The sequence below is a fragment of the Undibacterium sp. RuRC25W genome (assembly GCF_049339825.1).
Lineage (GTDB): Bacteria > Pseudomonadota > Gammaproteobacteria > Burkholderiales > Burkholderiaceae_D > Undibacterium.
The window spans coordinates 1-57,671 of the sequence record NZ_JBMPPD010000024.1 but is presented as its reverse complement, the minus strand read 5'-3'; the positions used below and the strand labels follow the sequence as shown (position 1 = coordinate 57,671).

The 57,671-nt window shown below is 46.0% G+C and carries 50 protein-coding genes and 1 pseudogene; 32 read left to right on the top strand and 19 right to left on the bottom strand.

All coding sequences use genetic code 11. The annotated features are described in order from the left end of the window. Nucleotides 1–77 precede the first annotated feature (77 nt). Nucleotides 78–374 (top strand): hypothetical protein, encoded by a 297-nt coding sequence (locus tag ACO0KV_RS12210; protein ID WP_423042805.1) that lies wholly within the window; start codon nucleotides 78–80, stop codon nucleotides 372–374. A gap of 162 nt (nucleotides 375–536) precedes the next feature. Here ACO0KV_RS12210 and ACO0KV_RS12205 read toward each other — a convergent pair whose 3' ends face one another. After that, the gene (locus ACO0KV_RS12205; protein ID WP_423042804.1) at nucleotides 537–986 is read right to left on the bottom strand and encodes an Lrp/AsnC family transcriptional regulator; all 450 of its coding nucleotides are present in this window, start codon (nucleotides 984–986) and stop codon (nucleotides 537–539) included. A gap of 142 nt (nucleotides 987–1,128) precedes the next feature. Between ACO0KV_RS12205 and ACO0KV_RS12200 the strand changes: the two genes are divergently transcribed. From ACO0KV_RS12200 to ACO0KV_RS12115, 18 genes are all read left to right on the top strand, one after another. Next, nucleotides 1,129–2,220: a saccharopine dehydrogenase C-terminal domain-containing protein gene (locus tag ACO0KV_RS12200; protein ID WP_423042803.1), complete on the top strand. Its 1,092-nt coding sequence runs from the start codon at nucleotides 1,129–1,131 to the stop codon at nucleotides 2,218–2,220. A 157-nt stretch (nucleotides 2,221–2,377) separates the two neighbouring features. Then, nucleotides 2,378–3,895 (top strand): aldehyde dehydrogenase family protein, encoded by a 1,518-nt coding sequence (locus tag ACO0KV_RS12195; RefSeq protein ID WP_423042802.1) that lies wholly within the window; start codon nucleotides 2,378–2,380, stop codon nucleotides 3,893–3,895. Between the two features lie 144 nt (nucleotides 3,896–4,039). After that, on the top strand, nucleotides 4,040–4,909 hold the full coding sequence (locus ACO0KV_RS12190) for a hypothetical protein (protein ID WP_423042801.1): 870 nt from the start codon (nucleotides 4,040–4,042) through the stop codon (nucleotides 4,907–4,909). A 17-nt stretch (nucleotides 4,910–4,926) separates the two neighbouring features. Then, the gene (locus tag ACO0KV_RS12185; protein ID WP_423042800.1) at nucleotides 4,927–5,127 is read left to right on the top strand and encodes a VF530 family DNA-binding protein; all 201 of its coding nucleotides are present in this window, start codon (nucleotides 4,927–4,929) and stop codon (nucleotides 5,125–5,127) included. 171 nt (nucleotides 5,128–5,298) lie between these two features. Then, a complete protein-coding gene (gene iscR / locus ACO0KV_RS12180) occupies nucleotides 5,299–5,781 on the top strand; it encodes a Fe-S cluster assembly transcriptional regulator IscR (RefSeq protein WP_423042799.1) in 483 nt (160 codons plus the stop codon). Nucleotides 5,782–5,797: 16 nt separating this feature from the next. Further along, nucleotides 5,798–7,051, top strand: a complete 1,254-nt coding sequence (locus ACO0KV_RS12175) for an IscS subfamily cysteine desulfurase (RefSeq protein WP_423042798.1) — start codon at nucleotides 5,798–5,800, stop codon at nucleotides 7,049–7,051. Between the two features lie 78 nt (nucleotides 7,052–7,129). Further along, the gene (iscU, locus tag ACO0KV_RS12170; RefSeq protein WP_423017884.1) at nucleotides 7,130–7,516 is read left to right on the top strand and encodes a Fe-S cluster assembly scaffold IscU; all 387 of its coding nucleotides are present in this window, start codon (nucleotides 7,130–7,132) and stop codon (nucleotides 7,514–7,516) included. A gap of 41 nt (nucleotides 7,517–7,557) precedes the next feature. Further along, entirely contained in the window at nucleotides 7,558–7,881 is a 324-nt protein-coding gene (gene iscA, locus ACO0KV_RS12165) for an iron-sulfur cluster assembly protein IscA (RefSeq protein WP_423042797.1), read from the top strand. 17 nt (nucleotides 7,882–7,898) lie between these two features. After that, nucleotides 7,899–8,402 (top strand): Fe-S protein assembly co-chaperone HscB, encoded by a 504-nt coding sequence (hscB, locus tag ACO0KV_RS12160; RefSeq protein WP_423042796.1) that lies wholly within the window; start codon nucleotides 7,899–7,901, stop codon nucleotides 8,400–8,402. Between the two features lie 61 nt (nucleotides 8,403–8,463). Further along, a complete protein-coding gene (gene hscA / locus ACO0KV_RS12155; protein ID WP_423042795.1) occupies nucleotides 8,464–10,329 on the top strand; it encodes a Fe-S protein assembly chaperone HscA in 1,866 nt (621 codons plus the stop codon). A 121-nt stretch (nucleotides 10,330–10,450) separates the two neighbouring features. Further along, on the top strand, nucleotides 10,451–10,789 hold the full coding sequence (gene fdx, locus ACO0KV_RS12150) for an ISC system 2Fe-2S type ferredoxin (RefSeq protein ID WP_423042794.1): 339 nt from the start codon (nucleotides 10,451–10,453) through the stop codon (nucleotides 10,787–10,789). A 352-nt stretch (nucleotides 10,790–11,141) separates the two neighbouring features. Next, on the top strand, nucleotides 11,142–12,755 hold the full coding sequence (locus ACO0KV_RS12145; RefSeq protein ID WP_423042793.1) for a sensor histidine kinase: 1,614 nt from the start codon (nucleotides 11,142–11,144) through the stop codon (nucleotides 12,753–12,755). Nucleotides 12,756–13,037: 282 nt separating this feature from the next. After that, nucleotides 13,038–13,832 (top strand): thymidylate synthase, encoded by a 795-nt coding sequence (locus ACO0KV_RS12140; RefSeq protein ID WP_423042792.1) that lies wholly within the window; start codon nucleotides 13,038–13,040, stop codon nucleotides 13,830–13,832. An 18-nt stretch (nucleotides 13,833–13,850) separates the two neighbouring features. Then, entirely contained in the window at nucleotides 13,851–14,333 is a 483-nt protein-coding gene (locus ACO0KV_RS12135) for a dihydrofolate reductase (protein WP_423042791.1), read from the top strand. Between the two features lie 8 nt (nucleotides 14,334–14,341). After that, nucleotides 14,342–14,914 carry a DUF4337 domain-containing protein gene (locus ACO0KV_RS12130; protein ID WP_423042790.1) on the top strand — a complete coding sequence of 191 codons (573 nt, stop codon included), beginning with the start codon at nucleotides 14,342–14,344 and terminating at the stop codon, nucleotides 14,912–14,914. 15 nt (nucleotides 14,915–14,929) lie between these two features. Further along, nucleotides 14,930–15,718 carry a MipA/OmpV family protein gene (locus ACO0KV_RS12125; protein WP_423042789.1) on the top strand — a complete coding sequence of 263 codons (789 nt, stop codon included), beginning with the start codon at nucleotides 14,930–14,932 and terminating at the stop codon, nucleotides 15,716–15,718. A gap of 391 nt (nucleotides 15,719–16,109) precedes the next feature. Beyond that, nucleotides 16,110–18,380, top strand: coding sequence for an Orn/Lys/Arg decarboxylase N-terminal domain-containing protein (locus tag ACO0KV_RS12120; RefSeq protein WP_423042788.1), 2,271 nt, complete (start codon nucleotides 16,110–16,112; stop codon nucleotides 18,378–18,380). 191 nt (nucleotides 18,381–18,571) lie between these two features. Next, the gene (locus ACO0KV_RS12115) at nucleotides 18,572–19,519 is read left to right on the top strand and encodes a flagellar brake protein (protein WP_423042787.1); all 948 of its coding nucleotides are present in this window, start codon (nucleotides 18,572–18,574) and stop codon (nucleotides 19,517–19,519) included. A 43-nt stretch (nucleotides 19,520–19,562) separates the two neighbouring features. Here the strand turns inward: ACO0KV_RS12115 and ACO0KV_RS12110 are convergent, their stop codons facing one another. The 14 genes from ACO0KV_RS12110 to ACO0KV_RS12045 all read right to left on the bottom strand — a co-directional run bounded on the left by ACO0KV_RS12110 (nucleotide 19,563) and on the right by ACO0KV_RS12045 (nucleotide 35,321). Next, the gene (locus ACO0KV_RS12110; protein WP_423042786.1) at nucleotides 19,563–20,825 is read right to left on the bottom strand and encodes a DEAD/DEAH box helicase; all 1,263 of its coding nucleotides are present in this window, start codon (nucleotides 20,823–20,825) and stop codon (nucleotides 19,563–19,565) included. Between the two features lie 203 nt (nucleotides 20,826–21,028). Then, complete coding sequence (locus tag ACO0KV_RS12105; protein ID WP_423042785.1) at nucleotides 21,029–21,388, bottom strand: hypothetical protein; 360 nt, start codon at nucleotides 21,386–21,388, stop codon at nucleotides 21,029–21,031. A 62-nt stretch (nucleotides 21,389–21,450) separates the two neighbouring features. Further along, nucleotides 21,451–22,548, bottom strand: a complete 1,098-nt coding sequence (gene zapE / locus ACO0KV_RS12100; protein ID WP_423042784.1) for a cell division protein ZapE — start codon at nucleotides 22,546–22,548, stop codon at nucleotides 21,451–21,453. A 261-nt stretch (nucleotides 22,549–22,809) separates the two neighbouring features. Beyond that, on the bottom strand, nucleotides 22,810–24,237 hold the full coding sequence (gene lpdA / locus ACO0KV_RS12095; protein ID WP_423042783.1) for a dihydrolipoyl dehydrogenase: 1,428 nt from the start codon (nucleotides 24,235–24,237) through the stop codon (nucleotides 22,810–22,812). An 86-nt stretch (nucleotides 24,238–24,323) separates the two neighbouring features. Next, entirely contained in the window at nucleotides 24,324–24,692 is a 369-nt protein-coding gene (locus ACO0KV_RS12090) for a PspC domain-containing protein (protein ID WP_423042782.1), read from the bottom strand. Between the two features lie 10 nt (nucleotides 24,693–24,702). Beyond that, a complete protein-coding gene (gene odhB, locus ACO0KV_RS12085) occupies nucleotides 24,703–25,944 on the bottom strand; it encodes a 2-oxoglutarate dehydrogenase complex dihydrolipoyllysine-residue succinyltransferase (protein ID WP_423042781.1) in 1,242 nt (413 codons plus the stop codon). 62 nt (nucleotides 25,945–26,006) lie between these two features. Then, a complete protein-coding gene (locus ACO0KV_RS12080) occupies nucleotides 26,007–28,862 on the bottom strand; it encodes a 2-oxoglutarate dehydrogenase E1 component (protein WP_423042780.1) in 2,856 nt (951 codons plus the stop codon). Nucleotides 28,863–29,185: 323 nt separating this feature from the next. Continuing rightward, on the bottom strand, nucleotides 29,186–30,490 hold the full coding sequence (gene gltA, locus ACO0KV_RS12075) for a citrate synthase (RefSeq protein ID WP_423042779.1): 1,305 nt from the start codon (nucleotides 30,488–30,490) through the stop codon (nucleotides 29,186–29,188). A 62-nt stretch (nucleotides 30,491–30,552) separates the two neighbouring features. After that, a complete protein-coding gene (locus tag ACO0KV_RS12070; protein WP_423042778.1) occupies nucleotides 30,553–30,834 on the bottom strand; it encodes a succinate dehydrogenase assembly factor 2 in 282 nt (93 codons plus the stop codon). A gap of 104 nt (nucleotides 30,835–30,938) precedes the next feature. Next, on the bottom strand, nucleotides 30,939–31,649 hold the full coding sequence (locus ACO0KV_RS12065) for a succinate dehydrogenase iron-sulfur subunit (RefSeq protein ID WP_423042777.1): 711 nt from the start codon (nucleotides 31,647–31,649) through the stop codon (nucleotides 30,939–30,941). A 77-nt stretch (nucleotides 31,650–31,726) separates the two neighbouring features. Further along, nucleotides 31,727–33,502 carry a succinate dehydrogenase flavoprotein subunit gene (sdhA, locus tag ACO0KV_RS12060; protein ID WP_423042776.1) on the bottom strand — a complete coding sequence of 592 codons (1,776 nt, stop codon included), beginning with the start codon at nucleotides 33,500–33,502 and terminating at the stop codon, nucleotides 31,727–31,729. A 2-nt stretch (nucleotides 33,503–33,504) separates the two neighbouring features. After that, entirely contained in the window at nucleotides 33,505–33,873 is a 369-nt protein-coding gene (sdhD, locus tag ACO0KV_RS12055) for a succinate dehydrogenase, hydrophobic membrane anchor protein (RefSeq protein ID WP_423042775.1), read from the bottom strand. Further along, nucleotides 33,874–34,281 (bottom strand): succinate dehydrogenase, cytochrome b556 subunit, encoded by a 408-nt coding sequence (gene sdhC / locus ACO0KV_RS12050; protein ID WP_423042774.1) that lies wholly within the window; start codon nucleotides 34,279–34,281, stop codon nucleotides 33,874–33,876. Nucleotides 34,282–34,517: 236 nt separating this feature from the next. After that, nucleotides 34,518–35,321 (bottom strand): GntR family transcriptional regulator, encoded by an 804-nt coding sequence (locus ACO0KV_RS12045; protein WP_423042773.1) that lies wholly within the window; start codon nucleotides 35,319–35,321, stop codon nucleotides 34,518–34,520. A gap of 358 nt (nucleotides 35,322–35,679) precedes the next feature. Between ACO0KV_RS12045 and ACO0KV_RS12040 the strand changes: the two genes are divergently transcribed. The 4 genes from ACO0KV_RS12040 to acnA all read left to right on the top strand — a co-directional run bounded on the left by ACO0KV_RS12040 (nucleotide 35,680) and on the right by acnA (nucleotide 41,089). Next, on the top strand, nucleotides 35,680–36,669 hold the full coding sequence (locus tag ACO0KV_RS12040) for a malate dehydrogenase (RefSeq protein ID WP_423042772.1): 990 nt from the start codon (nucleotides 35,680–35,682) through the stop codon (nucleotides 36,667–36,669). 63 nt (nucleotides 36,670–36,732) lie between these two features. Further along, complete coding sequence (locus ACO0KV_RS12035) at nucleotides 36,733–37,719, top strand: HpcH/HpaI aldolase/citrate lyase family protein (RefSeq protein WP_423042771.1); 987 nt, start codon at nucleotides 36,733–36,735, stop codon at nucleotides 37,717–37,719. Beyond that, nucleotides 37,716–38,225 (top strand): hypothetical protein, encoded by a 510-nt coding sequence (locus ACO0KV_RS12030; RefSeq protein ID WP_423042770.1) that lies wholly within the window; start codon nucleotides 37,716–37,718, stop codon nucleotides 38,223–38,225. The genes ACO0KV_RS12035 and ACO0KV_RS12030 overlap by 4 nt, the downstream gene beginning before the upstream one ends. 128 nt (nucleotides 38,226–38,353) lie before the next feature. After that, nucleotides 38,354–41,089, top strand: coding sequence for an aconitate hydratase AcnA (gene acnA, locus ACO0KV_RS12025; protein ID WP_423042769.1), 2,736 nt, complete (start codon nucleotides 38,354–38,356; stop codon nucleotides 41,087–41,089). Nucleotides 41,090–41,236: 147 nt separating this feature from the next. Here acnA and ACO0KV_RS12020 read toward each other — a convergent pair whose 3' ends face one another. Then, on the bottom strand, nucleotides 41,237–42,433 hold the full coding sequence (locus ACO0KV_RS12020; protein ID WP_423042816.1) for a cystathionine beta-lyase: 1,197 nt from the start codon (nucleotides 42,431–42,433) through the stop codon (nucleotides 41,237–41,239). 292 nt (nucleotides 42,434–42,725) lie between these two features. Here ACO0KV_RS12020 and ACO0KV_RS12015 point away from each other — a divergent pair, with 292 nt between their 5' ends. Further along, nucleotides 42,726–43,607, top strand: a complete 882-nt coding sequence (locus ACO0KV_RS12015; protein ID WP_423042768.1) for an amino acid ABC transporter substrate-binding protein — start codon at nucleotides 42,726–42,728, stop codon at nucleotides 43,605–43,607. Between the two features lie 79 nt (nucleotides 43,608–43,686). Here ACO0KV_RS12015 and ACO0KV_RS12010 read toward each other — a convergent pair whose 3' ends face one another. Continuing rightward, nucleotides 43,687–45,837: a UvrD-helicase domain-containing protein gene (locus ACO0KV_RS12010; protein WP_423042767.1), complete on the bottom strand. Its 2,151-nt coding sequence runs from the start codon at nucleotides 45,835–45,837 to the stop codon at nucleotides 43,687–43,689. Between the two features lie 461 nt (nucleotides 45,838–46,298). Here ACO0KV_RS12010 and ACO0KV_RS12005 point away from each other — a divergent pair, with 461 nt between their 5' ends. The 8 genes from ACO0KV_RS12005 (at nucleotide 46,299) to ACO0KV_RS11970 (ending at nucleotide 55,966) form a co-directional block, all read left to right on the top strand. Beyond that, complete coding sequence (locus ACO0KV_RS12005) at nucleotides 46,299–47,495, top strand: efflux RND transporter periplasmic adaptor subunit (RefSeq protein ID WP_423042766.1); 1,197 nt, start codon at nucleotides 46,299–46,301, stop codon at nucleotides 47,493–47,495. Further along, nucleotides 47,488–50,580, top strand: a complete 3,093-nt coding sequence (locus ACO0KV_RS12000) for an efflux RND transporter permease subunit (RefSeq protein ID WP_423042765.1) — start codon at nucleotides 47,488–47,490, stop codon at nucleotides 50,578–50,580. The genes ACO0KV_RS12005 and ACO0KV_RS12000 overlap by 8 nt, the downstream gene beginning before the upstream one ends. Beyond that, nucleotides 50,580–52,115 carry an efflux transporter outer membrane subunit gene (locus tag ACO0KV_RS11995; RefSeq protein WP_423042764.1) on the top strand — a complete coding sequence of 512 codons (1,536 nt, stop codon included), beginning with the start codon at nucleotides 50,580–50,582 and terminating at the stop codon, nucleotides 52,113–52,115. The genes ACO0KV_RS12000 and ACO0KV_RS11995 overlap by 1 nt, the downstream gene beginning before the upstream one ends. Before the next feature lie 37 nt (nucleotides 52,116–52,152). Continuing rightward, nucleotides 52,153–52,518 (top strand): RidA family protein, encoded by a 366-nt coding sequence (locus ACO0KV_RS11990; RefSeq protein WP_423042763.1) that lies wholly within the window; start codon nucleotides 52,153–52,155, stop codon nucleotides 52,516–52,518. A 12-nt stretch (nucleotides 52,519–52,530) separates the two neighbouring features. Next, nucleotides 52,531–53,010 (top strand): acyl-CoA thioesterase, encoded by a 480-nt coding sequence (locus tag ACO0KV_RS11985; protein ID WP_423042762.1) that lies wholly within the window; start codon nucleotides 52,531–52,533, stop codon nucleotides 53,008–53,010. A 177-nt stretch (nucleotides 53,011–53,187) separates the two neighbouring features. Next, on the top strand, nucleotides 53,188–53,487 hold the full coding sequence (locus tag ACO0KV_RS11980; RefSeq protein WP_423042761.1) for a hypothetical protein: 300 nt from the start codon (nucleotides 53,188–53,190) through the stop codon (nucleotides 53,485–53,487). A 17-nt stretch (nucleotides 53,488–53,504) separates the two neighbouring features. Then, nucleotides 53,505–55,151 (top strand): tetratricopeptide repeat protein, encoded by a 1,647-nt coding sequence (locus ACO0KV_RS11975; protein ID WP_423042760.1) that lies wholly within the window; start codon nucleotides 53,505–53,507, stop codon nucleotides 55,149–55,151. A 188-nt stretch (nucleotides 55,152–55,339) separates the two neighbouring features. Continuing rightward, entirely contained in the window at nucleotides 55,340–55,966 is a 627-nt protein-coding gene (locus ACO0KV_RS11970; protein ID WP_423042759.1) for an ABC transporter ATP-binding protein, read from the top strand. Between the two features lie 78 nt (nucleotides 55,967–56,044). On the opposite strand, the gene ACO0KV_RS11965 is transcribed toward ACO0KV_RS11970, so the two are convergent. Next, a complete protein-coding gene (locus ACO0KV_RS11965) occupies nucleotides 56,045–57,346 on the bottom strand; it encodes an MFS transporter (RefSeq protein WP_423042758.1) in 1,302 nt (433 codons plus the stop codon). A 208-nt stretch (nucleotides 57,347–57,554) separates the two neighbouring features. Then, nucleotides 57,555–57,671, bottom strand: a pseudogene (locus ACO0KV_RS11960) (IS30 family transposase); the annotation flags it as partial.

The following is a 57,671-nucleotide window of genomic DNA, read 5'->3' as shown; positions in this document are numbered from 1 at the left end:
TTGTCTCACATTTGAAAACCCAAATAATCATGCACAACAAAACGACATTCTTGAGCATCGCATCTACCGCTGTATTTATGGCATCAGCATTATTTTTTGGCAATGCTTGTGCGATGGCGTCTCTTTCTATTCCTCAAGGTCAACAAGAAAAAAGTCCAGCAGAAACGGCACAGAGTACGACAGTTGCTAGCGACAACCAGCAATCTGTGTCTTACAACTGGGACCGAAGCGGCGTTGATCGCGCATCCGTGCATTTGCAAATTTTAATGCAATCAAGCGCGCTATTTAACGAGAATACTGCTGTTGCTAATACTCAAAAAAAATCGAATATTGCCGCAAAAAAGAATCCTCCCAAAGCAGCTAGCAGCACCTGAGTAATCTGAAAAATAAGAAGAAACATTTCTCTCAGGAGAAACATGGTAAAACCGAATTTTCCTATTGAGCAAGTAAATCTGGGCTTGATCGCGCCCCCTGCTTACAGGGCATTCATTGTTACACGAGCACAGTAGTGAGCATACCAACGAAAAGCATTTATTTCATTGCAACGCGCCTCGATCGATACGCTTACTTAAAATAATCGAAGTCGACGTCTGCCTAACGCCATCCATTGCGCCAATACGATCCAACAAACTATCTAATGTATCTGTCGTATCACAACGCAATGTCAGCATGTAATCAATAGCGCCACTTACTGCGCACAATGTTTCGGTTTCTGGCAATGATTGCAGAAATTTAATCAGTGCCGATGCGTAACGCGCCTCAACTGACAATCCAACATAAGCACGCACCGATGGTTGAACCATTTTTTGATTGAGTTTGACGCCGTAACCAGCAATTACTCCACGCTTTTCAAGAGCGGCGATGCGCGCGATCACAGTCGTTCTTGCAACCCCAATATGTTTAGCGATTGTTGTTACTGGCAGACGGGCATCATCCATCAATAAGGCCAGCACTTTGTTGTCCACTTCATCGAGTTCAGGCTTCATACGGTCACTTTGTCGTTTAAGTTAGTCATATTGTAGTTCGAGACAGCATTTTGACGATAATTTTAGCGCTATTATCTGACAAAATTTCAGTCTAGACTTGTTTTAGGAACACGATTAAAAACATTACTTCCGGAGACAACTCATGGCAACTAAACTTATCCTTCTCGGTGCAGGCAAAATCGGTGACGCAATCCTTAATCTCCTATCACACACAGGGGATTACGAAATCACTGTTGCGGATCGTGATCCTGAGCGCCTTAAGTACGTTGAGCAGGCGGGATTTCCAAGTACACGCGTCGTTCTGGCGGATCTTGGCGATAAGACGACGGTGACTGAACTGATTCGCGGCCATAAAGTGACATTATCGGCATGCCCTTATTTCCTGACACCGATTATTGCCGGCGCTGCACGTGAGGCTAATTCTCACTACTTTGATCTAACGGAGGACGTCGAAAGCACCAGAGTTGTAAAACAGCTCGCAGAAGGTGCGGACTGCGCCTTTGTTCCACAGTGCGGCCTTGCACCTGGGTTCATTTCTATCGTCGCCAACGATGTGGCAAAAAAATTCGATTCACTGCGTGATGTCAGTATGCGTGTTGGTGCCCTGCCCACTTTTCCAAATAATGCCCTCAAGTACAATCTAACTTGGAGTACCGATGGTCTAATCAACGAGTATTGCAATCCTTGTGAGGCAATTGTTGACGGTCAATTGCGTGAAACAGCGGCGTTAGAAGAAATCGAACACTTTTCACTGGATGGGATCGATTACGAAGCCTTTAATACCTCAGGTGGTCTAGGTACACTTTGCGAAAGTCTGGAGGGCAAAGTACAAAATCTGAATTATAAAACAGTGCGCTATCCGGGCCATCGTGACATTGTGAAAATGTTGATTCGCGATTTAGAACTAGGGAAATTAGAGCGTCGCCCTATTTTGAAGGACGTTCTTGAAACATCGATTCCAATGACAAAACAGGATGTCGTATTAGTGTTTGTCAGCGTCGTTGGTATGCGTGCAGGACGCTTGGAGCAAGAGTCCTACGCAAAAAAAATCTACGCACAAACCGTCAACGGCCAACTGCTATCAGCGATTCAATTAACGACCGCATCAGGAATCTGCTCCATGGTTGATCTGGTTGTAAACGGCAAATTACCTCAGCACGGCTTGGTTCGTCAGGAACAGACCAATCTATCCGATTTCCTAGCAAATCGTTTCGGCAAATATTACGCCGTATAATAAAAAAATAACTGCTCAAATTCATTCTAGGAACAAGGCTTATCAAAAATAAGCCGCGTTATATAGTCTTTGATTCGTACGGATTTATTTATTCTAACGTGGCAGAGCACACAAACTGTAATCAACCTGTGCGTTTGCCATCTCACTTTCTGAAGCGATGACCATGGATAACTCCACACTTCACACATTACTCGTAGACCTCGGCGTTCATATCAGTGATTACCAAGGCAACGATATCTTAAGCATTTCCCCCATTGACGGCAAAACACTTGCCAGTCTGCGCGCAGACAGCGCTGATGAAGTCAAGACGCGTATTGGGCGCGCGCACGCCGCATTCCTGCAGTGGCGCCAAGTACCTGCACCGCGCCGCGGCGAACTGGTACGGCTATTCGGGGAAGAGTTGCGGACACACAAAGAAGCACTCGGAAAAATCGTCACACTTGAAGCTGGAAAAATTTTGCAGGAGGGATTGGGAGAAGTGCAAGAGATGATCGACATCTGCGACTTCGCCGTTGGTCTTTCTCGTCAACTCTATGGTCTAACGATTGCCTCAGAGCGCCCCGGTCATCGCATGATGGAGCAATGGCATCCGATTGGCGTCGTTGGCGTTATTTCTGCATTTAACTTCCCAGTAGCCGTTTGGGCTTGGAACGCCGCACTTGCTTTTGTCTGCGGCAATAGTGTCACCTGGAAACCGTCCGAAAAGACACCATTAACCGCGCTGGCCACGCACGCTTTATTCATGAAAGCGGTTGCCAGATTTGGCGCCGATGCGCCAATAGGTCTATCGGAATTGATTATCGGTAGCCGCGAAACCGGCGCACAAATGGTTGATGACAAACGCGTCGTCTTAGTCAGCGCTACAGGCAGCACCCGTATGGGACGCCAGGTTGCTGCAGCATGTGCTAAGCGACTTACCCGCACAATCCTTGAGCTCGGCGGTAATAACGCCATGATCGTCGCACCAAGCGCAGATATCGAAATGGCAGTCCGTGGCATCACTTTCTCTGCCGTTGGCACAGCGGGTCAACGCTGCACAACGCTGCGCAGACTGTTTGTTCATGACAACATTTACGATGCGCTCGTTCCAAGGCTTAAAAAAATCTATGCAGGACTGCCGATCGGCAACCCACTTGAAAAAGGAACCTTGGTCGGACCACTGATCGATCGCGCTTCTTTTGATGCCATGCAAAGTGCTCTCGCAATCGCAAAAAGTGAAAAAGGTCAGGTATTCGGCGGCGAACGTGCTTTAGTCAGCGGCTGTGAAGATGGCTTCTACGTGCACCCAGCACTAGTTGAAATGCCAACCCAGACGCAGGCGATGCATCACGAGACCTTTGCACCGATCATGTACATCGTCCGCTACACCGATTTACAACAGGCAATTGATTGGAATAATGAAGTACCACAAGGGCTTTCCTCCTCTATTTTTACAACGGATCTGCGCGAAGCCGAAAAATTTGTTTCGGCTGTAGGGAGCGACTGCGGAATTGCGAACGTTAATATTGGCCCCTCAGGCGCTGAAATCGGAGGTGCATTCGGTGGTGAAAAAGATACAGGGGGCGGTCGAGAATCTGGTTCTGATGCCTGGAAAGCCTACATGCGTCGTACCACAAATACCTTCAATTACAGTAACTCCCTTCCCTTAGCGCAAGGGATCAGCTTCGATATTTAAAACGTAGCAAATTAATTGAAGCCAAAAATCATAAGCTGCCAGAATACGCTGGCAGCTTTTTTATTTGACGCTTGATGAATAATTTATGGCATCTTGGGCTAAAATCAAATCGACATTTCAGTTAAAACTGCATACCAGTTGCCAATGTATAAATACTTTTTATCTTCTTGTCTTGTGGCAGGCGCACTATTGATCGCCGGACTAAGCAATCACGCCTACAGTAGCGAGGTGATTTATTATCCAAGATCAACCGCCAAGATAGACCCGCATATCGACTTCATTTTGGAAGTTCTAAACGCAGCTTTGCGTCAATTTCCTAACAAATATCTCCCACAACCAAGCAACGAACACTACCCACAATCACGTGCCATCAATGAGACCACTTCGCCAACAGGCAGACTCGATCTTCTCTGGACAATGTCAACAAATGAACGTGAAAATAATTTGATTCCCATCAGAATCCCGCTTGATAAAGGAACACTGGGTTGGCGAATATCGTTCGTAACAAATAAAAAAAGAGATCTGCTCAAACAAGTTAAAACACTCATTGACCTGCAAAAATTTGATGCTGGTCAAGTTCATGATTGGCCAGATACTGAAATACTACAAAGCAACAATTTGAATGTTGTGTCATCATCAACGTACGAAGCATCATTTAAAATGTTAGAGGTCAATCGATTTGACTATTTTCCGCGCGCAATATTTGAAATCTGGGGGGAGTTAGCAGCGCATTCTGCATCACCACTGGAAGTCGAGCGTCATATTGTGCTTCACTATCCTACTGCTTACTATTTTTTTGTATCACCACGAAAATCGGCGTTTGCGAGAGATCTTAATTCAGGAATGGAGCGCATTGTCGCCGACGGTCAATTCGAGCGTATTTTTCAAAAATACCACCGTGAATCGATTCAAAAAGCAAATATTAAGCGCCGTACAATCATCGAGTTAAGCAACCCCTTACTCGATAGCCAAAAATTACCGTTCAACCGACAAGAACTCTGGTTCAAACCATAAAAACGAAAATATAAGAAATGCAAAAAAAAACACTTGACGGCGTCACTCTCGAAACGATCCTGTCGCAATTAGTAGATCAATACGGCTGGGAAGACCTTGCGGCAAGAATTCAGATCCGCTGCTTCATCAGCGATCCTAGTATAAAATCGAGCTTGAAATTTTTACGTAAAACCCCGTGGGCAAGACAAAAAGTGGAACAGTTGTTTTTGGAATGTTAATCATCGCACAACATCAAGCAACACCTTAGTTATTCTTCGCCATCTGATATTCCCTCTCATAAACCGAAAATACCGAGTACCTGACAGAATCACTCAAGTTTGCTATACTTGATCAAAATGCTCAACAACTCAGGGCATAGGATTTTTTGCCACAGGCACCGGAGCAACAACATGCGCCTTACAACCAAAGGACGATTCGCCGTCACAGCAATGATAGATCTGGCATTACGCCAAGATAAGGGGCCCGTCACGCTCGCTGGCATCAGCCAGCGCCAAGACATTTCCTTGTCGTATCTTGAGCAGCTGTTCGGAAAACTGCGCCGCCATGAAATCGTGGAATCTGTGCGTGGTCCGGGTGGCGGCTATAATCTCGCCCGTAAAGCACAAAACGTGACAGTGGCCGATATTATTATTGCTGTTGACGAACCCCTTGATGCAACGCAATGCGGTGGCAAAGGAAATTGTCATGGTAGCGATATCAGCAATGGCCTGCACTGCATGACTCACGATTTGTGGGCCACACTAAACGCTAAAATGGTTGATTATCTGGATTCAGTCTCATTACAGGATCTGGTCAATCAACAAAAACAAAAAATCTCGGAAAACCAAGTCATTGTCGTGCATCAGGCGCATGCCAATCACACTGCTTCTTGAATATTTGGAGTCTTGAATGAACGCACCACTGGAACAAAGTCTGTTGGACACACTGAAGTCCCCACACTTCCCTATTTACATGGATTATTCCGCGACAACGCCGGTTGATCCGCGCGTCGCAGACAAAATGATTCCATTTTTACGCGCACAATTTGGCAATCCCGCCTCACGTAGCCACATGTACGGTTGGGATGCAGAAGCCGCTGTTGAAGAAGCACGTGGCAATGTCGCGGCACTTGTGAACGCTGATCCACGCGAAATCATCTGGACATCTGGCGCAACCGAAAGCAACAACCTTGCACTCAAGGGCGCAGCGAATTTTTACAAAGCCAAAGGCAAGCACATTATCACCGTAAAAACCGAACATAAAGCGGTACTCGATACGGTGCGTGAACTCGAGCGTCAAGGCTTTGAGGCCACCTACCTGCAACCGCAGGACAATGGTCTGATCACGATTGAACAGTTAAAAGAAGCGATCCGCCCTGACACCATTCTGGTATCAGTCATGTGGGTTAACAATGAGATTGGCGTCATCCAGCCTATCGCTGAAATTGGCGAACTGTGCCGTGAACGTGGCATCGTATTCCATTCCGATGCGGCGCAAGCAACCGGCAAAGTTGAAATCGATCTTGAAAAAGTTAAAGTCGATCTGGTTTCTTTCTCCGCACATAAATCATATGGCCCTAAAGGCATTGGCGCCCTCTACATTCGCCGCAAACCACGCGTACGCCTGGAAGCACAAATGCACGGTGGCGGTCATGAGCGAGGATTCCGCTCTGGCACATTAGCACCACATCAATGCGTTGGCATGGGTGAGGCGTTCCGCATCGCAAAAGAAGAAATGGAAAGCGAACTGAGCCACGTCCGCGCGATGCGCGATCGTCTGGCAAATGGTCTCAAAGAAATTGAAGAGACTTACGTCAATGGCGACATGGATCACCGTGTACCGCACAATCTGAATGTCAGCTTCAATTATGTTGAAGGTGAGTCGCTAATTATGGCAATCAAGGACATTGCCGTTTCTTCCGGCTCTGCATGTACATCTGCCAGTCTGGAGCCATCTTATGTCTTGCGCGCACTCGGTCGCAGCGACGAATTGGCACATAGCTCGATCCGCTTCACCATCGGCCGCTTTACGACAGAAGAAGATATTGACTTCACCATCAATTTATTGAAAACGAAAGTCGAGAAATTACGCGCTTTGTCACCTTTGTGGGATATGTACAAAGACGGCATTGATATCTCCAGTATCCAATGGGCGGCGCACTAATAACACGTTCAGGGTGAATGCAAATTCACCCTGACAATCGCTGATAAATCAGCAGCACACAATTTCAGGAGCATCAAAATGGCTTACTCAGACAAAGTTTTAGATCACTACGAAAATCCACGTAACGTTGGCGCATTCGAAAAAGGCGATGACAGCGTTGGTACTGGTATGGTTGGCGCACCTGCTTGCGGCGACGTGATGAAACTGCAAATCAAAGTCGGCGCTGATGGCGTCATCGAAGATGCAAAATTCAAGACATACGGCTGCGGTTCAGCCATCGCCTCCTCCTCTCTGGTAACAGAATGGGTCAAAGGCAAAACATTGGATCAGGCGTTAGAGATCAAAAACACTGCTATCGCGGAAGAATTAGCATTGCCACCAGTCAAAATCCACTGCTCTATTTTGGCAGAAGATGCGATCAAGGCAGCAGTACTGGATTACAAAAATAAACACAACGCAGCATAATAAAGCAGCGAAGAATTGACGCAACAAGGATGGGGAGCAGTATGGCAATTACACTGACAGAAAAAGCAGCGAAGCATGTCACCCGTTACATGGAACGACGCGGCAAAGGCATAGGCCTGCGCTTTGGCGTACGCACCACGGGCTGCTCCGGTATGGCGTATAAGCTCGAATATGTGGACGAAGTAGGAAATGATGATTCGGTATTTGAATCTCATGGTGTAAAGGTATTTGTTGATCCGAAAAGTTTGCCATACATCGATGGCACGGAACTCGACTTTGCACGTGAAGGCTTAAATGAAGGTTTCAAATTCTACAATCCCAACGTCAAAGATGAGTGTGGTTGCGGCGAAAGCTTCCGCATCTAATCGATCAGAATACTGTTATGCAAAACCATTTTGAGCTATTCCAGTTACCTCAGCAATTTTCGCTGGACATGCAACAGTTGGATCGTGCATACCATGAAGTCCAGAATCAAGTTCATCCAGATAAGTTTACGCAAGCAAGTGAAGCGGAAAAACGGGTTGCCATGCAATGGGCAACCCGGGCTAATGAAGCATATCAAACGCTGAAAAAGCCACTCAAACGCGCTACTTATCTATGTGAACTGCAGGGTGTTGATCTGGAAACAGAATCCAATACCAGCATGCCAGCACAATTTCTGATGCAGCAGATGGAATGGCGCGAAGCCTTCGATGATGCGCGCCAGACAAACAACCTCAGTGCACTGATCGCTCTTGAAAAAGAATTACATCAAGCACTAAAGGAACAACTTGCCTTTGTTACACAATCGCTGGATGCAATGAACTACGCCTCTGCTGCACAACAAATAAGAACTTGCATGTTTCTAGAAAAATTTATTGCTGATATTGCGGCACTAGAAGAATAACGTCGATTAACCTTACGCATTACTGCGCTTACCAGATGGCTTGCCATCCTCCTCAAATACCATGGCTTTATTGCAAATTTCAGAACCAGGCATGTCCACCGCCCCACACCAACATCGTCTGGCAGTCGGCATCGATTTGGGCACGACAAATTCATTAGTAGCAACTGTCCGCAATAGCATCCCGGAAGTGCTGAACGACGAAGAAGGCCGCCCACTGTTGCCGTCAGTCGTTCGCTATTTGCCAAATGGACATGCACATATTGGTTTTAAAGCACAAGCTGAGCAAAGCAACGATCCAAAAAATACCATTGCTTCAGTCAAACGGTTCATGGGGCGCGGCCTCAAAGATATCGCCTATGCAGAAAATTTGCCTTACGATTTTCATGATGAGCCTGGCATGGTGCAACTCAAGACGGTAGCTGGTATAAAGAGTCCGGTTGAAGTCTCTGCGCAGATATTAGCAACACTACGCCAGCAGGCAGAAGACGCATTAGGTGATGATCTCGTCGGTGCAGTTATTACGGTTCCGGCATACTTTGACGACGCACAGCGCCAAGCAACTAAAGATGCCGCCAAACTTGCCGGCTTAAACGTATTACGCCTCTTAAACGAGCCAACTGCAGCAGCGATCGCGTATGGACTCGATAACGCATCTGAAGGTACCTATGCCGTCTACGACTTAGGCGGCGGCACGTTTGACATCTCCATTTTAAAGATGAGCAAAGGCGTGTTTGAGGTTCTTTCTACTGGTGGCGACTCGGCATTAGGTGGCGATGATTTTGACCATCGTCTGTTTTGCTGGGTATTGCAAGAGTCCAAATTAGCCCCGTTATCAGACGAAGACACGAGCTTATTAATGATGAAAGCACGTGAAGCGAAAGAGATCCTCTCAAGCAAACCGAGCACCTTCATCGATGCAAAACTGGGATCGGGCGAAAGCGTCCATTTGCACATCACTGCAAGCCTCTTTGCTGATATGACGCAGAATCTGGTATTGAAGACAGTCACCCCATGCCGAAAAGCGCTACGTGACGCAGGTTTATCGAGTGACGATATCGATGGCGTAGTCCTCGTTGGCGGCGCGACACGCATGCCACATGTCCGTAAAGCAGTTGGTGAATTCTTTGAAACAACACCGCTGGCAAATATTGATCCAGATAAGGTCGTCGCACTCGGTGCCGCCATCCAGGCCAATCTTCTTGCCGGCAATCGCGCCCCCGGCGACGACTGGCTACTACTGGATGTCATTCCTTTATCCCTGGGTGTAGAAACGATGGGCGGACTGGTCGAAAAGGTCATTCCACGCAACTCCACCATTCCTTGCGCACGGGCGCAAGAGTTTACGACGTTCAAAGACGGACAGACCGCAATGGCAATCCATGTAGTTCAAGGAGAACGTGAATTGGTCAGCGACTGCCGATCATTAGCTCGCTTTGAATTGAGAGGAATCCCCGCGATGGCTGCCGGTGCGGCACGCATACGGATTACTTACCAGGTAGATGCAGATGGGTTGCTTTCCGTCTCTGCCCGTGAGTTGCGTTCAGGAGTTGAAGCGGCAATTACGGTAAAACCGTCCTATGGTCTAGGCGATGATGACATCACCCGCATGCTGCAGGATTCCTTCAGCTCGGCGGACGCGGATATGAAACAACGCGCACTTCGCGAAGAACAGGTAGAAGCCGAGCGTATTTTACTTGCAACACAATCTGCTTTAGATGCTGACCGGCACCTCATTTCAGAGGCTGAATTCGACGTCATCACTCGCTTAATGCAAGCTGTTAAGACGCAAATGCAAGAGGATAATCACGAGAAATTGCATAGCGCAATCACCGATCTTGCAAATGGCACTGAAGATTTTGCCGCCCGAAGAATGGACCAAAGTGTGCGTAGCGCCCTAGCGGGAAAAAAACTCAATGACATTGCCTGATAGCCACCCATAGAAGATCGACTATCACAAAGATGGCTTAGACTAACGACAAGACTTTCGCATCAAGAAGATCTGAGAGTGCATCTTGAGCAGTACAAACTTGAAAGAAAATGAGACTTACATGCCTAAAATTATCGTTCTCCCCCATCCTCAGTTATGTCCACAAGGAACCGTGATTGACGCCGAAGAAGGAAAATCCTTGTGTGAAGCACTCGTCGAAAATGACGTTGAAATCGAACATGCATGCGAAATGTCCTGCGCCTGCACAACCTGTCATGTCGTTATACGTGAAGGTTTTCGCTCTTTAAATCAATCAACCGACGACGAAGAGGATTTACTTGATGCCGCATGGGGACTAGAAGCGACATCTCGCCTCTCTTGCCAAGTAAAATTAGGCCAGCAAGACATTACCATTGAGATTCCAAAATACACCATCAACCACGCAAGAGAACATCATTGACGCGAACTTTCGCCAACAAACATGCGTTGGCGAAACAAAACCCGCTGTCAGTTCGGGATTGTACGCTGCACACCGCATCAAGATAAAAACATCACCATCAGCAAGATATAGGGAATCGATAAATTTTTTGATAAAAATAGAGGGCGACGATATTTTTATTGTTGCATGTAAGTATAAAGGCAATCATCTTCTTGCTCTAAGAGAAAAAAACTCTTAGTATTTACCGGTTGTCCACAATTTACATTCAAATCAGTTAATAATATGGGCAATTCTCGGCAGGACGGTTAATAGCAAAGCGCAAAGCTTGCCTTACAGCAGCACCACACAGAACAGCGACGCACAAGGATATGCAATGCGGTTTAGATATATTTTCTCTGCCATTCGCCGCCGTATTACGCTCAGATTAGCGATCATCCTAGCGGTTGTCTTTGGACTTACCGTCCCTGCTGCGCTGCTGATTCCTTACCATATCAATAGTATCGAAATCGCCGCGCGCGCGCGAAATGCCGAAGATCACAACCGTCTTGTTGAAATCCTGTCAGTTATTCTGAGTGAGCCTCTGTGGCAAATCACACCTGAAATCGCCAATATTTCGATTGAAGTTGTCTACTCCGACCCTCGGGTTGCGACCATTGAAGTCATTACCTTACCGGATAAAAAAGAATTTATTAAAAACAGTATTCGTCGCCAAACACAAAAAGGCCCGTTTACAACCATGTCGAGAGAAATCAAACATGGCGGTCAGGTCATCGGTGAAGTGCGCCTCACACTCGCTGAAGATCTACTGCAAGAAAGTCTACGCTCTGATTTCCGCCGCTACGTTACGACTGCGGTGCTCTCGCTACTTATGGCGATTTTCTTTATTCTACTTGTTCTCCAATGGCGCCTGGTTCAGCCAGTTCGACTGTTGATGGACGAATCCGACAGACTTGCAAACGGCGAGCTCAATGATCCTATTGCCCTCAATCGCGAAGACGAGCTCGGCCATTTGGCCAATAGTCTGGAAGCGACGAGACAGGCTTTAAAGAGGTCATTTGGTGAACTTGAGGTAAAAAACCATCAATTACTTGAGTACTCTGGCACGCTGGAATCTAAAGTACGTCAGCGCACCCAAGAACTAGAAAGCGTCAACCATAATCTGGAGGCAGCTCTCACCAACGTCAACTCTGCTCAGGCGGAGCTCGCCAGAGTAGAACGTATGGCTGCACTTGGATCAATGGTCGCAGGCGTTGCCCATGAGCTCAATACCCCATTGGGTAACTGCCTACTGGTTGCCAGCACCCTAGAAGAAGAAACACGCCACCTTTTACAAATGGTAGAAAGTGGTCAAATCCGGCGTTCAGATCTGACCCGTTATGCTGTGACGGCACTCGACTCCACTAAACTACTACTGCGCGGACTTCAACAATCTGCACATCTCGTTGGCGATTTTAAACAAGTGGCAGTAGATCAATCAAGTGCGCAACGTCGTAAATTTGGACTCTTGGTGATGCTGCAAGAATTGAGCGCCTTACTCCATTCCAGCTTGCGCAAAACACCGTTCACACTGGAACTAGATATACCTGAGGATATTGAGCTCGATAGCTACCCCGGTCTGCTCGGACAAGTTTTTACCAATTTGGTGAACAACTCTGTCATTCATGGGCTGGAAGGTCGAACCGAAGGCCACATGCTGTGCAAAGCATTAAAGATGGGCGACTATGTCATGGTTATTTTTAGTGATGACGGCAAAGGCATTCCTGCTGAAATCGTTAACCGCATTTTTGAACCGTTTTTTACTACTAAATTTGGCCAGGGCGGCAGCGGATTGGGGCTGAGTATTACCTTCAACATCATTACAAATGTCTTGGGTGGTACCATCCACGTTTCCAGTGTGCCCGACCGAGGATCAACATTCGAAATTAAATTACCCCTCATCGCGCCCGGCGACCCTGAAACAAAGGATCCACTCTTTAATAGTCGATAGTAGTCCTTTTTATGCACGACTTCTGCGCTGCTTTCTGCTTGAGCCACATGGGCTATCGATTGAGTGACGACCATGAGGCTCTCATAGAATAATGGAAAACACTTAGATCAGGAAGCTCAGCAGCGAATCAAGTCTCAAAATAAAGGAAGTCTGGATGTTGCATTGAAAGAAAAAATATCGTAACGGCTTCTTTTTGCAACCAATACAACAGGCTTCTTCCCGAGGATAAGGTATACTAGCGCCTCATTTTTCGTACCAAACATTTCCAAAAAGCAAGCAATCATGCGCCAATACCTCGACTTCATGCGTCACGTCCAGCAACACGGAACAAAAAAAACTGACCGAACAGGTACCGGTACCGTGTCTGTATTTGGCTACCAAATGCGCTTTGATCTGAACGAAGGCTTCCCTTTAGTTACGACAAAAAAGTTGCACTTAAAATCAATTATTCATGAGTTAATCTGGTTTTTAGCTGGCTCGACCAATATCAAATACCTCAAGGATAATGGCGTTTCAATCTGGGATGATTGGGCAGATGACAATGGCGATTTAGGTCCCGTATACGGCTCACAATGGCGCAATTGGCCTACACCTGATGGTAAGCATATCGACCAGATTTCGCAGTTGCTCGACCAAATCAAATCCACCCCTGATTCTCGTCGTTTGATTGTCTCCGCTTGGAATGTCGCAGATATTCCACAAATGAAGTTACCACCTTGTCACGCATTGTTTCAGTTTTATGTTGCTGATGGCAAGCTATCTTGCCAACTTTATCAGCGCAGTGCGGACATATTTCTTGGTGTTCCTTTCAATATCGCCTCTTATGCACTACTGACCCATATGATCGCTCAACAATGTGGGCTTGGCGTCGGCGATTTCATCTGGACAGGCGGTGATTGTCATCTCTATTCAAACCACATGGAACAAGTCGCAGAGCAATTGTCACGTGCGCCTCACCAGTTACCGACTTTAAAAATCAAACAGCAACCAGCGAGCCTGTTCGAATACCAGTTTGATGATTTTGAATTCATTAACTATGAATTCCATCCTCATATCAAAGCTCCCGTTGCAGTTTGATACAAAGGATCCGTTACTATGTCATCATTAAGCATCATTGTCGCCTTTGACGGGCTACGCGGTATAGGAATCAATAATACCCTGCCATGGCATTTACCGGAGGATCTCGCACATTTTAAAAAAATGACAAGCGGTCATCCTATTGTCATGGGGAGAAACACTTTTGAATCGATTGGCCGAGCACTACCAAATCGACGCAACATTGTAGTCACTCGCAATCCAGAATGGCATCACGAAGGCACCGAAACCGTGAACTCTTTGGAAGAAGCGCTGTCTTTAATCAGTGATGAAGACACATTTATTATTGGTGGTGCGCAGATTTACCAACAAGCGTTAGCGTTAGCTGACAGGCTTGTTGTAACAGAAATACAAGAGAAGTTCGCCTGCGATGCGTTTTTTCCAAATATCGACGCGAAAATTTGGAAAGAAACCGCACGCGAAGTACATACATCGGCAACAAATCAACTGAAATACGCATTTGTTATCTACGAAAAAAAATAGGAATTATTATGTCCAGCGATGAATTTCACGTACACGGCCCCCATGATCACGAAGTAGAGCATGCAGCAGCCCACGGCAACGACCAATTCGCAAGCCGCATAGCGGTAATGACTGCCATTTTAGCAACAATTGGTGCCTTGTTTGGCTACCAAGGCGGCGCCACGCAAAATAATGCAGCAATGTACAAAAATGAGGCCGCGATTAAAAAAACAGAAGCATCCAACCAGTGGAACTTCTACCAGTCGAAATCAAATAAACAAAATCTAGCTGAACTGGCGATAAGCCTACCTGGCACTGATGCTGAAAAATATAAGACTGAAGTTGCGCGCTACAAACTAGAAAAAGAAGAAATTAAGAAAAAAGCAGACGAACTTGAGGCTGAAGCAACTAAATGGGAAGAAGCCTCGGAATTAGAACTTCACCAACACCATCGTTGGGCGCAAGCAATGACGGCGGTACAGATTGCCATCTCACTCGCCGCAATCACGTTACTGACCAAGAAAAAATGGCTCAACGTAGTCTCTTATGGCGTAGCTGGAATTGGCGTTATACTAGCTGGACTTGCTTGGCTTCACATTTAATTAGCGAGAAATCAAATGAAAAAGCTTTTAAGTATCTTGCTTCTTGTGAGCTCTTGCGTAGCGCAAGCGCAAACCTCAGAATTTGTTCAAACAATTCCTGAGTATTACCTACCAAAAGAGATCAACTTTTCGTTGGGTGGCGTCGTTTTATTCAAACCAAGATATTTTGGTTCTGACGACCGTCAGGCGAAGGTATACCCGTTATTTGACGCCCAATGGAAGAATGGCGCGTTTTTCAGCTCCGTCAACGGTTTAGGCTACAATTTCTCCAAAGATCCTGCGCTTCAGTATGGTGTACGTTTAAGTCTAGAAGCAGCACGAGATGAATCTTCATCGCCAAAATTGCAGGGCTTAGGTGATGTAGATACGGCCATCGAACCAGGCGCTTTCCTAAATTACAATCTAAACCAGAATTACTCTTTACTGTCCTCAATCCGCTACGGTTCAGGCGTAGGACACAATGGTTTGCAGACAAGCGTTGGGGCACGCTTTACGACGGCAATTAATGAGCAACATCGCATTACAGCGACATTGCGGGCAAATTGGGTCAATGGTTCTTATATGCAGTCATACTTTGGCGTGACCGAGCAACAATCGATGGCAAGTGGCTATTCTCCGTACACCCCAAGCTCAGGACTGATTGATATTAAATTGAGCACAAGTTGGCACTGGACAATTGACGCAAATTGGTCATTAACTACCGGCGCCTCGGTCAGTCGATTTTCCTCAGACGTCACCAAGAGTCCATTTGTTTTTGAAAAAACGCCTATTAGTATCTATTCTGCTGCGAGCTATCGCTTTTAAAGACAAGCTTAATTTGTATGTAATAGGGAGCAAACAAAAATGAGCGCATAATGCGCTCATTTTTTTCTTCGCTTTCCCGCAAAAAATACAGATAAAAACCTAAATAAAATTCGCTTACAAAGGGATTTTGCGATGCAACATACGACACCCGTGACAACTTGGTGACAATCGCATGAAATTATCATTTCAATGCAAAAAAATGGCTGTTTTTTTTCACATAGAGCCCCAGTTATCTGAGAGAATTCGGTTCGTTTAAGATCAGTATAAAACCGGACGCTTTCAGATCACGCTCAGGTCTTTTTACCTATCTTTTTTTGAATTTTTCGGCGCGCAAGCGGTTGATTTAACTTGCCCAGGCGTCTCCCTCGTACCAAGTCTTTTGGAGACCACCATGAAATTCCGCTTCCCCATCGTTATTATTGACGAAGATTTTCGTTCAGAAAATACCTCAGGCTTGGGCATCCGTGCTCTAGCAGATGCCATCCAGACTGAAGGCATGGAAGTACTCGGCGTTACCAGCTATGGCGACTTGTCTCAATTCGCGCAACAACAATCACGCGCCTCTGCATTCATCCTGTCTATTGATGATGAAGAATTTGGTGCCGGTAGTTTTGAAGAAACCGATCACGCACTGAAGTCGCTGCGCGCTTTTGTGGAAGAGATTCGTTACAAAAATGCGGATATTCCTATTTATCTGTACGGTGAAACACGCACTTCACGCCATATTCCCAATGACATCTTGCGAGAACTACATGGCTTCATTCACATGTTTGAAGATACGCCAGAGTTTGTTGCCCGCCATATTATCCGTGAAGCGCGCTCTTACCTCGATAGCCTAGCCCCACCGTTTTTCAGAGCACTGGTTCACTACGCTAACGACGGCTCCTACTCATGGCATTGCCCAGGACACTCCGGTGGTGTCGCGTTCTTAAAGTCACCTATCGGACAGATGTTCCACCAGTTTTTTGGTGAAAACATGTTACGTGCCGACGTTTGTAACGCGGTAGAAGAGCTAGGACAGTTACTTGACCACACAGGCCCAGTTGCTGCGTCTGAACGTAATGCCGCACGCATCTTCAATGCTGATCACTGCTACTTCGTGACCAACGGTACGTCCACGTCTAACAAGATGGTGTGGCACTCAACGGTGGCGCCCGGCGACATCGTTGTCGTCGATCGTAACTGCCACAAATCGATTCTGCACTCTATCATTATGTGTGGCGCAATCCCTGTATTTCTGATGCCAACACGCAATCACCTTGGCATTATTGGTCCTATCCCGCTGGAAGAATTCAGCATGGAAAGCATCATGAAGAAAATTGAAGCAAATCCATTTGCCCGCGAAGCGAAGAACAAAAAACCGCGCATTTTAACGATCACACAGTCCACCTATGACGGCGTTTTGTATAACGTTGAAGTGCTCAAAGACTTGCTAGATGGTCAGATTGACACCTTGCATTTCGATGAAGCATGGTTGCCACACGCAACTTTCCACGATTTCTACAAAGATATGCATGCAATCGGCAAGGATCGTCCTCGTGCGAAATCCTCAATGATTTTCTCGACCCAATCGACACATAAATTGTTGGCGGGTATTTCTCAGGCATCACAAATTTTGGTCCGCGAATCCGAGACGCGCAAACTCGACAAAGACAGCTTCAATGAAGCCTATCTGATGCACACGTCGACATCGCCACAATACTCAATCATTGCTTCATGTGACGTCGCTGCAGCGATGATGGAAGCGCCAGGTGGCACAGCACTGGTTGAGGAATCTATTCTGGAGGCACTCGACTTCCGTCGTGCAATGCGCAAAGTTGATCAGGAATGGGGTAAAGACTGGTGGTTCCAGGTCTGGGGTCCAGAAGAGTTTGCAGAAGATGGCATTGGCTCACGTGAAGACTGGATTATTCGTGCAGAAGATGACTGGCATGGCTTCGGCAACTTAGCCGCTGGTTTCAACATGCTCGATCCGATTAAAGCAACCATTGTCACGCCAGGTCTGTCACTAGAAGGCAAATTCGGCGAAACCGGTATCCCTGCGTCTATCGTAACCAAGTATCTGGCCGAACATGGCGTTATCGTTGAGAAATGCGGTCTCTACTCATTCTTTATTATGTTTACCATCGGCATTACAAAAGGCCGTTGGAACACATTGCTGACTGCGCTACAGCAATTTAAAGATGACTACGATAAAAATCAGCCAATTTGGCGCATTTTGCCGGAGTTTGCAGCAGCGAATCCACGTTACGAAGGTGCTGGCCTGAAAGATCTGTGCCAGGGCATCCACGAGGCGTACAAAGGTCACGATGTTGCTCGCTTAACGACTGAGATGTATCTGTCTGATATGCAACCAGCGATGAAACCATCCGATGCGTTTGCGATGATGGCGCACCGTGAAATCGAACGCGTATCTATCGATGAACTGGAAGGTCGCGTGACCGCTATCTTGTTGACACCATATCCACCGGGCATTCCACTGTTGATTCCGGGCGAACGCTTCAACCGTACCATCGTTGATTATCTGCGATTTGTCCGTGACTTTAATGAGAAATTCCCTGGCTTCGAAACAGATTGCCATGGCCTCGTAAAAGCCGAAGTCGATGGGAAACGTGGTTATTTTGTTGACTGCGTTAAATCTGAAGCTGAAGGCTCCAAATAAATAAAATGTAATTAAAGCGATGCGTTATAAAAAGGTCTGAAATATAAAAAATTCAGGCCTTTTTTACATTTGAGCCCGACCATAGTTACACATAAATTATCATTGATACAAGCGAGCTCTATTAACTATGCTAATGTTGCTACAATTTTGAATAGCATATACTGAGAACAAAAGATTCCGGCAAATAGATAATGGATAAACAGATGGATGAAGTGTTGGGCTTAATGCCGTTAAGGCATACTGAGATAGCTGTTGGCCAAACAATCAATTGGACTATTTACAATCAGGATGGGCAGGTATTATTCGAACCCGGCCTACGAATCGAAGATCAGCAACAACTAAATCATTTAATGGACGTTGGATTTTGCGAGGCAGACATGCTGTGGGACAGCATTCCTTCCAAAATCGAAATAACTGAGAAGCCGGCCTCTGAAACGATCACAAATACGACTACTACACCGTCACCAAAATCTGCAGACGAATTACACAAAGAGACAATCATCGAATTAGACAGTGTTCGCTGGACCGTTGGAGAAACCTTTTACCTTCAAACCCATGACCAAGCTGCAACACGTTACACAGTTAAGCTCATTGGCTTTGTCAAAAATAAATCATTATTGCTTACGGCCCCCTTTGCGAATGGCAAATCAGTCATGCTGCGTGAAGGACAGACTTTTATTATCCGTGCATTTCCGGGAAAAAAAGCCTATGCGTTCACAGCATCCCTAATCAAATACGTCTATTCACCCCATGATTATTTACATTTAAGCTATCCGAAACAAGTCCGCGTAACGACAATTCGGCAAGGCGCTCGTGCCACGGTGAAGATTATCGCATCAGTTACTATCGGCAATCCTGAGCAGACCGCCGCAGCGACACTAGGTGATCTAAGTATGGGCGGTACATCAGGTATTCTCAAAAAACAACTCGGAGAAAAAGGTGACATTGGCGTCATTAAATTCAAAGTCAACGCCGCTGGTTCAGACGAATTCCTCACACTTAAGACCATCTTGCGTTCGATTGCGCCCACTGACAATAGTGCAGAATTTCGCCATGGCTTCGAATTTATTGATGTGCCACCCCAAGCTAGATTGATTTTATCGGCCTTCGTACATCAAACACTAGCTGAAATGAATTAAGATCAAGACTAAATCATCACGTCCCGACGCAAAAAAAAGCAATTCAACTGTCACTATTTTTAGGGTTTAAACTTTGCTGTGCATTTAATGCGCGAAGTTTGTCTTTTTTACTCGGACGACGTCCTTTCACTCCTCCATTGACATCCAGAGGTACTTCAATCGATGGAGCGACATCCTGGGCCTCAAAGCCGAGAATCGTTTCTAACTCCACCCGTATGTGACATTTCCTGGAAATGATTGTAAAGTGAGCTAACGATTCAGCACTAACAAAATTGACTGCCAATCCACTCGCCCCTGCACGACCAGTACGGCCTATACGATGAACGTAGTCATCCGCAGAACGTGGCAAATCGTAATTAACGACTACATCCAAATCAGCCACATCAATACCCCGCCCTGCCAGATCCGTTGCTATCACGACTTTTACACGGGAGGCCTTAAAATCAGCTAGGACCTGCTCTCGCTTCCCTTGACTCAATTCGCCATGAAATGGCTCTGCCGCAATATCAAGACGACGTAATTTTGTTGAAATCAAATCCGCTGAATACTTAGTTGCAACGAACACCAGCACGCGCTTCCAACCTTCCGTTTTAATCAAATGGCGTAACAATTGCGTCCGCCGTCCGACATCGACAGAAATAGACCGCTGTAAAATATCAGGCTTAGCAATTTCAGTTTCAGGCACATCTACTCGAACAGGGTTTTGCGATATTTGTTGCGCCAGCGCTTCTACACGTGGCGCAAATGTTGCAGAAAATAACAAGGTTTGACGTGATGATGGTAGAAACGCCAAAATACGCTCCAATTCTTCCGCAAACCCCAACTCCAGCAACCTGTCCGCCTCATCCAACACCAATGTATTAACGTTAGCAATAGATACTGCGTTGTGGGCAATCAGATCGAGCAACCTTCCTGGCGTGGCAATGACAATATCTGCACCACCACGCAGATGCATCATCTGAGGATTAACTGATACGCCACCAAATAAAACCGCCATTTTAAATGAACGCCCAAGACTATCTGCCAGCGAGCTAATCGTTGCCGCCACCTGCGCTGCCAACTCGCGCGTAGGAACAAGAATCAATGCCTGCACCGTGCGTGGACGAACTCCCAGTTGCAAAGATTGCATCAGAGGCGCGCTATATGCGAGTGTTTTACCCGATCCGGTTTGTGCCTGTGCGATGAGGTCCGATCCGTGCAAAATAACTGGAATAGCCGCTACTTGAACCGGCGTCGGCGTTACATAATTTAAAACTGCAAGAACAGATAAGGTTTCTGGCGACAGACCCAGACTAGTGAAGGACATAGTGAAATTCTTTACAAATGATCAGAGAAAGATTTCCGCCTTTTCAACAACGACGCGGAAGAAATAAGGGCAAACTCAAAGTAGCAGGAACCCAATAAGATGAAGGGTAATGTTCGTAACAACTACACACGATAGATCATTAGAACCTCAGTAATGATCTGTCGTGTGAATATAAACATAAGCAAACACGGCAAAGAAGGCAATTACTTTGATTGTTTTTGGGCGGTCTCCCGATCACGTTCCATCACTTTGATTTGCCGCTGCAATGCTTTCGCCTCCAACGAAATACGCTGCAATGTTGGCAAGTATGCACGACGTTCAACTTTAATCTCTTTTAAACAATCATTAACAAAGAACGTGTTGTAACAATGATGCTCTGAAACCACATACCAGTTTTGCAATCTTGTCTGTGCGTCGGCACTTTCTTTGATCGCAACTTCTGCGGCATCGTTTGTCTGAATACTGCCCGCAGGGAATCGCTCATCAAGGGCATGCACGAGAGCTGAAACCTGCATAAACTCTTGCTTACCATCCTCCGCAAAGACGCATAATGATGCAGACATCGAAGAGGTCAAGAGGCAAATACACAGGAATCTCCGAGAAATAATTTGACGAAAAGTTAGCATCAGGTAAGTGACTCTGCGAGTTGACGTTGATCGGTTTCCATATATTCTTTGGATTGCATCTCGATGATTCGGGATACCGTACGGTGGAATTCATTCGACAATGTACCTTGAGTATAAAGCAACTCAGGAACAACTTCAGCCGACATAATGAGCTTCACTTTATTATCGTAGAACACGTCAATTAACCACGTAAAGCGACGTGCCTCTGAGGACATGGCAGCGGACATTGCGGGTATCGACGACAAAATAACGGTATGAAACCGACTAGCAATCTCTAGATAGTCGTTTTGTGATCTAGGACCAGCGCACAAAGTATTAAAATCAAACCAAATCACGCCACCAGCACGTCTTAAGGACTTCAGCTTACGGCCCTCAATATCAACAATAGGATCTTCATCTTTTGTATCAGCAATGCGCGCAAAGCTGTCACGCAACGCCTTATCCGTTGCTGCGTTCAACGGGGTCAGATACGCCTGCACTTGCTCTAAAGCCCGCTTGCGATAATCGTTACCAGAATCCACATTGAGAACATCTAACCGCTCTTTGAGCAATGCGATCGTGGGCAACATGCGATCACGATGCAATCCATCTGGATACAACGTTGATGGCTCGTAATTGGATGTCATGACAAACGAGACACCGTTATCAAAAAGCGCCTTGAGCAAGTTGTAGAGCAGCATCGCATCAGCGACGTCAGACACATGAAACTCATCAAAGCAAATTAAACGATGCTTTTTAGCTATTTGGCGCGCCACTTCATCCAAGGGATTCGCAACACCCTTAAGTTCGTCCAACTGACGATGAACGGAGCGCATGAATTCATGGAAGTGCAAACGTGTTTTTCGGACGACAGGTACCACCGAGTAAAAGCTGTCCATCAAAAATGACTTACCACGCCCTACTCCGCCCCACATATAAACGCCCCGAGGCACTTGGGGACGCGTAATCATACGTGTCAACCGGTTGGCCCGTTTGCCTTTATAGAAGACCCATTCTTGATAGGCTTCTTGCAAGCGATCGACTGCACGCCGCTGCGCCTCGTCGGCTTTAAATCCGCGCTGCGTTAACGCGTCCTGATAAAACTCTTGAACATCCATGATCTACTTTTTTCAATCCGTTCCCTGCAAGAGTAACAATCGCTCGAAGGGTCCGACATCATTAGTTTGCGTTTATACGCTATGTTGGCCTCGCCGCACGATGCCTATCTTGCAGCACATTAAAGGAGTCTACACCGTTAGCCAATGTCCACATCCTGCTTTAGGGTTTATGTTTCAAAACAAAAATGGACGAGTACCCGACTCGTCCATTTCACCAAGACTTAGTATCTTGAACTCAGCATGCGATCAAACAGCATCCAATTAGAAATTCAATGAACGCTTATCAACTGCCAATGCTGCTTCTTTTGTTGCTTCTGACAGCGATGGATGTGCATGGCAAATACGTGCGATATCTTCAGAAGAAGCACGGAATTCCATTGCAACAACCGCTTCGGAGATCAACTCAGAAGCCATTGGACCAACGATATGGACACCCAGAATTTCATCCGTTGTCGCATCAGCTAGGAACTTTACCATACCAGACGTATCACCCAAAGCACGTGCACGACCATTGGCCATAAATGGGAAAGTTCCTGCTTTGTATGCTACGCCATCAGCCTTCAATTGCTGTTCAGTACGTCCAACCCATGCGATCTCTGGGGATGTGTAAATAACCCAAGGAATTGTGTTGAAATTGACGTGACCGTGTTGTCCAGCGATACGTTCAGCGACTGCAACACCTTCTTCTTCGGCTTTGTGTGCCAGCATTGGACCACGGACCACGTCGCCAACTGCCCAAACGTTTGCCAAGTTAGTTTTACAGTCACCATCGACAGCGATAAAGCCACGCTCATCCAGTCCAAGGCCAACACCTTCAGCATTTAAGCCGTTAGTGTTTGGCGTACGACCAATAGAAATGATCAGCTTGTCAAAGACGGCTTTATGTTCTGCACCTTTGTCGTCCGTGTAATTGACAGTAACGTCTTTACCGCTATTAACGATTTCACCGATTTTTACGCCGAGGTTAATTGATAAGCCTTGTTTGACGAATAGTTTGTGCGCTTCTTTTGCGATCTGTTCATCAACAGCGCCCAAGAAAGTTGGCAATGCTTCGAGCACAGTCACTTCTGCACCCAGACGACGCCATACGCTGCCCATTTCCAGGCCGATGACGCCTGCACCGATCACACCCAATTTTTTCGGTGTTTCAGCAATATTCAGTGCGCCTTCATTGGACAAGACGTTAACTTCATCAAACGGCGTACCTGGCAATGCACGAGCATTGGAACCAGTTGCAAGAATGATATGCTTACCTGTAATCGTCTCTTCAGTTTTACCAGCAACTTTGATTTCGTAACCAGCGGCATCGGCTTTCACGAAAGAACCATGACCGTGGAAGAAAGTCACTTTGTTCTTTTTAAACAAGAACAAAATACCGTCGTTATTTTGCTTAACGATGGTGTTTTTACGACCGAGCATTTTAGCAACATCCATACCCAGACCAGAGACCTGAATACCGTGATCAGCAAATGCGTGACCAGCATGCTCAAAATGCTCGGAAGATTGCAATAATGCCTTAGATGGAATGCAACCCACATTGGTGCATGTACCGCCTGGTGCCGGACCACCCTTGTCGTTACTCCATGCATCGATACATGCAGTAGAAAAACCAAGTTGTGCAGCACGGATTGCTGCGATATAGCCGCCAGGGCCGCCGCCGATAACGACGACATCAAATTGTTTACTCATGAAATTATCCTGAATTTTATTTAAAGCAGACTATCTTTTTATTATCCGTAGACCAGACCCATGTCTGGTCTACGGATAAAAGAACATCACTCTTCTTCGGGCACAAAAATCCATGCCAATAGGTAGGCAAGCATCCCTGTACCAACGCACATTGCAAAGAACACAAAAATCAAACGCCAAATCCAGGATTCCAAACCAGTGAATTTTCCCAGACCACCACAAATACCGCCCAACCATCGGTCGCCCTTCGAGCGACGGAAACGGTTTAACTGATTGATTGCATCTTCATCCCTTGCATACGACGAAGACGCGGTTTGATTAAAGGAAGCGCCCGATCCTGTTTGACCGAGAAGCTTTTCTTTCGCTTGCGCAAACTCTGCATCAGTCAGAGCACCCGACTGATGCAACTCGTGCAAACGCTGAATGTCGTCAGCGATGTTCACGTTGATAGCCATTGATCAATGATTACAGATCTAACAACAGACGGGATGGATCTTCCAACGCGTCTTTCATTGCAACCAATGCCAATACTGCTTCGCGACCATCAATAATACGGTGATCGTAAGACATTGCCAGGTAGTTCATTGGACGAATAACGATCTGACCATTCTCAACCACTGCGCGATCTTTAGTTGCATGCACACCCAAGATTGCAGATTGTGGAGGATTGATAATCGGTGTCGACAACATAGAACCGAAAGTACCACCGTTAGAGATAGAGAAGGTACCTCCAGACAAATCATCCAGAGTCAACTTACCATCTTTTGCTTTAGCGCCGAATTCGCCGATTTTCTTCTCAATGTCAGCGATAGACATTTGGTCAGCATTACGCAGAATAGGTACAACCAGACCACGTGGGGAACCAACCGCGATACCAATATCAAAATAGCCGTGGTAGACGATGTCGTTACCGTCAACAGACGCGTTAACGATTGGGTATTTTTTCAATGCAGCAACAGCAGCTTTGACGAAGAACGACATAAAGCCCAGCTTAACGCCGTGTTCTTTTTCAAATTTGTCTTTGTATTTATTGCGCAATTCCATCACTGGCGCCATGTTGACTTCATTGAATGTCGTCAAGATTGCGTTAGTAGATTGCGATTGAACCAGACGTTCAGCGATACGTGCACGCAAGCGGCTCATTGGAACGCGCTCTTCGGGACGATCACCGAGGCTAGCCAATGTTGGCGCTGCAACTTGTTGCAATGCTGGCTTGCTTGCGACAGGCGCAGCTAATGGTGCAACAACCGGTGTCGCTTTACCAGCAACAGCGGCTAACGCATCACCTTTAGTTACGCGACCATCTTTGCCTGAGCCATCAACCTGACCAGCAGACAAACCATTTTCAGCCAGAATTTTGGCAGCAGCTGGCATAGCAACGCCAGCTGACGATTTTGCATCGGCGGCAACTGGAGCGGTAGCAACAGCTGCGGCAGGCGCTGCAGCTGCACCGGCAGATGCAGTTGCTTCTGTGTCCACAATAGCGATAATTTCACCAGCAACAACAGTGCTACCGTCGCCTTTGATGATTTGTGTGATGACGCCAGCTTCTGGCGCTGGCAATTCCAGCACAACTTTATCTGTTTCCACGTCAATCAGGTTCTCGTCACGAGCCACTGACTGACCAACATTTTTGTGCCAAGTCAACAAGGTTGCTTCTGCTACGGACTCAGATAACTGAGGAACTTTTACTTCGATAATTGCCATTTTTTACTCTCCGATTCGGGTAACTACATGCTGCATCAATCTATGATGCAGCATCACGTTATTTATTTAGTGAGGACAAAGCCTTTGAGTTTGGAAAATGCGGTTTCCAACAACGCTTTTTGTTGTGCATAGTGTTTGTCGTAGTAACCGACAGCTGGCGATGCACTTGCTGGACGACCTGCGTAGGCCAATTTTTGACCGTCTTCCAAGCTTTCAAAGATGTTGTGCTGAATCTGGAACCAAGGTCCTTGATTTTGCGGCTCATCTTGCGCCCAGACCAATTCCGTCATTTCTGGGAACTTCTTGAGTTCAGCAGCGAAGCTCTTGTGTGGGAACGGATACAGTTGTTCCACACGAATAATCGCTGTGTCAGCCTGACCACGTTCTTTACGTGCATTCACTAAATCGTAATAAACCTTACCGGAGCAAGCGATGACGCGTTTCACTTTTTTCGCGTCAATTTTCTCGTCCACTTCACCGATCACTGTATGGAAACTGCCTTTCGACAATTCAGACAATGCTGAACCAGCGTCCTTGTTACGCAACAAAGATTTTGGCGTCATGATCACCAAAGGTTTGCGGAACTGACGGATCATTTGACGACGCAACAGATGGAAAATCTGTGCAGCAGTTGTCGGCTGAACGACTTGCATATTGTTATCAGCGCACAATTGCAAGAAACGTTCTGGACGAGCGGATGAGTGCTCTGGTCCTTGACCTTCGTAACCGTGGGGCAACATCATCACCAGACCAGATGCCCGACCCCATTTCACTTCACCAGAGCTGATGAACTGATCGATAACAACTTGCGCGCCGTTGGCAAAGTCACCGAATTGCGCTTCCCAGATCGTCAATGTGTTTGGTTCTGCAGTTGAATAACCATACTCAAAACCTAACACGGCCTCTTCAGACAACACAGAATCAATCACAGTAAATGGTGCTTGATTATCAGAGATATTTTGCAGAGGAATATATGTACCCGAATCCCAACGCTCGCGGTTTTGATCATGCAATACAGCGTGACGATGAACGAAAGTACCACGACCAGCATCTTGACCTGTCAGACGAATTGCGTAGCCAGAAGAAACCAGAGACGCATAAGCTAAATGCTCACCCATACCCCAGTCAAGATTCATTTCACCGCGACCCATTGTTGCACGATCACCCAAGACTTTTTCCACCAAGCTATGTGGTTTAAACCCTGCCGGAATGGTTGTAATACGTTCAGCCAAACGCTTAAGTTCCGTAGTTGGAATAGCCGTGTCAGCAGCATCAGTCCATTTACGGTTGAGGAATGGAATCCAATCCACAGCGTATTTGTTTTTGAAGTTAGAGATTACCGGATCATGGGTATGCTTACCAGCATCCATTGCGTCACGGAACTCTTTTACCATTGCATCGCCACCATCGGCAGGAATCGTACCTTGGGCAGACAATTTGTCCGCGTACATTTTACGTGTGCCCGGGTGTTGACCAATTTTTTTGTACATCAGCGGTTGTGTCAATGCTGGCGTATCTTGTTCGTTATGACCTAATTTACGGTAGCAAATAATGTCAACAACAACGTCCTTCTTGAATTCCATACGGTAATCAAGCGCGATCTGCGTTGCTAGAACAACCGCTTCTGGATCATCAGCATTAACGTGCAACACTGGTGCTTCGATCATTTTAACAACGTCGGAGCAGTACAAAGTTGAACGTGAATCACGTGGATCAGAGGTAGTAAAACCAATCTGGTTATTGATCACGATATGCATCGTACCACCAGTGCCATAACCGCGAGTTTGTGCCAGATTCAGGGTTTCCATGACAACGCCCTGCCCTGCAAACGCTGCATCACCGTGTACCAGGATTGGCAATACTTGTGCGCCATCCTTATCGCCACGACGATCCATACGGGCTTTAACAGAACCTTCAACAACTGGATTAACGATTTCCAGATGGGATGGGTTAAACGCCAAGGATAAGTGAACTGGGCCACCTGGGGTGGAAACGTCAGAAGAGAAACCTTGGTGGTATTTAACGTCACCCGCTGGCAAATCATCACCGTGCTTACCTTCGAACTCAGCAAACAACTCTTGTGGCATTTTGCCCAAAGTATTCACCAAAACGTTCAGACGACCACGATGAGCCATACCAATAACGATTTCTTGCACACCGCGTTCACCAGCGCGTTGAATCGTCTCATCCAGAGAAGCGATGAAGCTTTCGCCGCCTTCGAGGGAGAAACGTTTTTGACCAACATAACGTGTGTGCAGATAACGCTCCAAGCCCTCAGCCGCTGTCAGGCGGTCAAGAATATGCTTTTTCGTTTCAGCATTAAAACTTGGCGTAGAGCGAATAGATTCTAGCTTTTGTTGCATCCAACGCTTTTCAGTCGGATCACTGATGTACATGAACTCAGCACCGATCGAACGGCAGTAAGTATCACGCAAAGAGTTAATCAGATCACGTAAAGAAGCTGTTTCAGTACCGAAGTAGGTATTGCTGATATTGAACTGAATGTCCATATCTGCATCTGTGAAGCCGTAAAAGCTTGGCTCCAGCTCTGGCAAGCTTGGACGCTCCTGACGTTGCAATGGATCGAGGTTCGCCCAGTGACTACCAAGGAAGCGATAAGCTGCGATCAGTTGCTGAGCAGCGACGCGCTTGCGGCCCATTTCGGCATCAGCAGTCGCGCTAACGGTACGAATAGGACCTTGCTTAGCACGTTCGGCAAAAGAAGCGATGACAGGAGCGTGAGCCACGTCAGGCTTGGAAGATCCATCGACTGCTGGCACATGTTGCATCGCATCGAAATACTCGCGCCAGTTTTCAGGTACGGACCCAGGATTATTCAAATAGGCCTCGTAAAGTTCTTCTACATACGGCGCATTGCCGCCGAACAGATACGAGTTAGCGTTATATTGTTGCATCATCTTGCTCACCTTTCTTCGCGTTTCGCGAGATTAGCGGGTTAATCTAACCTTCCGCGACACGGCCTGACCGGTTAGCGGATTGCACATCAAGTTGTGGGGAAGGGCTTGTTTCAAACTATTCTCGCTTCAGAATCAAAACACACATTCAAAAACAATATACTTTTTGAATCTAAAACGAAAAAACCATCTAAAATTTACTTTCGAGCAGAAGCATAGCATATTTACCGTAGAAAAAAAAAGCGAGTCGCCATGACTCGCTTTTTTTTCAATGCTGCAGTGCGCACATAAATATGAATAAATTCAGCATCTCCAGCATTTTTTTCTTAACGCTTGTCGATCGATACAACATCACGTTTCTCGGCACCAACAAACAATTGGCGTGGACGACCAATTTTTTGTTCTGGGTCAGAAATCATTTCTTTCCATTGTGCAATCCAGCCAACGGTACGGGCTAGCGCAAAAATACCAGTGAACAACGCGGTTGGAATACCAAGGGCACGTTGAACAATACCAGAATAGAAATCGACGTTCGGATACAGCTTACGACTCACGAAGTAATCGTCTTCCAGAGCGATTTTTTCCAATGCCATTGCCAGCTTGAACAAAGGATCATCTTGCAGACCTAATTCTTGCAGAACTTCGTAGCATGTTTCGCGCATCAATTTAGCGCGTGGATCGTAGTTTTTGTAAACGCGATGACCAAAGCCCATCAGCTTAACGCCAGAGTTTTTATCTTTAACCTGAGCGATAAATGTAGGGATATTATCAACACTACCGATCTCCTCTAGCATACTCAAAGCAGCTTCGTTCGCGCCGCCATGTGCAGGGCCCCACAAACATGCAATACCAGCAGCAATACATGCAAATGGATTTGCGCCGGAAGAACCAGCCAACCGTACTGTCGAAGTAGACGCATTTTGCTCGTGATCTGCATGCAAGATCAAAATACGATCCAAAGCACGAACCAGAACGTCATTCACTTTGTATTCTTCACATGGTGTGGAGAACATCATGTGCATGAAGTTCGCGCTATAGGACAAATCATTGCGTGGATACACGAATGGCTGCCCAATAGAATATTTGTACGCCATCGCAACTAGGGTAGGCATCTTAGCGATCAGGCGAATCGCAGATACTTCACGGTGATGCGGATCATTAATATCCAAAGAATCGTGGTAAAACGAAGACAACGCACCAACCGTACCAACCAACACAGACATCGGATGCGCGTCACGACGGAAGCCACGGAAGAAGAATTGCATTTGTTCGTGTACCATCGTGTGCTTGGTCACTGTAGAAACAAATTCTTCTTTTTGGGCCGCATTTGGTAATTCGCCATTCAACAATAAGTAGCAAGTTTCCAAGAAGTCGCCGCCATTCACAGCCAGTTGTTCGATAGGATAACCACGATACAGCAACTCGCCTTTATCGCCATCAATATAAGTAATCGAAGAATTACATGCCGCAGTCGACATAAAACCCGGGTCGTAAGTGAACATGCCAGTCGCACCGTACAATTTACGAATATCAATTACATCAGGACCGATAGATCCCTTGTAAATTGGCATTTCCAATGATGGGGAACCATCGGAGAATGAGAGGGTTGCTTTAGTTTCAGAATTAGTCATGGCTCTTCCTTCAGATAAGAGGTGAGTCGTTAATCAAAAAAACACAAAAAAAACTTTATTAATCAGGCTACGCGCAGACGGGATAGCAAAACATGCACATGAGGCAAGTCAACCTCGTCAGCAGGCTCCTTCCTCTCCATAATCAAATCCATCAGGACATTGTCAGACAATTCCATCAGGCGACTAAACGCATCTACTTCTTCGTCACTAAGATTCTCTTCATTCGCATCCAGGAACCGCGTCAATATCAGATCATTTTCTAACAAGCCACGTCTTGCACGCCAGCGCAAACGAGCGCGCTTTACCGGATCACTTTGGTGAGACTCTTCCACTAGCTTTGACATATTAATTTCTCTTTTAATGCTTTCTATTTCATGCAACTCTTCACATAGCAATAAGAGTTGCATGAAATAGAAGCGGTACGCATCGCACCGCCTCTTTTCAACAATTACACAGCGCGACGAACCATCAACTCTTTGATTTTGCCAATTGCACGGGTCGGATTGAGACCTTTTGGACAAACATCAACGCAGTTCATGATTGTGTGGCAACGGAACAAACGGTACGGATCTTCCAGATTATCGAGACGAGCTCCAGTTGCTTCATCACGAGAATCAGCAATAAAGCGATACGCCTGCAGCAAACCAGCTGGACCGACAAATTTATCCGGATTCCACCAGAATGATGGACAGGATGTTGAGCAGCATGCACACAAAATACACTCATACAAACCATCCAACTCTTCGCGCTCTGCTGGAGATTGCAAACGCTCTTTTTCCGGCGGAATAGAATCGTTCATCAAGTATGGTTTAATCGAGTTATATTGCTTGAAGAACTGCGTCATATCAACGATCAGATCGCGAATAACTGGCAGGCCTGGCAATGGACGCAAAACGATAGGTTCAATCAACTCGTTTAAGTTTGTTGTACAAGCAAGACCATTTTTACCATTGATGTTCATTGCATCAGAACCGCAAACACCTTCACGGCATGAGCGACGTAAAGCCAACGAATCATCCACATCTGCCTTAATACGCTGCAATGCATCCAACAACATTTTGTCGGTATCTTGCAACTCGACCGTCAAGTCTTGCATGTACGGTTTAGCATCCTTGTCCGGATCATATCGATAAATTTTAAATTTCAGTGTACGTGCCATGATATCTTCCTTGTGCGTCCTCCCGGACACACGATAAATAGACTGCCTGGCAGCACCAGACAGCGCATTTTCTCAATTTAGAATGTACGAGCTTTTGGCTTGAACGTCTCTACCGTCAGCGGCTTAGTGACGACAGGCTTATAGTCAAGTCGATTACCTTCGGAATACCAGAGTGTATGTTTCATCCAGTTTTCATCATCACGTTTTTCATAATCACGGTGCGCATGTGCACCACGTGATTCTTTACGAGCAGCAGCCGAAGTAATCGTTGCCTTAGCAGTTTCGATCAGGTTATCCAATTCCAACGCCTCTACACGCGCAGTGTTGAATACTTTGGACTTGTCTTTGAAAGAAACATGCTTACGTCGCTCATCGAGCTCCATGATTTCTTTGTAACCTTCTTGCAGCAGCTCATCCGTACGGAACACGCCGCAGTGATGCTGCATCGTTTTACGGATTGCGTTAGCAACGTCCTGAACACGTTCAGAGCCAGTGCTGCTTTCCAGCTTGGACAAACGGGACAAGGCCAGATCAGCTGCATCAGCAGGCAAATCTTTATTGCTACGTGCTTTGAGATTGCTTGCAACGATGTGGTTACCCGCAGCGCGGCCGAATACCAGCAAGTCGAGCAAGGAGTTAGTACCGAGACGGTTCGCGCCGTGTACGGATACGCAAGCGCACTCGCCAATCGCGTACAAGCCGTTAACTACTTCACTAGAACCATTTTTAGGCGCAACAACCTGACCATAAATGTTGGTTGGAATACCGCCCATTTGGTAGTGAATTGTTGGAACGACTGGAATTGGCTCTTTTGTAGCATCAACGTTAGCAAACTTATGTGCGATTTCCAGAATCGATGGCAGACGTTTTTGAATCGTTTCAGCACCAATGTGACGCAGATCGAGCATAACGTGATCCTTATTAGGACCACAACCACGACCTTCTTTAATTTCCTGATCCATAGAACGGGAAACGAAGTCACGTGGCGCCAAATCTTTCAGCGTCGGCGCATAACGTTCCATAAAACGCTCACCCTGGCTATTGACCAGAATGCCGCCTTCACCGCGCACACCTTCAGTAATCAAGACACCAGCACCTGCCACACCAGTTGGGTGAAATTGCCAGAATTCCATATCTTCCAGCGGCAAGCCAGCACGAGCAGCCATACCCATACCGTCACCGGTATTAATAAATGCGTTCGTGGAGGCTGCCCAAATACGACCAGCACCGCCAGTTGCGAAAATTGTTTGCTTCGCTTCTAGCATCATCACTTCGCCAGTTTCCATCTCAAGCGCAACAACACCAAGGACATCCCCATCTGCATCACGAATCAGATCGATCGCCATCCATTCAACGAAAAAGTGCGTACGGGCACGAACGTTACGCTGATACAGGGTATGCAACAATGCATGACCAGTACGATCAGCTGCAGCACAAGCGCGCTGAACTGGTTTTTCACCGAAGTTTGCAGTATGACCGCCGAATGGACGCTGATAAATAGTACCGTCAGCATTACGGTCAAACGGCATACCAAAGTGCTCCAACTCATACACGACTTTTGGTGCTTCACGACACATAAATTCAATCGCATCCTGATCACCGAGGTAATCAGAGCCTTTGACTGTGTCGAACATATGCCAGTACCAGTTATCTTCAGACATATTGCCCAAAGATGCACCGATACCACCTTGCGCAGCCACTGTATGTGATCGCGTAGGGAAAACTTTAGACAGTACAGCGACATTCAAGCCAGCTTCAGCCAATTGCAGCGAAGCACGCATACCTGAACCACCTGCACCAACGATAACCGCATCAAAACGACGGGTAGGAATTGTGGATTTAATCGCAGCCACTTTTATACTCTCCACAAAATTTGTGCGGCATAGCCAGCACTAGCAACCAGCCACAAAATGGTGGCAACCTGAAAAACCATACGTGCAACGACGCTATGAGTTACATAGTCCATCCAGACATCACGCATACCGACCCAAGCGTGATAGAGCAAGCAGATCACCACAGAAAAAGTGGCCAATTTAAACCATTGATGAGCAAAAACTCCCGCCCAGCCCTCGTAGGTAAAATTACTCCCTGCCAAAAACAGCACTAGCAACAGGACGGTATATACCGCCATGACGATCGCTGTCACACGCTGAGCTAACCAATCGCGCAATCCGTAATGCGCGCCAACGACCAAGCGCTTAGGTCCAATATTGTTGTTTGCCATTTAAAATACTCCAAACAATTTCAGGGCTACTAACGCTGACAACACAAGACTGACAGTCAGCACGCCGACTGCAGACTTACGTGCAGTATGTTTGTCAAGACCGTAGTGAAGATCCATAATCAGATGACGAACGCCTGCGCAAAAATGGTGCAAAAATGCCCAAACTAACGCTAGGATTACCAACTTAACAAAAACACCAGACGTCAATGCCTGCAATTCCGCAAACGAAACCTCCGAAGTCACACTCTTATCCAACAAAAACAAAATGAAGGGTAACAGCAAGAACATCAGCATTCCGCTTATACGATGCAAGATGGACACAATACCTGCCAGCGGCAATCGGTATCCTGTTGCATCAATCAGGCGCATCACACCATAGCGTGGCCTGTTTTTCACTACTTCAGACATAAATAATCTCCCCATTAACTAGTCTGTACACAAAATCATGCAATTTTCGCTCATTTTGGTGCATTGCACCAACAAAAATTGACGCCGTTCCTTCAAAATACCGTCATCTTAATACCAAATCTGAATATGTGCCGACAGTTGACCAGCAAAAGAGCAGCAAAACAGTTCAGGCACAAGTTCAATGCAAACCCATCTCGACAATTTATGTGCTTCCGCACAAACAACACAAGCACGACTCAACTAAGCTCATTGCGATAATGATGCTGCGAAGTCAGATAAAGGCCGCGCCGCAACTCAACTGGCTTATCACCATAGGTGTACGAAACCCTTTCGACGTTCAATAACGGAGCACCCAACGAAATACCCAACAACTCAGCAACGACAGCGTCCGCACAAACAGCTCTAATTTGCTCAGAAGCGCGAATCATGTGCGTACCAAACTCCGTCTCAAACAAGCCATACATAGGCCCCTTGTATTCATTCAGACGCTCGGCTGTCAACCCTTTAAAAATGACGCCAGGCAGCCACAGGTCATCCAGAATAGTCGGCACCCCGCTAAAAGACTGCACACGACGAATGAAAACAACCGAGTCACCAGACTTTATTTCCAATAGACGCGCCACCTCTGCCGGCGCACGCATACGCCGAACTTCGATAATTTTATTTTCGGGATAGTGCGGAACTCCCTGATCGGGCGCCAGACGCAAAAAACGGAATTGCGCTCTAGCCTCATGATGGGTCGCAACGAAAGTACCCTTCCCTTGGCGCCGCACCACAAGATTTTCCGCAGAAAGCTCATCAATTGCCTTACGAACGGTACCTTGACTCACTTTAAATCGTGCAGCCAATTCCATCTCGCTCGGAATAAGCTCACCAGGCTTCCACTCGCCAGATTGCAAACTCTGAGTAATCAGAGATTTAATCTGTTGATACAAAGGACTGAATGTCGGAGACACACTGACGGATGAGCCAACAAGCCCCCCACCAGAACTCGGCGAGTTCGCAGGTAAGATATTTGTATTTGGCGTATTTGAATTCATAGGTCGTAATTTCACCACAAAAACACCCGCGCCGTCTACAACTAAAGCTAACTAATATGTCTTATATAAGACATAAGATAGTCATTGACACATAAGACCGCAGCCCCTAAACTTCTTAAAAATTATGAAAAGTGCGCGGCAGTTGATGAGTGCGACCTCGTCAACCTACTAAAGTAATATAGCGTGAACTTAAGCAATGTAAAGTTGAAAAATCAAATATATTTGATTTTACAGAAAAATTCACTTCAAATATGGCTGACGAGCAGAGCGTTAAACGCTATCATTCGACATCGATCGCTGGCGTTCCAGACTCAATCAAATTTGAACATCGTTTTTTACCTCACTTCGGAGATGCATCATGGCAAAATCCCCTATGCGCGTAGCTGTAACTGGCGCCGCTGGTCAAATTGGTTATTCACTGTTGTTCCGCATTGCTAACGGCGACATGCTGGGCAAGGATCAACCAGTCATTTTGCAATTACTCGAAATCCCTGACGAAAAAGCGCAAAAAGCGCTTAAAGGCGTCATGATGGAAATCGACGATTGCGCATTCCCATTATTGGCTGGCATGACTGCTCACAGCGACCCAATGACAGCGTTTAAAGATATCGACGTAGCGCTGCTGGTTGGTGCACGCCCTCGCGGCCCAGGAATGGAACGTAAAGATTTGCTCGAAGCTAACGCACAGATCTTCACCGTACAAGGTAAAGCACTGGATGCAGTTGCATCACGTAACGTTAAAGTTTTAGTTGTAGGCAACCCAGCCAACACTAACGCTTACATCGCAATGAAATCCGCGCCATCTTTGCCAGCAAAAAATTTCACAGCAATGTTGCGCTTGGATCATAACCGCGCGTTGTCACAAGTTTCCGCGAAAATCGGCAAACCAGTTTCTGCAATTGAAAAATTGTGCGTTTGGGGCAATCACTCCCCTACAATGTATGCAGACTATCGGTTTGCAACAGCTGACGGCGCAGCAGTAAAAGATCTGATCAACGATCAAGTCTGGAATAAAGACGTGTTCCTGCCAACAGTTGGCAAACGTGGTGCAGCTATCATCGAAGCACGTGGCTTGTCTTCTGCAGCTTCTGCAGCGAACGCAGCAATTGACCACGTTCGTGACTGGGTATTGGGCACTAACGGCAAATGGACAACCATGGGCATCCCGTCTGACGGCTCATATGGCATTCCAGAAGGTACAATGTTTGGCTTCCCAGTAACAACAGAAAACGGCGAATACACGATCGTTCAAGGTCTGGAAATCGACGAATTCTCACGTGAACGCATCAATGTCACTCTCAAAGAATTGCAAGAAGAGCGTGATGGCGTCAAACACTTGGTAGGCTAACAAACAAGGCAAGGGCGGACAGGAGATTTTTGACCGCCCTCCTTTACTGTATTTTTAAAACTGATGCATCCATCCCGCGCCTTATTTCAGGATCAGTTAACACCGGCTTTTTTACCGGTTTGTGATCACTATGCGGGCTCGGAAAAATTAATGCGCAAATCCATGGATCTCCAGCAAACACTGGGACCTGTATTTGACATTACTTTCGATTGCGAAGACGGTGCCGCGACTGGTAGCGAAGCAAATCACGCGAAAATGGTTTGTGAACTTCTCAATAGTCCCGAAAATCAATTTTCTCGAATTGGCGTACGCGTGCACGACATTCAGCACGACGCTTTTGAGCAAGATTTATCTCTAATTATTCCAGCAACCGCACAACGGCTTGCATACATTGTTTTACCAAAAGTTAATTCTGCCGATCAAGTCGCTAATGCGATTTGTCAAATAAATGACTATGCATTTTCGTCCGGAAGAAATAATTTACCCATCCACGTTTTAATTGAGACGCATGACGCACTCGCTGACGTAACGGCCATTGCCGCCTTGCCCCAGGTTGAATGTCTGTCGTTTGGAATTATGGACTTTGTTTCATCACATTACGGCGCAGTTCCCTCGTCAGCAATGCAGTCACCAAACCAGTTTGAACACCCTCTTGTTGCCAGAGCAAAGCTTGAGATTTCAGCGGCCTGCCATCGATTCGGTAAGGTACCGTCTCATAATGTGACCACCGACATTCAAGATTTATCTGTCGTCACCAACGATACCCTGCGAGCAAAAACTGAATTTGCTTACACTCGGATGTGGAGCATCCATCCAGCCCAGATTAATCCTATTGTCCGTGCAATGGCACCTCAGCATGATGAAATATCTGCTGCGGCTGAGATTCTGTATTGTGCCAAAGAAAACAATTGGGCACCTATTCAGTATGCTGGGAAATTACACGATCGCGCCAGTTATCGTTATTTCTGGACAATTTTAAAACGCGCTAAATCTTGCGCCATTACGCTGCCTGAAATGGCAAATGCTTTACTTGAAGGAGACCTCGAATGAATCAACTTTTATCCCGCGTCGCGAGCTTAATTATCGTGGGCAGCTTTATGTTAGCGCCGCTCGCTGCGCGTGCTGAAAATACACCAGTACAAAGCAAAGCCAAGACGTCGATCAAAGCGAAAAAAGTAGCAACACCTGTACATCAAGATCCAGATGAAATTGAACCTGACGTTCATGAGGATAAAAATTACGACTACACGTGCGAACTCGGCAATTCTTTGACGATGTACACACACGGCGATAACATTGACCATATTGCGATGCGCTGGAAAAAGCGCTTATACGCAATGCATCGTGTCGATACAACCACAGGCGCTTATCGTTTTGAGAACCCAAAAGCAGGATTTATCTGGATTGGTATCCCAGCAAAAGGCTTGCTGCTCGACTCACGCAAGGGTCAGCAACTCGCTAACGAATGTACCAGCGCAGTACCTATGATGGCAGATGCAACACAAGCAGCAAGCAAGGTAGAAGCGCCAGCTGAAGCCACCCCGGTAACAAAATAAATCCCAGGTTGAGCAAGGGAATTGACGCCACTTACCGAGAGCATTGCTAGGTATGTTGGGGTCTAGCTCAAAATAAAGAAGCAGTAAGCATATATTTGATCATTGATTTTTGTAAATAAGGAATAGCCATGAGCCAAAATGCGTATCAAGATGCATTCAAAACCCTGAAAGATTTTAAAATTTCAGAAACAAAGAAAGGTAAATTCTTTTCTTTGCCTGCACTGGAAAAAAATCTGGGAGTAAAAATCTCTCGCCTACCAGTTTCCATTCGGGTAGTTCTGGAATCTGTTCTGCGTAACTGTGACGGTAAAAAAGTTACTGAAGAACACGTTAAACAACTCGCAAACTGGGGCGCAGTTGCAACACGTACTGATGAAATTCCTTTTGTCGTTTCCCGTGTTGTATTGCAAGATTTCACAGGCGTTCCACTCCTGGCAGATCTGGCTGCGATGCGTAATGTCGCCGCTAAAGAAGGCAAAAATCCAAAAAATATCGAACCATTAGTGCCAGTTGATCTAGTCGTCGATCACTCGGTACAGATCGATCATTTCCGCGAAAAGAAAGCGCTTGATCTGAACATGAAACTGGAATTTGAACGCAACAACGAGCGTTATCAGTTCATGAAATGGGGCATGCAAGCATTTGACACTTTCGGCGTAGTTCCTCCAGGCTTTGGTATTGTTCACCAGGTTAACCTGGAATACTTGGCACGCGGCGTACACAAAGTTAAAGATGCGAAGAAAAATGAAGTTTACTACCCTGACACACTGGTAGGGACAGACTCCCACACAACAATGATCAACGGCATCGGCGTAGTTGGCTGGGGCGTTGGTGGTATTGAAGCTGAAGCAGGTATGCTCGGCCAACCAGTCTACTTCCTGACACCTGACGTTGTTGGCGTAAATCTGACTGGCGCACTGCGTGAAGGTTGTACAGCAACCGATCTGGTCCTGACCATTACTGAATTGCTGCGTAAAGCAAAAGTAGTTGGTAAATTTGTTGAATTCTTTGGCGAAGGTACACGCTCCCTGTCACTGACAGACCGCGCTACAATCGCTAACATGGCGCCAGAATACGGCGCGACAATGGGCTTCTTCCCAGTTGACGAAGCAACCATCGATTACTTCAAAGGTACAGGCCGCACTAAAGCAGAAATCGATGCATTTGAAGGCTATTTCAAAGCCCAAAAAATGTTCGGTATTCCGAAAAAAGGCGATATAGACTACACCACAGAAATCTCTCTGGATCTGTCTTCCGTTGCTCCATCTTTGGCGGGCCCTAAGCGCCCACAAGATCGTATCGAAATCGGCAATGTAAAATCCACTTTCGCTGACCTGTTCTCCAAACCAACATCTGAAAACGGCTTCAACAAAAAAGCTGAGGATCTGACAGCGGTTTACACCAATAGCGACAATGTTAAAGTTAAAAACGGTGACGTGCTGATCGCTGCAATTACTTCTTGCACCAACACTTCCAACCCAAGCGTACTGCTGGCCGCTGGTTTGCTGGCAAAGAAAGCCGTTGAAGCAGGTCTGAAAGTTGCTCCACATATCAAAACATCTCTGGCTCCTGGCTCCCGCGTTGTAACGAAGTACTTGGAAGCAGCTGGCCTGTTGCCATACCTCGAAAAGCTCGGCTTTGGCGTAACCGCATACGGTTGCACCACTTGTATCGGTAATGCTGGCGATCTGACTCCAGCAATGAACGAAGCCATTGTTGCAAACGATATCGTGGCATCTGCCATTTTGTCTGGCAATCGTAACTTTGAAGCACGTATTCACCCGAACATTCGCTCCAACTTCCTGGCATCCCCTCCATTAGTCGTGGCTTATGCTATCGCAGGTAACATGACTAAAGATCTGATGACAGAACCAGTTGGTCGCGTTAAAGGCAAAGACATTTTCTTGGGCGACATCTGGCCAACCAGTGCAGAAATCCAAAAATTAATGAAGTTCGCGATGAACTCCAAAACGTTCAAAGATAACTACGCTGACGTTAAAGGTGCACCAGGCAAGCTGTGGGAAAACATCAAAGGCGTCGCAGAAGGTGAAGTCTACAACTGGCCAACATCCACGTACATTGCCGAACCACCATTTTTTGCTGACTTCACAATGGAACCAAAAGCAGCTGCGACAGGCATCACTGCCGCACGTGCATTGGGCGTATTCGGCGACTCCATCACGACTGACCATATTTCCCCAGCAGGTTCGATCAAAGAATCCAGCCCAGCAGGTAAATGGTTGAAAGAAAACGGCGTTCTGAAAGCAGATTTCAACTCTTACGGCTCACGTCGTGGTAACCACGAAATCATGATGCGCGGCACTTTTGCTAACGTTCGTATCAAAAACTTGATGATCCCAGCGAAGGAAGATGGCTCCCGCGTAGAAGGCGGCGAAACATTGTTCCAACCAACTGGCGAACAAATGGCCATCTACGATGCAGCGATGAAGTATGTTGCTGAAGGCACACCAACCATGATCTTCGGTGGCGAAGAATATGGTACTGGCTCCTCCCGCGACTGGGCAGCAAAAGGTACGCAATTGTTGGGCGTGAAAGCGGTTATCGCTAGATCCTTCGAGCGTATCCACCGCTCTAACTTGGTTGGTATGGGTGTATTGCCACTGCAATTCATCGGTACAGATAGCGTTGATTCTTTGGGCATCACAGGCAATGAATCGTTCGATCTGAAAGGCATCGAAAACGAAATCAAACCTCAACAAGAAGTAACACTGGTCATTCACCGTGCAAACGGCGAATCACAAGATGTTAAAGTTCTGTTGCGCATCGATACACCAATCGAAGTTGACTACTACAAACATGGCGGTATTTTGCCGTTCGTATTGCGTCAATTGTTGTCCGCTTAATCAGAGTCAATCAGCCAAGCTGTATTAACCATTGCGTGCCGCTCGATAGCGAGCACACAATGGTCTGTACAAGCAAAAAAAGGGAAGCAACTTCGTCAACTTCCCTTTTTTATTTTCAACTATTTATTAAATAAAAGCACTTTCTGATCACTTCGTGATTGGAGCAGACATGCCGTCTAACGCCTGACTAATATCGGCAATCAGATCTTCCGCATCTTCAAGTCCGATATTAAAACGCACTAGCACTCCAGACTCATCCCAATTTTTCCGCATCTTTTCGATTCTGTAAGGCACACACAAACTATGCGCCCCACCCCAGCTAAAACCGATTTTAAATAACTTCAGACTCTCAACAAAGCGATCCGTCTGTACCTCAGAATACTGGGGATCAAATAAAACCGAAAAAAGGCCTCCCGCACCACTAAAGTCGCGTTTCCAAATCTCATGTCCAGAACAATCGCTAAGGGCTGGATGCAATACTTTGTTGATCTCGGGTCGCGTGGATAACCATTGAGCGATTGTGCGCGCAGACTTGTCATGCGCATCAAAGCGGAGTTTTAAACTAGGAAGATTGCGTAGCACCAGATACGCGTCATCCATTCCCACGCCCAAACCTAGACGCATATGAGCCATTTGTAGAGTGGCATATAAACCGGCATCCCTAGTAATGACCGCCCCCATCAAGACATCAGAACCACCACTCTGATATTTGGTCAACGCCTGCATCGAGATATCAACACCTCGTTCAAAAGCGGGGAATGCAATGCCACCAGACCACGTATTATCTAACGCAACCAGAACCCCTTTATCATGTGCTGCAGCACAAATCGCCGGAATATCAGGCACCTCCATGGAGACTGAACCCGGCGCTTCCGTCCAGATCAGCTTGGTATTGCTTTGAATGAGATCCGCAATCCGCGCTCCAATCATCGGATCGTAGTAGCGGGTACTGATGCCAAAACTTTGACTCAGCCAGTTTGCAAGTTCGCGATTAGGGCTGTACACATTATCCGGAATCAACACGTCATCACCACTTTGCAACAGCGCCAGATCAATTAAGGTGATGGCAGAAAGTCCGCTCGGCGCGAGCAAACAATGGCGCCCGCCCTCAATATGCGCCAGACGGGCTTCAAGCGTAAAGCTGGTTGGAGTACCATGCAATCCATAAGTGTACGAGGACTTTTCTAGCCAACTTCGATCTCGCATCGCTTTTACGCTTTCAAACAGAACCGTTGATGCATGATGAATAGCAACCGGAAACGCTGAAAATCCAGCGGGTGCTGTATACGAGTGATGAACCAACTGCGTGTTAGGTCCAATTGGTTTGCCTACCGGGTCTTTCATCATTATTCTCCACATTATTTAACATTACTAACAAGCAAATCACATTAAGATATGTTGATCACAGGGTGTATTTCATACAATTTTTCTTTTAATCAATGAAGTCATGTACCTGACATACACAGCAGGCAACATCACTAATAATCGAGATCAACTCACTGAATCGAATACTGTATTAGTCTAAAACAAAACACTGTTCTTATCGTTCTCAATCTATATTTAATTATTTTTCCATCATTGTTGTCTAAATTAATGCGTCGACTAAAAACAGATATAGGAATAGATTGTTAATATCATGCGATACGGCGCACTCATCAAGTTGACGATCACCATCACCATCCTTACCGCTTCCCTGCAAGGAAAAGCGACGACTACGGTAATCTATTCAGCCGGCGACATTGAGAACGATACAAGATTCAACGATGTCATCGAGATTTTGCGAACGGCATTGGAAAAAACTAGATCGAAATATGGTGATTTTGAATGCCGACCAAGCGAAAGCATCGTTCCCAAGAAACGTACGATAGAAGAGCTCAGCCGGGATACACATAGTATCAACATCATTTGGAATCCCACCTCCGAAGAACTTGAGAGAAAGTTTGCCGTCATCCGCATTCCTCTCAGAAAAGGCTTATTAGGCTACCGGGTTGCACTCATACGAAAAGAAGATCAAAGCAAATTTGATCAAGTCAAATCAGAAGCGGACCTGAGACAATTTATCATTGGACAAGGAATCGATTGGTTCGATAACAGTATTTACAATGCACATAAAATTAACGTCATCCAGGCTCCCTATGCGCAACTGAGTAAAATGTTGGCAGGACAGCGCTTTGATCTGTTCCCAAGGGGAATTGGCGAAATTCTTGGCGAGTATGAGCGTTTCCATGCTACCTACCCAAATTTGGTTATTGAAAAAAATCTTCTGCTCTATTATCAGTTCCCGTACTACTTCTTTTTTAATCAAAAAGATCAACAATTGAAGGAACGGATAGAAACGGGCTTACAAATTATGCGCAAAGATGGCAGTTTCGACGGGATCTTCTATAAATACAATTTGGCGGCGATTGAAAAACTCAATTTAAAAGGAAGGCGACTCATTAAGCTAAGTAATCCTTTCGTCCCAAAAGATACACCGACTACAGATCAATCACTTTGGTACACGCCGCTAAAACCATAGCGTCCCTCGAAGCAAGCCAATTAGCGCTCAAATTAAATTTTCAATCGACGTTTTAATTAACGTACAAATTCACAGCTAACTAGATCCAAGCGTAAAACGCTTTAATATCAACGCCAGGCTCAACATACCATGCCTTTCTCGCCATATCAAAGCGAGCACCAAGTGCTTTTGCGTGGTCCTTTTCATGAAAAGGTACTTTGAGATACTGACGCGCCGCGGCTGATGGTGGCGGTTCTGCGGTTACAGTATTTCGTGCAACCGCTTTATTTGCTTCGGCTTTGAACTGCGCTAACTTCATCGCGTTAATAAACGGACTCCTTTTGGCATCATCGGCAGGCACTAATAACGTCAAACGAGTCTTTGTCCTTGTCGCGGCAACGTAAAATAAATGACGTTCGTCCAGCGTATCAAATAGCGGGTTTGGAAATACCTTCATTTCCATTCTTGGAATGATGACATGGTCAAATTCCTTTCCTTTGACATTGGCAACGACATCTAATGTCACGACATTTTTTTCACGTTGCCGCGTTGCGAAGGTTTCTGCGTCATTTAGTATTAACGCAAATTCTGCAAGACTCACATCCACCTCGCGCGCAAACGACAGTAGTCCAGTAATCGCTTTTTCTACGACACTAGCATCATAAGGCCGCAAAAAGACACGGCGGGCAACTGCACGTAAGTTCATCCTGTCGACAACACGGGCCAACATATCAGCCGCCTTCATTTCTGGTCCAAGATCACTTAAATCAGAAAGAACATCAGCCAGCACACGAACATGCGGAAGAGCAGATTGATAGATATATTTTTTTGAAAAATCAAAAATAAGCTCGGGATTTTTGGCGACCGTATATTTAGCGCGCTCGAGATCTCCATCGGGAATTCTCAAATCGCCAAAAATAGCCAATGCATCCAACACACCATTGCGCACTTCGTAACTTTTTATGGAGGATAAATCATTAAGAATGATCGCCATGACACCGCGCAGGAAAAGTACCTCATCCCACTGCAAATAACTCGCCATTGCTGGCGTTTTATAGGCCAGCTTAGCGATCCTTAAGGCATTCTCAATTTCAATCGACTGATCGCGGTCACGCATTAAAATTGCACACTGATCAAGCGAATTTCCATCTGCCATCCATTTCTCAAGACTAGCAATGACAGTCTGCGCTGCGGAATGCGGTTGGGCATCGTAACTAAGCAGGTGAATATCCGTTTGCTTAGAAAGGAATGATTCAATACGCTTTCCAGTAAATTCACGCATAGCATATGCCAGATGCGGACCATGTCTGTAAGTAATCGTCAACGGTAAATGTTTAAGATTCGGGAAAGTCGCCTTAAAGCGCGTCTCTAAAAATTGACGACTTGCGCCCAGCGTTGCGTGAATCACTTGATGCTCATCACCCGCACCAACAAAATAACACTTCCGCTCTGCTGCAATTAATTTACTTAAAATACAGAAAGCCGCTTCATTGAGATCATGTAATTCATCACAGACGACGAGACGGTACTCCGGCAAATGTTGCTCGATCCCTGGGTAAGCTAGCAAATATTGGGCAAGATCGTAGGTTGCATCAAATTCAGCACGAAAAACCGGGCTATCTTTTTTTCCACGACGAATTCTTTCGTACTCAATTGCAGTCAGATATTCGGTTGCCGTCACTCCCCATACACTAAACACATTTTCGATCTCATCAAGGTCAAAATAAGGATCTAAAACCATCATCGCTTTTAGCTTTAACTGCGCCTCGAGAAATTGTGCAATTGCGAGGTTATGTGTCTCTATCTGGAGAAAATCAAATTTTTGCGCGTACTGCTGTGCGACGTGATTTAAGGCCTGCAACGCATAGGGCTTCGCCTGACGTGTATGCGCTATCTGACGCACTGAACCACCCTCGACTTCCCCTTCAATACTCAGCAGTATTTTTTGTGAGAACTCTTCGAATGTTGATATTTGAATTTCATTAACAATCTTATAATTCACCCCGAGCTCGATCAAGCGCGCGCGTATCACTTCGCGGGCGGCACTTGTGAAGGTCAAGGCAAGAATTTTTTCTGGTGGAACATGATTCGCTAACGCTTCACCGATACGAAGAGACAACGTCGTTGTTTTCGCTGCACCAGCATTAGCCTGCACCAATATGACACGATTTTTAGCTACCTGAATCTCAATTTGCTCTTGGTTTCTTACAATTTTTCGTGGGAAAAACTTTGAGACAGTGTTATCGGTCATAGTTTGCCATTGACAGGTATTGAAAAAAACGACAAGTCTATCTTACCCGATCACTATAAACGTAGTTTGTGCAAACTAATGTGACAATTAGTTTAGAAGAATAACAAACGTCTGACCTATAATGTGCGCCACATTTAAAACACCAATAACATTGTAAATTCATGCATCGATATAGCTATGAATTACAAAATGTGACGACTTGTTTATTTTTTTGAGCTTATTTATATTATTTAAAAAGCATTAAACTTTTTGAGAAACAATCAACTATGCAGTTTAGACATGTATCTTATGTCATCAACAAGTCAACTTCTTATTCTACATTGGCGACAAGATGCAATATTTTCCTATCTGGCATTGTATCCAACAGATAGCGAGCAACAACAATTCGGCGTCATCCTTATTTCTGCTTTGACGCGGTGAAGAATGATAAGTAAGACAAGCATTTAACCAGGAGCAATTGCATGAGCAATATTGCAATCAAAGCCATAAAAGCAACCCTATCCTCTCTCAGTGCCCATCCCCGTCAAAAGTATATCAGCATGGCGACCTTAGCGACTTTACCGGCGTTTGCAATATGTGCTCTCCTGACTGTTTCATCAGCAACTGCGGATGGTGGCAAAGGAACTGCACCCGAAGCAATGCTAGTACGACATGGTGAACAAATCATCGTCCCTGAAAAATCACCATTCCGGAACCGCTTAAAAGTCGCGTCAGTGGCTATGGCAGACATCCCTCACATATTGAATTTTCCTGCCGCTGTTGAAGCAGACTCTAGCCGTACCGTTTACGTATTACCGCCACTAACGGGTCGACTTGCAGAAGTCAAAGTAAAATTAGGTGACACGGTCAAAGCGGGGCAATTGCTCGCAGTTATCAGCTCCGGGGATCTTGCACAAGCTTATGCAGATGCTGAAAAAGCGAAAGACGCTCTGGAATTAGCACGTTCCGCATTAGCACGCGGCAAAGGTGTGAATGCAGCTGGTGCCAATGCAGCAAAAGACTTAGAACAATTAGAAAGTAACGTCGTACAGACATCTGCAGAGATGAAACGTGCAGAAACAAAGTTAGCAGCTCTGGGCGTTGACACTAAAACGAACGATAAATCGCACACATTAAAAGTCCTTGCACCAGTCGCTGGGACCGTCACAGCGATAAATAATGCCGCTGGCGCCTACATCAATGATGCCACTGCTCAGATAATGACGATTTCCAATCTCGACAGCGTCTGGGTAACCGCCGCTGTACCTGAGTCGCAGTTACAAGCCATCGCCAAGGGACAAAGCGTTGATATCCGCCTTGCCGCCTATCCCGGCAAAGTCATCAAAGGTAAGATTGATATCGTCAATTCGATTTTAGAACCAGACACCCGCCGCAATAAGACACGTATCATTGCTTCAAATAAAGACGGTTTTCTCAAACCAAATATGTTTGCGACAGTGTCCGTTTCTGTACCACAAACGAAACAGATTCGCGTTCCAACATCAGCCTTGCTGATGAATAACGACAACATCACCGTTTTTGTTGAAATAGCACCTTGGACCTTTGTGCGCAAAACTGTCATCGTCGGCAATGAAGAAGCTGACTCTGCCGCTATCGTAAGTGGTTTATCTCAAGGCGACAAAATTGTGGTCAGCGGAGGAGTGCTGCTCAATGATTAATCAGTTAATCGCTTTATGTTTCAGACGTCGCCATCTGGCATGGGTCATCGCTATTTTGGTCAGTATCTATGGCTATATCTCATGGACAAAAATGGCCGTAGAGGCCTATCCGGACATCAGTGACGTTACTGTCCAGGTAACAACGCAGGCGCCAGGACTAGCCGCGGAAGAAATTGAAGAGCAAATTACCGTTCCACTCGAGCGAGCACTCAGTAACACACCAGGTGTTGTTGCGACGCGCTCGAGCAGTACGTTTGCACTATCATTAATCACGCTGGTGTTTCAAGATGGTACTGAGGACTATTTTGCACGTCAACGCGTTAATGAGCGTATAGCACAAGTGACATTACCAACCGGCGTTCAGGCTACGCTTGCCCCCGTATCGAGTCCCGCGGGCGAGATTTTTCGCTACACCCTCGAATCAGACACCAAAAATCTGATGGCGCTTTCAGAAGCGCAAAAATGGATTGTTACGCCAGCGTTTAAACAAGTTGCAGGTGTTGCAGACGTCAATAACTTTGGTGGTTTCACAAAAGAATTTCAGTTAGAACTCGACCCGAATCAATTGCAACGATACAACGTGGTATTGAACGACGTCGTCAATGCCATCAATGCCAATTCTGCCAACGCCGGTGGGGGGCGCATCTCGCGCGGAGAACAGAGTTATGTCGTGCGTGGCATCGGACAGGTTCACTCATTAGATGATTTAGGCGCCGTCGTCGTCACGCAAAGTAATGGCGTGCCGGTCTTGGTCCGTGATTTGGGTAAGCTTCAGTTCGGACATCAAGAGCGTGAGGGCATCTTAGGAAAAGATGCCAACCCCGATACGATCCAAGGCATCGTATTAATGCTCAAATATGAAAATCCGTCCAAAGTGCTGGAAGGGGTACACGCCAAGGTAGAATATCTACAAAAACGTCTGGCACCAATGGGCATCAAGATTGTGCCTTACATAGACCGTGACGACTTAGTTAAATTAACAGTGCACAAGGTCTCTCATACGGTAATCGAAGGCATTGGATTAGTTTGTATTGTTCTGATTCTGTTCCTCGGCAGTCCTCGTAGCGCCATTGTCGCAGCAGTTGCTATTCCAATCGCCTTGGTGACGGTATTCATCATTATGTATGCAACTAAAATGCCTGCCAATCTGTTCTCACTAGGAGCAATTGACTTCGGTATTATTGTCGATGGCGCAATTGTTGTGATGGAGGCGATTCTACGACGTCGAGAAGAAGCTCCTGATGTAGAACTGAATGAAGAAGATATTCTGGAAACCGTGAGTCAGGTAGCGCACCCTATTTTCTTTGCGACGCTGATCATTATTACCGCGTATCTGCCTTTGTTTGCATTCCAACGCGCTGAAGGTAAATTGTTTACACCAATGGCGTACACAGTAGGTTATGCACTACTGGGCGCCTTAATTTGCTCTATCGTGTTAATTCCGGGGTTGGCATTCGCAGCCCTTCGCAAGCCGCAAAAGGTGTTTCATAACCGCCCCTTAATCTGGCTGACGAATAAATATAGCGCGACACTAGACGCGCTCTTACATCGTCCTTTCATTGCCTATACTGCCGCTGCTGTCGCGTTAGTTGCGGTTGTTGTTCTTGGCGCAAGCGCAGGTCGAGAGTTTTTACCAGAATTGGATGAGGGCGCGTTGTGGTTACAAGTACAGCTACCTTCTGGCTTGTCTCTGGACAAAGCCAACGATATGGCGACTGAATTGCGGCGCGCTCTTCATGAATACCCTGAAATTTCTTATGTCGTCACCCAGCTTGGCCGGAGTGACGATGGGACAGATCCATGGACGCCATCCCATATCGAGATGCCTGTTGGATTGAAGCCATATGATCAATGGCCTGATCACGAAAGCAAAGCGGAGTTAATCGATAAACTCACAAAACGCTTTACCCAAATGCCGGGCTTTTCGATCGGTATTAGTCAGCCAATCATTGACGGCGTAAACGATGCGATTGGCGGTGCACATAGCCCCTTGGTATTACGTGTATATGGCACAGACCTCAAAGAAAATCGTCGTATCGGCAATCAAATTGTTGATATTCTACAAACCATCAAAGGTACCGCTTCTGCATCACTGTTCCAAGAACCGCCGATTCCACAAATGGCAATTAAAATCGACCGTGAGGCAGCTGCACGCTTTGGGATTAATGTTCAAGACATCGCCAATCTGATCCAGACAGGCATTGGCGGTGCGCCAGTGACGCCCGTGTTTGTTGAAGACCGCACCTATAATGTCACGGTTAGATTTCCTAAAGAAAATAAAAGCAATATTGAATCATTAGGTAATTTGTTTTTGAACAGTTCAACTGGCGCAAAGATTCCGCTATCACAAGTGGCAAAAATTCAAATGCAATCCGGTGAAAGCACAATCTCCCACGAATTTAACGAACGTCAAGTGACTGTACGCATTGATAACCGTGGGCGTGATCTGACGTCTTACTTAGCTGAGGCACAACAACGCATCGACACTGAAGTCAAATTCAATAAAGAAAAAATCCACCTTGAGTGGGCGGGACAATTTGAAAACCAACAGCGTGCACAACAGCGGTTGACGGTGATTTTAGGCGTCGTATTGCTGGTCATGGGGGTTCTTTTGTTCTTCCAATTCGGCAAACTGCGCCAGGCAATTTTGGTATTAGGTGTAGTACCACTGGCCGCGCTAGGTGGGCTAATCGCAATTCATCTGACGGGAGAAACACTCAACGTCGCAACAGCGGTTGGATTTATTGCCCTATTCGGCGTATCAGTTCAAAACGGTATTATTATGGTCGCTAACTTCCGGCGCGTCCGGGGTAGCGGTTTTTCACTACATGACACCGTAATCAAAGGCGCTGCCGAGCGTTTACGACCCGTATTAATGACTGCCACCGTGGCATCATTTGGTATGCTGCCAGCAGCTTTGGCGACCGGTGTTGGTACAGACGTTCAACGCGATCTAGCAACCGTGGTTGTCGGTGGCTTGATTATCTCTACCCTATTGACCCTATTCATTTTGCCGACATTTTATTTCGCGTTAGAGCGCTTTGTCGAAAGCAAAGAAAATAAAAATTCAAGGCATAGCAGATAATGAAGACGACATCTTTCCACACATTCGATTGTAAACGTACGCCCTGCTCACTTGCTTTAGTGAGCGCCTTAGTGGTCGGCTTAAGTGGTTGTGCGGTTGGTCCTGACTACCAACGTCCGGCACAACCTTTACCAAGCGAGTACGTTACAACTAGCGCTACATCTAACACCACGCCAACATCGGGCGTCGATAGCGCACATCATGTTGAGCGCCAACAACTAGTTCAAGGCAGGGATATTCCAGCTGAGTGGTGGGAATTATTCCACAATAAAGCATTGAACGATTTGGTTGAAGCAAGCATAAAGAATAACCCGACGATTGAAGCAGCCAGAGCGGCCTTACGCGGCGCGCAAGAAGCGACCGCTGCCCAGCAAGCCGCTTACTTCCCTACCATATCCGGATCCTATTCCCCTACCCGTCAACGGGTCGCTAAGCCACTGGCAAGCCCTGCCGCATCCGGTGCAACTTATTACAACGTACAAACAGCTGAGATTTCCGTTTCGTATTCGATGGATGTTTTTGGTGGAAATAAACGCCAAGTAGAATCGGAAGCAGCTTTAGAGGAAAACCAGCGTTTTCAGTTAGAAGCTGCTTATTTGACCCTGGCAAGTAACGTCACGAATGCTGCGATTCAGGAAGCAATGTTACGCGGTCAGATACACGCCACTCAAGAGGTGATTCGCAGTCAGAGACAACTGTTGGACATGTTTGAACATCAACTCGCTCTAGGACAAGTTGGTCAAGCAGATGTTACAGCACAGCAAGCCGCGCTCGCCACCAGCGAAACACTACTTCCCCCGTTGGAGAAACAATTAGCGGTTCAACGTGATTTGATCCTAGCTCTTGCCGGACGTTATCCCAATGAGAGCGGCATCGCGACATTCGAGTTGACTGATCTCCACCTGCCTACGGAGTTACCACTATCGCTACCATCAAAACTCGTCGAACAACGTCCAGACGTGCGTGCTGCAGAAGAGCAAATGCATGCCGCTAGTGCTGGAATTGGTATTGCGATCGCTAATCGGCTACCGACTATTTCGATTGGCGCAACCAGTTACGGCAGCGCTGCAGAAAACTTTTCAGACCTACTCAAAGCCAGTGGCGTATTCTGGAATCTGGCAGCTAATATCACGCAACCAATATTTGATGGTGGTGCGCTGAAACATAAACAAGCTGTAGCACAAGCGGCCTATGACCAGGCAGCAGCACAATACCGCGCAATAGTTCTTGGTGCGTTCCAAAACGTCGCTGACTCTTTGCAAGCGATTCAGCACGACACCAACGCTTATGCTGCCGCATACAAAGCCGAGCAAGCCAGCTTGAAGAGCGTTACTATTGCGCGTAAGCAGTTTGCTTTAGGCGACATCAGCACTGCAACGTTATTGGTGGCGGAACAGATCTATCAGCAATCGACGGTCAACTTAGTACAGGCACAGGCAAATCGCCTAACAGATACAGTCGCACTGATTCAATCACTAGGTGGCGGATGGATGAACAGAAACCGTACATCTGAAAAACAAAATGCAACGTCTTGATCAACGGTAGTTGTCAACAAAGAACAACGGAGAATGTATGGAAATTGCCAGACATGAAGTAGGGCCGCGTTTCAGCGAGATGACCGCTGTGCATCTGGGGACCGCGAAATTACTCTACTTGTCAGGACAGGTTGCAGAAAACACCTCCCTCGACATCACTGGTCAGACACGTGAAATTCTCATGTTCATCGAGCGGCTATTAGAAAAAGAAGGCGGCGACAAAACGTCGATCGTATCGGTACGCATTTTTCTTGCCTCTGTCGGCGATTACGCGTTGATGAACTCTGTCTGGGATGACTGGGTTGTTCCTGGCCACACCCCATCCCGAACAACTATTGGCGCGAAATTAATTAGACCCGAATACAAAATTGAAATTGAAGTACAAGCAGCGATAAAAATGTGAAAGAATGATTAAATGGAAGAAAATAAGACCATCGTGAGTACTGAGTTTAGCTGGGATTTTCCGTCGCCTTTTTTAATCCACTGCACCCCTGACGCCACCCACATTGACGGATTACATCACACAAACAACGCAGTCTACGTTCAATGGTGCGAAGTAATCGGCTGGGCACACTCTGAGGCTTTAGGGTTAGGATTACCCGATTACCAACGCCTTGATCGCGCAATGGCGATCCGGCATGCCGAATATGACTACCTCCTACCGTCAACCCTTGGCGAAAAACTTCTTCTTGCTACTTGGCTTATCGACACAGATGAAAAGCTAAATATGCGACGCCGATTTCAACTTATCCGTGAAACCGATCAGTCGGTTATTTTCAGAGCACAGTGGGACTTGGTTTGCATCGAGATCAGCTCAGGCAAAGCACGCAGAATGCCTCCGGAATTTTGCCAAAAATATCTACCCGCAGTAACACGCGTCACATATCGACGCTGAAATGAAGAGTTACATTTTGTGGCGCTTTGCGGTCTGTAACAATTGTTTCCGAAAGAATATATATAGTACCGATGTAGTAAAATACAAACTAACTATAGCGTGGGAGTTACCTTCGAAGCAGAGTAACATACTCTTGAAACTACTCGTTCGCGTTCAATTCGACCCTTTATTAGATCCATGATTATGTTCAATTGGTTTGATGCCTCAGCGGCAAAGGCGTTTGGCATTTCACTCGCCGATTTCATTATTGAAAAAATGCCACAAGAAGCAGCTAAGAATAAAAATAAATTAATGCCAAAACGCAAAGAAGTACTAGTGAAAATTTTGGCAAAAGTCGATATCTTTGGTCAAACAAACAAACTGAATATTTATAAAAAAGCACAACTTGGCAATGCTTTTAAATGGCGACTCATTGAAGCCAATTTTGATCGCGAGTTTGCGGACGAGATGACGACAATGATTATGACCAGACTCTAAGAAAGCACACTGCTGCCATGTTTAAATTTCTGAAGAATCTTCTTCCCGCAACAAATCAGACATCGACAACATATAAAGCACTGCAAAAAAAAGATGCTGCTGCAATTAAGCATGAAGCTGATGTTGCCATCCGCGCTGGCAACACGATGAAAGCGCTTGATCTCTACAAACAAGCGATTGTATTAGAACCAGAGATAGCTACAGCACACGTAATGTGTGGGCATATCTATTGCGGTTTAAAGCAATATAAACTAGCTGAGACTTATCTTAAAACAGCAATCGATTTAGCACCTGAGATTGCAGACTCGCATTACCTTTTGGGGACTATAGCGTTAGCTGATAAGAATTATGAAGGTGCTGTTCAATACTTTGAAAAATCTCTAAAGATTAATCAAGACCAACCGTTTGTCTATCGCGATCTTTGTCTGGCACTTTTTTCATGTCGACAACTTGAAAGAGCTGAGACTATCGTCCGACAAGGTATCAACTTATACCCTGATTTTCCTGATCTCTACATGCATTTGGGGAACACATTAGCCTATTTACTAAAAGCTGACGAAGCACTGACCTGTTATGACAAAGTAGAATCGCTGATTAACGAAAGTCCGGAACTATGTTACAACCGCGCGGCAGTGCATTTATCTGTCAACCATTTCGAAGAAGCACTCCGACTCCTTGAACGCGCTCAGGAGATCAAACCCGACTACATAGCCGCTAGGTTTGAAGAATCAATCATCAGGCTTTTAAGGGGTGATTTCCGTCTTGGCTGGCAAAAATTCGAGAGTCGCTGGCAATTGGAACGCTTAGGTCTCGGCAAAATTAAGACGACTAGTCCAAGGTGGAACCGCCTTGAAAGTCTCAATAACAAGACAATCATGCTTGTTGCTGAACAAGGTTTTGGTGACACATTTCAATTTATACGCTACGTCAAACTCGTCTCTGATGCGGGACCAAAGAGCATTATCGTAGTGGTATTAGCGGCTCAGGTCGTGCTAATGCAACAGCTCAAATCAATTCCTGGGGTGACACATGTCATCGGCGAATCAGGAACTCCGCCTCCCCACGATTATCACTGTCCATTAATGAGTTTGCCATTAGCGTTTGGGACGACCGTTGACACCATCCCCAATACCGTTCCATACTTAAACAGCGATCCTGAATTACGTGAAAAATGGAACAACACAATCGGACCCAACCATCGTCCTATGCGTATTGGACTGACTTGGTCAGGCAATCCAAAACATACAAACGATCATAATCGATCAATCGGTGTAGAGCACTTGAAAACTATTTTAGAGTTCGACGCTGAATTCATTGTGTTACAAAAAGATATGACGGAGGCGAGTGCCCATTTTATCAACTCAATCGAAAAGACAGTTATTCATCGTCCCGAGATAAAGTCTTTTAGCGATACTGCTGCATTAATTGACCTTGTTGACCTTGTTATCTCCGTTGACACTTCTATTCTCCATCTTGCGGCTGCTATGGGGAAACCGACGTGGGTCATGCTTCCATTTTGCCCAGACTGGCGTTGGATGTTTAATACAAACAAGAGCCCTTGGTATCCCACAGTGGAGTTATTCAGGCAAACAAAACAGGGCGACTGGACAACCGTGGTGAATCCAATCCTAGAAAAATTGCATCAATTCAAGAAGTCAAATTAAATAGATGCAATTAGGTACGTGCAAACTCTGGGATAAACTTCAACACTTAAACTTTTGATTAAGACGATGTCCTTATTCTGATTCAAAAAGAATACTGAAAAACGGCACCACATATACACCGAACTCATTATTACTCGCCGATGTGCGACATATTTTCACTTTCCCCACGCATTAAGAATCGTCGAGCCATGAACACAACCCCTATCCTACAAGTAAACAAAGTGACTTTTCACTACCCAGAAAAAACACTTTTTGATACTTTATCTGTCGATATTTATCATGGTTTAACGATATTAACAGGGGGAGATGGTTGCGGTAAAAGTAGTTTTCTTAATATCCTTGCAGGAGAATTGCCGATTCTCCATGGAGATGTTGCAATCAATAACGTCAGTCTGGAGGCAGATCGTCTGGAATATCAAAAAAACATATTTTGGGTTGACACTAAAAAACAAATTTTTGATCAGTTCATCGTCAATGATCTTCTCTCGACTCTATCGATAGCCCATCAAAATTTTGACCAAGACTTGTTAGTCGCTGCAGTCAATGGCTTGGGTCTATTGCCACATCTTGATAAACAGTTTTTCATGCTATCAACAGGAACCAAACGTAAAGTCTGGCTTGCTGCTGCGCTATCTGCCCGACAACCAGTCACACTGCTTGATGACGCTTTTGCGGGGGTCGACAAGCTTTCAATACAATTTTTTACGACCACGTTAAACCAATTACTGTCATTGAGGAATCAATCATGGGTCATCTCGACTTATCATGAATTAGATGCCATACACCCAACGAAGATAATCGATTTAGGGAGTTAATAATGAATTGGAGTACCTTAAGCAACACCAATTCATTCATAACACCACATTGAAATCACGCAAGGCTTCTCAATTGAGTCAACCTACTGCCGAGGCCGGAGCTGGCTCATCGGTATGATGCTTCTGTCCGTGGATACGGAGTACCATCACGGCGGCAACAATACAAGCTGCACCCATCATCATTGACGATGCGGTATAGCTACCTAAACTATTACGCATGTAACCTGCAAGCAATGCCGCGCTGGCTGCACCAAGTTGGTGTCCGACGACGACCCAACCAAAAATAATCGGTGCAGCAGCCCTTCCGAAAACATCGTTGGCGAGGCGCACCGTCGGCGGCACAGTGGCAATCCAGTCCAGACCATAGATGATCGCAAAGATCGGCAAGCCGAAATAGCTGAGTCCAAATGCCTGCGGCAAGAAAATCAAAGCGATACCACGCAAGCCGTAATACCAAAACAATAAAACTCTCGCATTGTAACGATCGGACAACCATCCAGAGAGTGTTGTACCAATTAAATCCAAAACGCCCATTGCAGCGAGAATACTTGCACCACCGACGGCCAAAATGCCATAGTCATTGCACATCGCAATAAAATGTGCACCGATGTATCCGTTAGTACTCATTCCACAGACGAAAAAGCTAAAAAACAAAAGCCAAAAATCTCTAATCCCAACTGCTCTTTTTAATGCGCTCAACGCAGCCAGAAAAGGATTGCCACCCGTCATGGATCTTTGCACTACGTCATCAAGCTGACCGTAGCGTTTCATTCCTACGTCCTCAGGTTTTTCAGGCAAAAGAATAGCAATCACCGGGATCGCTATTGCCGCAACCGCTGATACCATCAGTGCGACAGAGCGCCACCCGACGTGATCAACCATATACGCCATCAACGGCAAAAATACCATTTGTCCAGTTGCTGCGCTCGCAGTCAACACGCCCATCGCTAACCCTCGACGAGTCTCAAACCAGCGACCGACAATCGTCGCCGCTAAGGTATTGGCTACGACACCGCTACCAGCGCCGACAACAACGCCCCATGCCACCATCATATGCCAAGGCATTGTCATGAAAGTACTGAGTAACGTTCCTATTGCAAGCAATCCCATCGCACCAAGGATCATCCGGCGAATACCGTAACTTTGCATCGCAGCAGCTGAGAAAGGGCCTATCAAACCATACAAAGCGATATTGATAGAAATAACCAATGATATCGTGGTTCGACTCCAGCCAAATTCATGCTCCAGCGGCAAAATCATAATCGCTGGAGTTGCCCTGATTCCAGCGGCTGATAACAGCGCAAGAAACACAATGCCAACAATAATCCAAACGTAACTAAAAGGTATACGACGAGAAATCGCATTCACAACTTTATTCATATCAAGCTTCTTTCAATCAATCCTTAGGTCATTCAATACCATACATTGTCTTCGACAGACAAAGGTAAGTGACAATACACACCAGTTACCGTCAATTTGACTCCAATACCGAAACTTATCACATTTAAAATTTATCGACAGACTGCGCAACGCCAATATTTTCAAAGTCCGCTAAACAATTTTTGCTTTTTTTAAAAGTTTCGCGAGTTCAATTTTGAAGTGCAAGCGTATTTTTGAAGAATACCTGATTGGGTGTAAGGTATCCTAATCTTTTTCTTGGTCGATTATTCAGTCTTTTCATGGCGTGATCAATCTCCTGTTGTGT

What these genes read in the sequence shown, in the direction of transcription:
- hscB (WP_423042796.1), top strand. Translation starts at nt 7,899, where the DNA reads ATGCAAAACCATTTTGAGCTATTCCAGTTACCTCAGCAATTTTCGCTG.
- ACO0KV_RS11985 (WP_423042762.1), top strand. Translation starts at nt 52,531, where the DNA reads ATGGAAGAAAATAAGACCATCGTGAGTACTGAGTTTAGCTGGGATTTT.
- ACO0KV_RS12080 (WP_423042780.1), bottom strand. Translation starts at nt 28,862, where the DNA reads ATGATGCAACAATATAACGCTAACTCGTATCTGTTCGGCGGCAATGCG.
- ACO0KV_RS12205 (WP_423042804.1), bottom strand. Translation starts at nt 986, where the DNA reads ATGAAGCCTGAACTCGATGAAGTGGACAACAAAGTGCTGGCCTTATTG.
- zapE (WP_423042784.1), bottom strand. Translation starts at nt 22,548, where the DNA reads ATGGATGTTCAAGAGTTTTATCAGGACGCGTTAACGCAGCGCGGATTT.
- ACO0KV_RS12115 (WP_423042787.1), top strand. Translation starts at nt 18,572, where the DNA reads ATGGATAAACAGATGGATGAAGTGTTGGGCTTAATGCCGTTAAGGCAT.
- ACO0KV_RS12000 (WP_423042765.1), top strand. Translation starts at nt 47,488, where the DNA reads ATGATTAATCAGTTAATCGCTTTATGTTTCAGACGTCGCCATCTGGCA.
- ACO0KV_RS12185 (WP_423042800.1), top strand. Translation starts at nt 4,927, where the DNA reads ATGCAAAAAAAAACACTTGACGGCGTCACTCTCGAAACGATCCTGTCG.
- ACO0KV_RS11995 (WP_423042764.1), top strand. Translation starts at nt 50,580, where the DNA reads ATGAAGACGACATCTTTCCACACATTCGATTGTAAACGTACGCCCTGC.
- hscA (WP_423042795.1), top strand. Translation starts at nt 8,464, where the DNA reads ATGGCTTTATTGCAAATTTCAGAACCAGGCATGTCCACCGCCCCACAC.
- ACO0KV_RS12030 (WP_423042770.1), top strand. Translation starts at nt 37,716, where the DNA reads ATGAATCAACTTTTATCCCGCGTCGCGAGCTTAATTATCGTGGGCAGC.
- ACO0KV_RS12005 (WP_423042766.1), top strand. Translation starts at nt 46,299, where the DNA reads ATGAGCAATATTGCAATCAAAGCCATAAAAGCAACCCTATCCTCTCTC.
- iscA (WP_423042797.1), top strand. Translation starts at nt 7,558, where the DNA reads ATGGCAATTACACTGACAGAAAAAGCAGCGAAGCATGTCACCCGTTAC.
- ACO0KV_RS11990 (WP_423042763.1), top strand. Translation starts at nt 52,153, where the DNA reads ATGGAAATTGCCAGACATGAAGTAGGGCCGCGTTTCAGCGAGATGACC.
- ACO0KV_RS12175 (WP_423042798.1), top strand. Translation starts at nt 5,798, where the DNA reads ATGAACGCACCACTGGAACAAAGTCTGTTGGACACACTGAAGTCCCCA.
- acnA (WP_423042769.1), top strand. Translation starts at nt 38,354, where the DNA reads ATGAGCCAAAATGCGTATCAAGATGCATTCAAAACCCTGAAAGATTTT.
- ACO0KV_RS12145 (WP_423042793.1), top strand. Translation starts at nt 11,142, where the DNA reads ATGCGGTTTAGATATATTTTCTCTGCCATTCGCCGCCGTATTACGCTC.
- ACO0KV_RS12090 (WP_423042782.1), bottom strand. Translation starts at nt 24,692, where the DNA reads ATGGCTATCAACGTGAACATCGCTGACGACATTCAGCGTTTGCACGAG.
- ACO0KV_RS12040 (WP_423042772.1), top strand. Translation starts at nt 35,680, where the DNA reads ATGGCAAAATCCCCTATGCGCGTAGCTGTAACTGGCGCCGCTGGTCAA.
- ACO0KV_RS12130 (WP_423042790.1), top strand. Translation starts at nt 14,342, where the DNA reads ATGTCCAGCGATGAATTTCACGTACACGGCCCCCATGATCACGAAGTA.
- ACO0KV_RS11975 (WP_423042760.1), top strand. Translation starts at nt 53,505, where the DNA reads ATGTTTAAATTTCTGAAGAATCTTCTTCCCGCAACAAATCAGACATCG.
- ACO0KV_RS12035 (WP_423042771.1), top strand. Translation starts at nt 36,733, where the DNA reads ATGCATCCATCCCGCGCCTTATTTCAGGATCAGTTAACACCGGCTTTT.
- ACO0KV_RS12110 (WP_423042786.1), bottom strand. Translation starts at nt 20,825, where the DNA reads ATGTCCTTCACTAGTCTGGGTCTGTCGCCAGAAACCTTATCTGTTCTT.
- ACO0KV_RS11980 (WP_423042761.1), top strand. Translation starts at nt 53,188, where the DNA reads ATGATTATGTTCAATTGGTTTGATGCCTCAGCGGCAAAGGCGTTTGGC.
- ACO0KV_RS12065 (WP_423042777.1), bottom strand. Translation starts at nt 31,649, where the DNA reads ATGGCACGTACACTGAAATTTAAAATTTATCGATATGATCCGGACAAG.
- ACO0KV_RS12105 (WP_423042785.1), bottom strand. Translation starts at nt 21,388, where the DNA reads ATGTCTGCATCATTATGCGTCTTTGCGGAGGATGGTAAGCAAGAGTTT.
- ACO0KV_RS11970 (WP_423042759.1), top strand. Translation starts at nt 55,340, where the DNA reads ATGAACACAACCCCTATCCTACAAGTAAACAAAGTGACTTTTCACTAC.
- ACO0KV_RS12010 (WP_423042767.1), bottom strand. Translation starts at nt 45,837, where the DNA reads ATGACCGATAACACTGTCTCAAAGTTTTTCCCACGAAAAATTGTAAGA.
- sdhC (WP_423042774.1), bottom strand. Translation starts at nt 34,281, where the DNA reads ATGTCTGAAGTAGTGAAAAACAGGCCACGCTATGGTGTGATGCGCCTG.
- ACO0KV_RS12125 (WP_423042789.1), top strand. Translation starts at nt 14,930, where the DNA reads ATGAAAAAGCTTTTAAGTATCTTGCTTCTTGTGAGCTCTTGCGTAGCG.
- odhB (WP_423042781.1), bottom strand. Translation starts at nt 25,944, where the DNA reads ATGGCAATTATCGAAGTAAAAGTTCCTCAGTTATCTGAGTCCGTAGCA.
- iscU (WP_423017884.1), top strand. Translation starts at nt 7,130, where the DNA reads ATGGCTTACTCAGACAAAGTTTTAGATCACTACGAAAATCCACGTAAC.
- ACO0KV_RS12200 (WP_423042803.1), top strand. Translation starts at nt 1,129, where the DNA reads ATGGCAACTAAACTTATCCTTCTCGGTGCAGGCAAAATCGGTGACGCA.
- ACO0KV_RS12195 (WP_423042802.1), top strand. Translation starts at nt 2,378, where the DNA reads ATGACCATGGATAACTCCACACTTCACACATTACTCGTAGACCTCGGC.
- ACO0KV_RS12120 (WP_423042788.1), top strand. Translation starts at nt 16,110, where the DNA reads ATGAAATTCCGCTTCCCCATCGTTATTATTGACGAAGATTTTCGTTCA.
- ACO0KV_RS12020 (WP_423042816.1), bottom strand. Translation starts at nt 42,433, where the DNA reads ATGAAAGACCCGGTAGGCAAACCAATTGGACCTAACACGCAGTTGGTT.
- lpdA (WP_423042783.1), bottom strand. Translation starts at nt 24,237, where the DNA reads ATGAGTAAACAATTTGATGTCGTCGTTATCGGCGGCGGCCCTGGCGGC.
- iscR (WP_423042799.1), top strand. Translation starts at nt 5,299, where the DNA reads ATGCGCCTTACAACCAAAGGACGATTCGCCGTCACAGCAATGATAGAT.
- ACO0KV_RS12135 (WP_423042791.1), top strand. Translation starts at nt 13,851, where the DNA reads ATGTCATCATTAAGCATCATTGTCGCCTTTGACGGGCTACGCGGTATA.
- gltA (WP_423042779.1), bottom strand. Translation starts at nt 30,490, where the DNA reads ATGACTAATTCTGAAACTAAAGCAACCCTCTCATTCTCCGATGGTTCC.
- ACO0KV_RS12045 (WP_423042773.1), bottom strand. Translation starts at nt 35,321, where the DNA reads ATGAATTCAAATACGCCAAATACAAATATCTTACCTGCGAACTCGCCG.
- ACO0KV_RS12140 (WP_423042792.1), top strand. Translation starts at nt 13,038, where the DNA reads ATGCGCCAATACCTCGACTTCATGCGTCACGTCCAGCAACACGGAACA.
- ACO0KV_RS11965 (WP_423042758.1), bottom strand. Translation starts at nt 57,346, where the DNA reads ATGAATAAAGTTGTGAATGCGATTTCTCGTCGTATACCTTTTAGTTAC.
- fdx (WP_423042794.1), top strand. Translation starts at nt 10,451, where the DNA reads ATGCCTAAAATTATCGTTCTCCCCCATCCTCAGTTATGTCCACAAGGA.
- ACO0KV_RS12015 (WP_423042768.1), top strand. Translation starts at nt 42,726, where the DNA reads ATGCGATACGGCGCACTCATCAAGTTGACGATCACCATCACCATCCTT.
- ACO0KV_RS12070 (WP_423042778.1), bottom strand. Translation starts at nt 30,834, where the DNA reads ATGTCAAAGCTAGTGGAAGAGTCTCACCAAAGTGATCCGGTAAAGCGC.
- ACO0KV_RS12190 (WP_423042801.1), top strand. Translation starts at nt 4,040, where the DNA reads ATGTATAAATACTTTTTATCTTCTTGTCTTGTGGCAGGCGCACTATTG.
- ACO0KV_RS12210 (WP_423042805.1), top strand. Translation starts at nt 78, where the DNA reads ATGGCATCAGCATTATTTTTTGGCAATGCTTGTGCGATGGCGTCTCTT.
- sdhD (WP_423042775.1), bottom strand. Translation starts at nt 33,873, where the DNA reads ATGGCAAACAACAATATTGGACCTAAGCGCTTGGTCGTTGGCGCGCAT.